General features: G+C 39.0%; 52 protein-coding genes. 28 read left to right on the forward strand and 24 right to left on the reverse strand.

The annotated features are described in order from the left end of the window. Positions 1–751 precede the first annotated feature (751 nt). From ACFE6N_RS21645 to ACFE6N_RS21670, 6 genes are all read left to right on the forward strand, one after another. Complete coding sequence (locus ACFE6N_RS21645) at positions 752–2,533, forward strand: aromatic amino acid hydroxylase (protein ID WP_378939959.1); 1,782 nt, start codon at positions 752–754, stop codon at positions 2,531–2,533. Between the two features lie 31 nt (positions 2,534–2,564). Next, a complete protein-coding gene (locus ACFE6N_RS21650; protein WP_378939960.1) occupies positions 2,565–2,819 on the forward strand; it encodes a hypothetical protein in 255 nt (84 codons plus the stop codon). Next, positions 2,797–3,177 (forward strand): type II toxin-antitoxin system VapC family toxin, encoded by a 381-nt coding sequence (locus ACFE6N_RS21655; RefSeq protein WP_378939961.1) that lies wholly within the window; start codon positions 2,797–2,799, stop codon positions 3,175–3,177. The genes ACFE6N_RS21650 and ACFE6N_RS21655 overlap by 23 nt, the downstream gene beginning before the upstream one ends. 60 nt (positions 3,178–3,237) lie before the next feature. Further along, positions 3,238–3,939, forward strand: a complete 702-nt coding sequence (locus ACFE6N_RS21660; protein ID WP_145856113.1) for an SDR family oxidoreductase — start codon at positions 3,238–3,240, stop codon at positions 3,937–3,939. 46 nt (positions 3,940–3,985) lie between these two features. Then, positions 3,986–4,360 (forward strand): DUF4870 domain-containing protein, encoded by a 375-nt coding sequence (locus ACFE6N_RS21665; protein WP_378939962.1) that lies wholly within the window; start codon positions 3,986–3,988, stop codon positions 4,358–4,360. Between the two features lie 115 nt (positions 4,361–4,475). Then, the gene (locus ACFE6N_RS21670; RefSeq protein ID WP_090988050.1) at positions 4,476–5,021 is read left to right on the forward strand and encodes a C40 family peptidase; all 546 of its coding nucleotides are present in this window, start codon (positions 4,476–4,478) and stop codon (positions 5,019–5,021) included. Here the strand turns inward: ACFE6N_RS21670 and ACFE6N_RS21675 are convergent, their stop codons facing one another. From ACFE6N_RS21675 to ACFE6N_RS21690, 4 genes are all read right to left on the reverse strand, one after another. Beyond that, a complete protein-coding gene (locus ACFE6N_RS21675; protein WP_378939997.1) occupies positions 5,022–5,132 on the reverse strand; it encodes a YdeI/OmpD-associated family protein in 111 nt (36 codons plus the stop codon). Positions 5,133–5,141: 9 nt separating this feature from the next. Beyond that, positions 5,142–5,627 (reverse strand): DUF1801 domain-containing protein, encoded by a 486-nt coding sequence (locus tag ACFE6N_RS21680; protein WP_378939963.1) that lies wholly within the window; start codon positions 5,625–5,627, stop codon positions 5,142–5,144. Between the two features lie 23 nt (positions 5,628–5,650). Continuing rightward, positions 5,651–6,538, reverse strand: a complete 888-nt coding sequence (locus tag ACFE6N_RS21685; RefSeq protein WP_378939964.1) for a flavin reductase family protein — start codon at positions 6,536–6,538, stop codon at positions 5,651–5,653. Positions 6,539–6,713: 175 nt separating this feature from the next. Continuing rightward, entirely contained in the window at positions 6,714–7,712 is a 999-nt protein-coding gene (locus ACFE6N_RS21690; protein WP_090988044.1) for a fumarylacetoacetate hydrolase family protein, read from the reverse strand. A 355-nt stretch (positions 7,713–8,067) separates the two neighbouring features. Between ACFE6N_RS21690 and ACFE6N_RS21695 the strand changes: the two genes are divergently transcribed. Together ACFE6N_RS21695 and hppD are read left to right on the forward strand one after the other, a co-directional pair. After that, complete coding sequence (locus ACFE6N_RS21695) at positions 8,068–9,228, forward strand: homogentisate 1,2-dioxygenase (RefSeq protein WP_378939965.1); 1,161 nt, start codon at positions 8,068–8,070, stop codon at positions 9,226–9,228. Between the two features lie 234 nt (positions 9,229–9,462). Further along, entirely contained in the window at positions 9,463–10,593 is a 1,131-nt protein-coding gene (gene hppD / locus ACFE6N_RS21700; RefSeq protein WP_378939966.1) for a 4-hydroxyphenylpyruvate dioxygenase, read from the forward strand. A 111-nt stretch (positions 10,594–10,704) separates the two neighbouring features. Here hppD and ACFE6N_RS21705 read toward each other — a convergent pair whose 3' ends face one another. The 10 genes from ACFE6N_RS21705 to ACFE6N_RS21750 all read right to left on the reverse strand — a co-directional run bounded on the left by ACFE6N_RS21705 (position 10,705) and on the right by ACFE6N_RS21750 (position 24,303). Next, positions 10,705–12,441, reverse strand: a complete 1,737-nt coding sequence (locus ACFE6N_RS21705; protein WP_378939967.1) for a thiamine pyrophosphate-dependent enzyme — start codon at positions 12,439–12,441, stop codon at positions 10,705–10,707. 755 nt (positions 12,442–13,196) lie between these two features. Next, positions 13,197–13,715 (reverse strand): DsbA family protein, encoded by a 519-nt coding sequence (locus ACFE6N_RS21710; RefSeq protein WP_378939968.1) that lies wholly within the window; start codon positions 13,713–13,715, stop codon positions 13,197–13,199. A gap of 5 nt (positions 13,716–13,720) precedes the next feature. Then, the gene (locus ACFE6N_RS21715) at positions 13,721–13,969 is read right to left on the reverse strand and encodes a redoxin domain-containing protein (protein WP_378939969.1); all 249 of its coding nucleotides are present in this window, start codon (positions 13,967–13,969) and stop codon (positions 13,721–13,723) included. Continuing rightward, positions 13,935–14,183, reverse strand: coding sequence for a redoxin domain-containing protein (locus ACFE6N_RS21720; protein ID WP_378939970.1), 249 nt, complete (start codon positions 14,181–14,183; stop codon positions 13,935–13,937). Before ACFE6N_RS21720 ends, ACFE6N_RS21715 begins: the two co-directional genes overlap by 35 nt. A 67-nt stretch (positions 14,184–14,250) precedes the next feature. Continuing rightward, on the reverse strand, positions 14,251–15,168 hold the full coding sequence (locus tag ACFE6N_RS21725) for a DUF58 domain-containing protein (RefSeq protein WP_378939971.1): 918 nt from the start codon (positions 15,166–15,168) through the stop codon (positions 14,251–14,253). Between the two features lie 420 nt (positions 15,169–15,588). After that, positions 15,589–16,116, reverse strand: coding sequence for a hypothetical protein (locus ACFE6N_RS21730; protein ID WP_378939972.1), 528 nt, complete (start codon positions 16,114–16,116; stop codon positions 15,589–15,591). Between the two features lie 426 nt (positions 16,117–16,542). Further along, positions 16,543–17,757 carry a PQQ-dependent sugar dehydrogenase gene (locus ACFE6N_RS21735; RefSeq protein ID WP_378939973.1) on the reverse strand — a complete coding sequence of 405 codons (1,215 nt, stop codon included), beginning with the start codon at positions 17,755–17,757 and terminating at the stop codon, positions 16,543–16,545. Between the two features lie 127 nt (positions 17,758–17,884). Further along, positions 17,885–18,205 carry a thioredoxin gene (gene trxA, locus ACFE6N_RS21740; RefSeq protein ID WP_039482143.1) on the reverse strand — a complete coding sequence of 107 codons (321 nt, stop codon included), beginning with the start codon at positions 18,203–18,205 and terminating at the stop codon, positions 17,885–17,887. 157 nt (positions 18,206–18,362) lie between these two features. Further along, a complete protein-coding gene (gene dnaE, locus ACFE6N_RS21745) occupies positions 18,363–22,796 on the reverse strand; it encodes a DNA polymerase III subunit alpha (RefSeq protein ID WP_378939974.1) in 4,434 nt (1,477 codons plus the stop codon). Between the two features lie 1,054 nt (positions 22,797–23,850). Then, entirely contained in the window at positions 23,851–24,303 is a 453-nt protein-coding gene (locus ACFE6N_RS21750; protein WP_378939975.1) for a lipocalin family protein, read from the reverse strand. 144 nt (positions 24,304–24,447) lie between these two features. On the opposite strand from ACFE6N_RS21750, the gene mdh reads away from it, so the two are divergent. The 11 genes from mdh to ACFE6N_RS21805 all read left to right on the forward strand — a co-directional run bounded on the left by mdh (position 24,448) and on the right by ACFE6N_RS21805 (position 34,541). After that, the gene (gene mdh, locus ACFE6N_RS21755) at positions 24,448–25,386 is read left to right on the forward strand and encodes a malate dehydrogenase (RefSeq protein ID WP_378939976.1); all 939 of its coding nucleotides are present in this window, start codon (positions 24,448–24,450) and stop codon (positions 25,384–25,386) included. 207 nt (positions 25,387–25,593) lie between these two features. Then, positions 25,594–26,400, forward strand: a complete 807-nt coding sequence (locus ACFE6N_RS21760; protein WP_378939977.1) for a helix-turn-helix domain-containing protein — start codon at positions 25,594–25,596, stop codon at positions 26,398–26,400. A gap of 68 nt (positions 26,401–26,468) precedes the next feature. Further along, positions 26,469–28,274, forward strand: a complete 1,806-nt coding sequence (locus tag ACFE6N_RS21765) for a S41 family peptidase (RefSeq protein WP_378939978.1) — start codon at positions 26,469–26,471, stop codon at positions 28,272–28,274. 59 nt (positions 28,275–28,333) lie between these two features. Then, entirely contained in the window at positions 28,334–28,759 is a 426-nt protein-coding gene (locus tag ACFE6N_RS21770; protein ID WP_090982831.1) for a retropepsin-like aspartic protease, read from the forward strand. Positions 28,760–28,824: 65 nt separating this feature from the next. Further along, the gene (locus ACFE6N_RS21775) at positions 28,825–29,265 is read left to right on the forward strand and encodes a hypothetical protein (RefSeq protein WP_378939979.1); all 441 of its coding nucleotides are present in this window, start codon (positions 28,825–28,827) and stop codon (positions 29,263–29,265) included. Further along, a complete protein-coding gene (locus tag ACFE6N_RS21780) occupies positions 29,249–29,644 on the forward strand; it encodes a group III truncated hemoglobin (RefSeq protein ID WP_378939980.1) in 396 nt (131 codons plus the stop codon). Before ACFE6N_RS21775 ends, ACFE6N_RS21780 begins: the two co-directional genes overlap by 17 nt. 64 nt (positions 29,645–29,708) lie before the next feature. Further along, positions 29,709–30,242, forward strand: a complete 534-nt coding sequence (locus ACFE6N_RS21785; RefSeq protein ID WP_378939981.1) for an SRPBCC family protein — start codon at positions 29,709–29,711, stop codon at positions 30,240–30,242. Between the two features lie 444 nt (positions 30,243–30,686). After that, entirely contained in the window at positions 30,687–31,364 is a 678-nt protein-coding gene (locus ACFE6N_RS21790) for a response regulator transcription factor (RefSeq protein WP_378939982.1), read from the forward strand. Continuing rightward, positions 31,365–32,717: a sensor histidine kinase gene (locus ACFE6N_RS21795; RefSeq protein ID WP_378939983.1), complete on the forward strand. Its 1,353-nt coding sequence runs from the start codon at positions 31,365–31,367 to the stop codon at positions 32,715–32,717. A 375-nt stretch (positions 32,718–33,092) separates the two neighbouring features. Continuing rightward, complete coding sequence (locus tag ACFE6N_RS21800) at positions 33,093–33,590, forward strand: hypothetical protein (protein WP_378939984.1); 498 nt, start codon at positions 33,093–33,095, stop codon at positions 33,588–33,590. Positions 33,591–33,614: 24 nt separating this feature from the next. Beyond that, positions 33,615–34,541: a bestrophin family protein gene (locus ACFE6N_RS21805; protein ID WP_145856155.1), complete on the forward strand. Its 927-nt coding sequence runs from the start codon at positions 33,615–33,617 to the stop codon at positions 34,539–34,541. Between the two features lie 347 nt (positions 34,542–34,888). Here ACFE6N_RS21805 and gyrB read toward each other — a convergent pair whose 3' ends face one another. Both gyrB and ACFE6N_RS21815 read right to left on the reverse strand, forming a co-directional pair. After that, complete coding sequence (gene gyrB / locus ACFE6N_RS21810) at positions 34,889–36,847, reverse strand: DNA topoisomerase (ATP-hydrolyzing) subunit B (protein ID WP_378939985.1); 1,959 nt, start codon at positions 36,845–36,847, stop codon at positions 34,889–34,891. A gap of 347 nt (positions 36,848–37,194) precedes the next feature. Then, on the reverse strand, positions 37,195–37,452 hold the full coding sequence (locus tag ACFE6N_RS21815) for a hypothetical protein (protein WP_378939986.1): 258 nt from the start codon (positions 37,450–37,452) through the stop codon (positions 37,195–37,197). Between the two features lie 45 nt (positions 37,453–37,497). Here ACFE6N_RS21815 and ACFE6N_RS21820 point away from each other — a divergent pair, with 45 nt between their 5' ends. Together ACFE6N_RS21820 and ACFE6N_RS21825 are read left to right on the forward strand one after the other, a co-directional pair. Then, complete coding sequence (locus ACFE6N_RS21820; protein ID WP_090982809.1) at positions 37,498–38,097, forward strand: OmpH family outer membrane protein; 600 nt, start codon at positions 37,498–37,500, stop codon at positions 38,095–38,097. A gap of 102 nt (positions 38,098–38,199) precedes the next feature. Further along, positions 38,200–38,676 (forward strand): nucleoside deaminase, encoded by a 477-nt coding sequence (locus tag ACFE6N_RS21825; protein WP_378939987.1) that lies wholly within the window; start codon positions 38,200–38,202, stop codon positions 38,674–38,676. A 47-nt stretch (positions 38,677–38,723) separates the two neighbouring features. Here the strand turns inward: ACFE6N_RS21825 and ACFE6N_RS21830 are convergent, their stop codons facing one another. Then, the gene (locus ACFE6N_RS21830) at positions 38,724–40,646 is read right to left on the reverse strand and encodes a redoxin domain-containing protein (protein ID WP_378939988.1); all 1,923 of its coding nucleotides are present in this window, start codon (positions 40,644–40,646) and stop codon (positions 38,724–38,726) included. Positions 40,647–40,755: 109 nt separating this feature from the next. Here ACFE6N_RS21830 and ACFE6N_RS21835 point away from each other — a divergent pair, with 109 nt between their 5' ends. Further along, positions 40,756–41,529, forward strand: a complete 774-nt coding sequence (locus ACFE6N_RS21835) for an EcsC family protein (RefSeq protein ID WP_378939989.1) — start codon at positions 40,756–40,758, stop codon at positions 41,527–41,529. Here the strand turns inward: ACFE6N_RS21835 and ACFE6N_RS21840 are convergent, their stop codons facing one another. Next, a complete protein-coding gene (locus ACFE6N_RS21840) occupies positions 41,530–41,928 on the reverse strand; it encodes an RNA-binding S4 domain-containing protein (protein ID WP_090982803.1) in 399 nt (132 codons plus the stop codon). Between the two features lie 183 nt (positions 41,929–42,111). Here ACFE6N_RS21840 and ACFE6N_RS21845 point away from each other — a divergent pair, with 183 nt between their 5' ends. Together ACFE6N_RS21845 and ACFE6N_RS21850 are read left to right on the forward strand one after the other, a co-directional pair. Next, positions 42,112–42,930: a 2,3,4,5-tetrahydropyridine-2,6-dicarboxylate N-succinyltransferase gene (locus ACFE6N_RS21845; protein ID WP_186462435.1), complete on the forward strand. Its 819-nt coding sequence runs from the start codon at positions 42,112–42,114 to the stop codon at positions 42,928–42,930. Between the two features lie 15 nt (positions 42,931–42,945). Beyond that, entirely contained in the window at positions 42,946–44,145 is a 1,200-nt protein-coding gene (locus ACFE6N_RS21850; RefSeq protein WP_378939990.1) for a glycosyltransferase family 4 protein, read from the forward strand. Positions 44,146–44,503: 358 nt separating this feature from the next. Here the strand turns inward: ACFE6N_RS21850 and ACFE6N_RS21855 are convergent, their stop codons facing one another. Both ACFE6N_RS21855 and ACFE6N_RS21860 read right to left on the reverse strand, forming a co-directional pair. Further along, positions 44,504–45,058 (reverse strand): DUF4136 domain-containing protein, encoded by a 555-nt coding sequence (locus tag ACFE6N_RS21855; RefSeq protein WP_378939991.1) that lies wholly within the window; start codon positions 45,056–45,058, stop codon positions 44,504–44,506. Between the two features lie 178 nt (positions 45,059–45,236). Then, complete coding sequence (locus ACFE6N_RS21860) at positions 45,237–45,788, reverse strand: DUF4136 domain-containing protein (protein WP_378939992.1); 552 nt, start codon at positions 45,786–45,788, stop codon at positions 45,237–45,239. A 334-nt stretch (positions 45,789–46,122) separates the two neighbouring features. Here ACFE6N_RS21860 and ACFE6N_RS21865 point away from each other — a divergent pair, with 334 nt between their 5' ends. The 4 genes from ACFE6N_RS21865 (at position 46,123) to miaA (ending at position 49,960) form a co-directional block, all read left to right on the forward strand. Continuing rightward, the gene (locus ACFE6N_RS21865) at positions 46,123–46,689 is read left to right on the forward strand and encodes an L-threonylcarbamoyladenylate synthase (RefSeq protein ID WP_145856170.1); all 567 of its coding nucleotides are present in this window, start codon (positions 46,123–46,125) and stop codon (positions 46,687–46,689) included. 119 nt (positions 46,690–46,808) lie between these two features. Beyond that, complete coding sequence (locus ACFE6N_RS21870) at positions 46,809–48,215, forward strand: CCA tRNA nucleotidyltransferase (RefSeq protein ID WP_378939993.1); 1,407 nt, start codon at positions 46,809–46,811, stop codon at positions 48,213–48,215. A gap of 99 nt (positions 48,216–48,314) precedes the next feature. Continuing rightward, a complete protein-coding gene (locus ACFE6N_RS21875) occupies positions 48,315–48,962 on the forward strand; it encodes an IS1096 element passenger TnpR family protein (protein WP_134203957.1) in 648 nt (215 codons plus the stop codon). 74 nt (positions 48,963–49,036) lie between these two features. Further along, positions 49,037–49,960 carry a tRNA (adenosine(37)-N6)-dimethylallyltransferase MiaA gene (gene miaA / locus ACFE6N_RS21880; protein ID WP_378939994.1) on the forward strand — a complete coding sequence of 308 codons (924 nt, stop codon included), beginning with the start codon at positions 49,037–49,039 and terminating at the stop codon, positions 49,958–49,960. Between the two features lie 49 nt (positions 49,961–50,009). Here the strand turns inward: miaA and ACFE6N_RS21885 are convergent, their stop codons facing one another. The 4 genes from ACFE6N_RS21885 to ACFE6N_RS21900 form a co-directional block, all read right to left on the reverse strand. After that, a complete protein-coding gene (locus ACFE6N_RS21885) occupies positions 50,010–51,305 on the reverse strand; it encodes an SGNH/GDSL hydrolase family protein (protein WP_378939995.1) in 1,296 nt (431 codons plus the stop codon). A gap of 11 nt (positions 51,306–51,316) precedes the next feature. Then, positions 51,317–52,540, reverse strand: a complete 1,224-nt coding sequence (locus ACFE6N_RS21890; protein ID WP_378939996.1) for an OmpP1/FadL family transporter — start codon at positions 52,538–52,540, stop codon at positions 51,317–51,319. A gap of 76 nt (positions 52,541–52,616) precedes the next feature. After that, complete coding sequence (locus ACFE6N_RS21895; protein WP_029279713.1) at positions 52,617–52,928, reverse strand: DUF3467 domain-containing protein; 312 nt, start codon at positions 52,926–52,928, stop codon at positions 52,617–52,619. Positions 52,929–53,012: 84 nt separating this feature from the next. Further along, positions 53,013–53,183, reverse strand: coding sequence for a hypothetical protein (locus tag ACFE6N_RS21900; RefSeq protein WP_166672316.1), 171 nt, complete (start codon positions 53,181–53,183; stop codon positions 53,013–53,015). Positions 53,184–53,424: the final 241 nt, after the last annotated feature.

Here is a 53,424-nt window from a genome sequence, read left to right on the forward strand (position 1 = left end):
TTCTTCAGTCCCGCCTTCGCTTCAAGTCCTCACTCGTGCCTCGCTCCGGGCTTTATGCACCAGTCGGGTTTAGGTGCGCATGATAGTACGGCTATTTTCGTTTTATAGCTAATCGCAGAGAAAACCGCGTTCATCTGCATAAGCACCTGTAAATAAACGGGATGGTAGCGGCATACTTTTGCGCCAGCCTGAGCGGAGTCGGAGGGCAGCAAAAGATATAGCGAACAGCCCGGCCGGAGCATCCCTATGAAATGCTACAGCACCTTTCCAAATTATAATCTTATTTCTTTTTGAAAAGCAGTTGCACAAGCATTTGGGTTTCTTCAGTCCCGCCTTCGCTTCAAGTCCTCACTCGTGCCTCGCTCCGGGCTTTATGCACCAGTCGGGTTTAGGTGCGCATGATAGTACGGCTATTTTCGTTTTATAGCTAATCGCAGAGAAAACCGCGCTCATCTGCACAAGCCTTTGTACCTAAACGGGATGGAAGCGGCATCCTCCGATTTAAGCACTATTTTTTGTTTTTTTTATGGAGTGCTTGGTTGTTCCGCGGGTTTCATCGGAGATATAGCGAACAGCCCGGCCGGAGCTTCCCGATAAAACGCTACAGCACCTTTCCAAATTAACAATCCCTCATTTTGGTCACCAGAAAACCTTTATTACCTTAACCTGTTAATTTATGCAGCTGCTTTCTTGTTAAGATAAAAACAACATCCTAACTTAGCTGGCGACCAACTTATTTCATAAACAAAGCATGAGCCATTTTAATGATTTTAATAATGCGCAGGTAGCTAAATTGCCCAATCACTTAAAGCAGTTTATTGTTGCACAAAATTACGAGAAATACACGCCTGTAGACCAGGCCGTATGGCGGTATGTAATGCGCCAAAATTATAGTTATCTTAAAAATGTAGCTTATTACCCTTATATAAAAGGCTTACAACGAGCTGGTTTGAGCATAGAATACATTCCTGATTTACAAACGATGAATGATAATCTGGGTAAGATTGGCTGGGGTGCCGTAACGGTTGATGGATTTATCCCACCCGCAGCTTTTATGGAATACCAGGCCTATCGTGTATTGGTAATTGCTGCCGATATCCGCCAGATTAACCACATCGAATACACCCCGGCACCAGATATTATACACGAAAGTGCCGGCCATGCCCCCATTATCGCCGATACCGATTACAATAATTATTTAAGTTACTTTGGTTCTATTGGTGCGAAAGCCATGTTTTCAGCAAAAGATTTTGAGCTTTACGAGGCCATCAGAAAATTATCCATTCTGAAAGAAGCGGTAGATGCGGATGAATTGCAGATTGCCCGGGCAGAAAAGGAACTGCGCTATATTAGCGAAAATATGGGCGAGCCCTCTGAAATGGCATTACTAGGCCGCTTACACTGGTGGACAGTTGAATATGGCTTGATTGGCACTTTAGAAAACCCGAAAATTTATGGTGCAGGCTTACTTTCATCTATTGGAGAAAGTGCAACCTGCATGAAAAATGATGTAAAAAAACTTTGGTACAATATTGATACGGTTAACTACGCTTACGATATTACCAAGCCGCAACCGCAGCTTTTTGTAACGGAAACATTTCAAAACCTGATTGATGTTTTGGAAACCTTTGCCAATACCATGGCCTTTAGAAAAGGTGGCGCTGAAAGTATAATGAAAGCCATTGCCTGTAAAAATGTAGCCACTGCTGTTTACAGTTCTGGCTTACAGGTTAGTGGTATTTTTACCGATATGGGCATAAGCCCTAATGATGAAGTAACCTTTGTTAAAACTACAGGACCATCTGCACTGGCCTTTAATAATAAACAACTTACCGGACATGGAAAAGATTACCACGCAGATGGCTTCTCATCACCTGTCGGCCGTTTGAGGGGATCAGAAAAACCGTTGGAGGATCACAGTCTACCTGAACTACAATCACTGAACATCAGCAAAGGTGAGAAAACCGTATTAACATTTGAAAGCGGCATCAGCGTAAGCGGTACGGTTAAAGATATGATTATAGAAAACAATAAAGTCCTTTTAATTGCCTTTAACGATTGTACGGTTACCGAAAGTAACGGAAATATATTATTTAAACCAGAATGGGGTACTTACGACATGGCTATTGGGGAAAAAATCGTTTCTGTTTTTAACGGAGCAGCAGATAAAGATGCTTATGAGGAGATTACCTTGATCAGTAAAGAGAAAACGCATCATATTACTTATGATGATAAAACGCTAAAACTGCATGGTTTATACCGGGCAGTCAGGGCGATTAGAGAAAGTGGTGAAAACCTGGATCAGCTTGGCGAAATCTTTTTAAAACTAAAAACAAGCCACAGGCAAGACTGGCTTTGCGCCCTGGAAATTCTGGAGATTATTTACCATAAAGAGATTTATCCTCAGCTGGAAAAGGAAATCCAGGTGTATCTTGAAATTAAGGCCGGTAAAGAACCAGATCACACCAAATTAATCAATGATGGTTTACATGTGATTAAAAATCCGGTAAGTCAGCTGCTTGTGGAAGATTGAATTTTAGCTTAAATTTCATTAACTTTACGTTATGACAACGATCACAGTACAAGTAGATAACGAACAAAATGCTGCGCTTCTTGAAAAGATGCTGAAGGCATTATCTTTTGTAGAAGATGTTGATATCAAAACCCATCAGCCTAATATGGTTGAGGAGCCTAGGGGATCTTATCAGAAATTAAAAAAAGCAATTGACAATACCGAAGGCAATTTAATGTTTAAGGATATTAAAAATCCATCTAAATGGCAAAGTGATTTAAGAGATGAATGGGAACGTAATATTTGATACGAACATAGTTATCTATTTATCTAAAAAACTTTTAGCTCCCGAAAAAGTATTTGCAGAAAACATCATTTATTCTATTTCCATAATATCAAAAATGGAATTACTTGGATATGGATTTAAAGACAGATTGGAAGAAAGATACATCAGCGAGCTAATTGGTTCTTTAAACGTTATACCTTTAAATGATGCTATAGTAAATATGACTATAGCTATCAGAAAAACTAACAAAATCAAACTTCCAGATGCTATTATTTATGCTACAGCGCAAGTAATGAATGGGCAACTCTTAACAAATAATACTGCTGATTTTGAAAAAATAAATAGTACTGTAATACTTGTTAACCCGCTAAATTCATAAAAGCGTTTAATTCTCATATCTTCAACCTTTTAACTCTACAACAATTTTTAATTCCTTTTAATGAACATTATAATTACAGGTGCCAGCAGCGGAATCGGTTTCGAAACCGCTTTAGAGTTTAGTTTACAGAAAGAAAACAAGATTGTTGCTATTGCCCGTTCGGCAGACAAGCTGCGTAAACTGCTGGAGATTGCCCGTGGCATTAATCCCGACTGCACACTTTTACCGGTAGAGTTTGACATTGTAAACGATGACTATGCCGCACTGATTCCTTTTTTGAAAGAGCGTTTAGGTACGGTAGATATCCTGATCAACAATGCGGGTGCTCTAATCAACAAACCGTTTTTAGAAACTACGGAAATTGACTTGGGCGAGATGTTACAGAGCAATGTGATTTCGCATTTCAGAATGATACAAAATATTTTGCCGTTAATGCAAAGCGGAAGCCACATTGTGAACATTGGCAGTATGGGTGGTTTTCAAGGGAGTGTTAAATTCCCCGGACTTTCAGCATATTCAGCTAGTAAGGCAGCCTTACACACCCTAACAGAATGTCTGGCTTTTGAATTGGCAGAAACCGGAATCAAAGTGAATTGCCTTGCCCTGGGATCTGCACAGACAGAAATGCTGGAAGCAGCTTTTCCCGGATACCAAAGCCCTGTGATGGCTTTTGAAATGGGAAAATATGTTGCTGATTTTGCCAAAACCGGGCATAAATTTTTTAATGGAAAAATTTTACCTGTAGCAGTTACCACACCGTAATCTTATATTTTTTAGTAATTTGCAATATCGAAAAACTAAAAAACCTATGGAAACAAATTCTCCTTTTAAAACAGCAGATCGTGGCAAGAACGCGGCAATAGTAAGTTACTTTTGGTTTATTGGCTGGTTAATTGCCTATTTTGCCATGTATAAAGACAACCAGACTGAACTAAGCAGGTACCATTTAAAACAAACACTGTTGTTCCATCTGGTGTCAACCGTATTGAGCTGGGCATTAAGTTTACTGTTAATTCCATTAATTTTTTCAACAGGCTTTGGAGGCAGTTACTATATTCTGCGTATTGTTCAGATCGGACTTTTCGTATTGTGGATAATCGGATTAATTGCCGCCATTCAGGGAGAAAAGAAACCAATTCCTTTAATTGGCGACAAAGCTCAAACCATGTTCCCAAATATTTAATCGAAGCTAAATATCTAATTTAAGTCCGGATTAATGCGTCCGGACTTTTTTGTTTTAACTGGTTTTCAACATTTTAATGCACTTTATATATTTTTCATATCTTTGTCTCTAACATATGAAGAAAATAATAGTCCCGATTTTGTTTTTCATTTTGTCTGCCACGGCAGGAAAAGCCCAAACAATCTTACCCGCACAGTACCAGGAACTGGTAAAGAAATTAGTGGCCAGTCTTCCAAAAAATACTACGGTTACAGAGAAAAGTTCTTCCACAAATTCAACTACGCTTATCGATTTTGCCAAAAGTATGCTGGGTATACCCTATCGTTATGCCACAAGCAACCCAAAAGTTGGTTTTGATTGTTCCGGCTTCGTGAGTTATGTATTTAGTAATTTCGGTTTCAAAGTTCCACGTTCTTCGAGAGAGTTTAGCTATGCGGGTAAGGAAACCAGTTTAGAAAATGCAAAAGTGGGCGATGTGTTGATTTTTACCGGCACTAATTCAAGAATAAGAAGGATCGGTCACGTAGGGATTGTTTATTCGATTGACGAAAACGGAATTAAATTTATCCATGCTTCCTCGGGTAAAGCACATCAGGTAACCATCACCGATCTTAACGGCCATTACAAAGACCGTTTTATGAAAATTGTAAGTATCCTTTAATTACTTTTTATATTTCCACATTCTTGTCTTGCCCTCTGCAAGCCATGCTAAAGTGGTTTCCAATCTTTTTAATCTGGTCGCTTCGGTTTTGGCTTCTTCCAGCCATAATATATAATCTTTTTAATTGGAAGGACTGAAATTCAGGAATACTGCTAATGCTTCGGGTGCTTCATTTAAGGCCTCTACAAAATATTCCGGTACAATAATCTCTTTTTTCTCAGTAGATTTTGGCTTTGACGGCAGCTTTACGTTGTCTTCATTTAACTGAATTGCCTGTTGAATGTAAGCGATCAGGATTTCATCTGAAGGCAGATCGTCAAAAGATTTTATTTTGCCCAATAAGCCCATGGATTCAGACCGTTCTTTAAAAATACCATAATCATCGCTTATTAATGCTCCTTTCCAGAAACCAAAGGCGCAATGATGTTTGAAGGAAGCCATATGGCAAACCGTACCTTTATAATCGAAGAACGGCATCCCCCATTTAATTTTCTCTTCAATCCGGGCATCAGCTTTATGTACCAGATTTCTTAGATGATCTAAGATAGGAATGGCAAATTCTGCAGCGTTGATAATGTACTGATCTACTTGAACACTGGTATGCATAGGATAAGATTTTATAAATGAATTTACAACAGAACAATCTTTAAAGCAAGATCTATATCCCCTCCATTCAAAAATTTCCTGGCCAGTTCGTGCAGCTCTCTTTCTCGGTTGGTGCTGTCGCCAATGGTTGCATCGAGTATTTCTTTTACTTCGGGGTTTGTGCTGATCAAATCAATTTCTTCATCAGTAGGTAATTGCTCCACGTTGCCGAGCATACCCAAATCGTTTCCGGTTAATACTTTCGAAAAACGGACTGCTTGCGGTAAACGGTCTACACCAATACCCAGTTTGGCTAAAGGTTTAGCCACCTTAAACAAATTATCACTGGTTACCCGGCAATACCAATCGCCACCCAAACGTGCAACAAGATCCATTTTATGCTGATCTATTTTGCCATTTTCATCTAAAACCGCCTCATTAATATGAATCACTTTTATTTCAGCCAGTACGAGGTTTCCAGCACCGTGTTTACCACCTAAAGCAATCACTTCATTCACCACACACTCAAACTGCACTGGCGCTTCTGCAACTCTTGGTGGCCGAACCAGATCAGATTTTAACATCGTAAATCCCGCCTTCCCAAACTCATTTACGCCTTTGGCATATTCAGTACTTGCCAAACTCATCTGCTGCACCATATCGTAATTTACAATATTGATCACGCATTCTTTAACCTCCAGAACATTTTCCAGGCTATGTTTGGTGGTATTATCGCGCACTCTCCTCGATGGCGAAAAAATACAGATCGGTGGATTGGTGCTGAACATATTAAAGAAACTGAAAGGGCTTAAATTTATATTTCCTTCAGCATCAATAGTAGAGGCAAAGCAGATCGGCCGCGGAGCGATGGCATATTGCAGGTAGTTTTGTAGTTCTACCGGGGATAAATCGGATATATTTAAGGTTAGCAAGAGTATTTTGTTAAATGTTGATAAAAGGTTAAAAACTGAGATTACAATAAAGAGTGTCCGTCATTTCGAGCGAAGTGCAACGAAGTCGAGAAATCTATCTCTAGGAAGATCTCTCCGTTGCGCTACACTTCAGTCGAGATGACGATCCTTTCATTAAACTGTTATTCTGTTTATTTTACTTTTTCTTCAAAGCCAGGATAGAAAAATCTGTATCGGCCTTTGTAATCGTATTGGTTAATGCACCCAAACCCGTTATCTCCATCTCCACCACATCACCAGGCTGCAGCCATTGTACTTTATAATTCGGATCGTTAAGTAAACCGGTACCGTTTAACTCCAGAAAACAACCTGTCCCAACTGTTCCTGAACCAATTACATCTCCGGGCAGAATATCTACACCGTAGGCACAACGCTCTATAATTTCGGCAAAAGTCCAGTCCATATCGGCAGCGTTTCCTTTTGATACCTCAATGCCGTTTACCCTGCAGGTCATTTTAAGGTCGTAAGCGTTACCCACATGTCCTTCTTTAGGTGCAACTTTATACTGCAGCAATTCATCTGGTGTTACCAACCATGGACCAATTACGGTAGAAAAATCTTTTCCTTTTGCAGGGCCTAAATTCAACAACATCTCTTCCATTTGCAAAGTACGGGCACTCATATCGTTCATTACCATGTAACCTGCAATATATTCATCTGCTTCGGCAGCTTTAATGTTTCTACCTTTTTTACCAATAACAACGGCGAGTTCCAGTTCGAAATCCAGCTTGTCAAAATGATCTGGCATGCATTCAATTTCACCTGTTCCCTGAATAGCATTATGATTGGTAAAATAAAAGATCGGATACTCATCAAATTGAGGAATCATATCTACTTTTCTGTTTCTGCGTGCCGCAGCAACATGCTGCCTGAAAGCGTAACCATCACGGCAACTGGTAGGATGCGGAACAGGTGCTAAAATCTCGTAAAAAATTTCTTCTTTAGCGGCTAAACTACCCTCTTTTATCTGGTCATCTATTCTTTTTGCTCTTTCCATTAACACTTCGCCACCTTGTAAGAACATATTCATATTATCCGGAAGCAATTTATCGCAGCTATTTAAATTATAAATATGCCCCTCGATAAATATGCCCAGATGCTCCCTGTCTTCGGTTTTATAAGATACTAATTTCATATATGATTTGGTTAAATACGCGGTAAAGCTAAGCAATTAGCCCATTCAAAATAAAACTTAAGCGTGATTATTTTACTAAGGTATTCTTGTGAAGATGTAACTAAAGATAATTAAAATTTTAACTTTTAAATAAAATACTTACCTTGGTACCATTAAAACCATGATCTTAAAAGCATTACATATCAATCTGGTAAACGACGCCATTGCGGCCCGTCGCTACAGTATGCTATCCAAGCTGATCATGGCTCAGTATTCGCTGTAACTTTCATCTACCTTTCTTTTTATTTGAAACGCATTGCCGTTTTAATTGTTCAATTATTAGGATTTTTCTTTCTAACCATAACATCATTTAATTATGCCTGTTTATCATAAAATGGGGCAGATTCCAGCTAAACGTCACACGGTTTTTCGTAAGCCTGATGGGAATCTTTACGCCGAAGAACTGGTATCAACCGAGGGTTTTTCCAGTTTATATTCATTGGTTTATCACTGCCATCCGCCAACCATTGTAAAACACTTAGGCGAGCCTTATAGTGTTGAGCCAAAAATAGCGCGCGAAAAGCACTTGAAACACACCAGTTTAATCGGTTTTAACATTAAACCGGAAGATGATTTTCTACAAAGCAGAAAAGCTGTTCTGGTAAATAGTGATCTGCATATCGTTCTGGCTGCACCAAGAAAGTCGATGACCGATTATTTTTATAAAAATAGTCAGGCCGATGAGATGATTTTCGTACACGAAGGTTCCGGAAAGCTGAAAACAGGGTTCGGAGAAATCAAATTCGCTTATGGCGATTATCTGATTATCCCCAGGGGCACTATTTATCAGATGGAATTTGATACGGAACAAAACAGGTTGTTCATTGTAGAAAGTTTTAGTCCGCTAAGGCCCCCAAAAAGATATTTAAATCAATATGGGCAGTTAATGGAGCATGCGCCTTATTGTGAACGCGATTTGAGACTGCCAGAAAACCTGCAAACACATGATGAGTATGGTGATTTTAAAGTACTCATTAAAAAGCAGGGCTTAATATATCCTTACACGTATGGCACACATCCTTTTGATTATGTAGGCTGGGATGGTTATCATTATCCCTATGCTTTTTCTATACACGATTTTGAACCGATTACAGGCCGGTTACACCAGCCACCTCCGGTCCATCAAACTTTCGAAGGGCACAATTTTGTGGTTTGCTCTTTTGTTCCACGTAAATACGATTACCATCCTGATTCGATTCCTGCGCCTTACAACCATAGCAATGTAGATAGTGATGAAGTGCTTTATTACGTTGATGGTGATTTTATGAGCCGCAAAAGCGTGGTTAAAGGACAGATTACGCTACACCCGGGCGGTATCCCGCATGGGCCACATCCGGGTACAGTGGAAAAATCAATCGGAAAGGAAAAGACCGATGAGCTGGCGGTAATGATCGATCCTTTTAAGCCTTTAATGCTTACACAGGAAGCCCTGGATATTGAAGATGAAAGCTATCATAAAAGCTGGCAGGAAGGATAGTCGCGAGTCTTGAGTCCTTAGTCTTCAGTCGGAAGTCCGGAAATCGAAGATAAAGTGCAGATCAAATAAGCGCTAAATCATAATCAGCCTTAATAAATATTTTAACAATAAAGATTTCCCATCCGACTTCGGACCTCTGACATCGGACTTAAAACGATATTAAAACTTTACACTAAATAATAACAACATACATCCGACTTCGGACCTCCGACATCGGACTTAAATAACAAACAGATGGAAACACAAACATTCGCAGAGAAAATATCAAAAGCACCAGATTTTCTGCCTATTAACGGAACAGATTATATCGAATTTTACGTGGGTAACGCCAAACAGGCCGCTCACTATTATAAAACCGCGTTTGGTTTTCAAAGCTTAGCCTATGCAGGGCCAGAAACCGGCGTACGCGATCGTGCATCTTATGTATTGCAACAGGGTAAAATCAGGCTGATCTTAACCACAGCACTAAAATCAGATCATCCAATATCAGAACATGTAAAAAAACATGGCGATGGCGTAAAAGTATTGGCACTTTGGGTAGACGATGCCTATAGTGCTTTCGAAGAAACCATAAAACGTGGTGCCAAGCCATACATGGAGCCTAAAACCTTAACTGATGAAAATGGCGAAGTTAAAATGAGCGGCATTTACACTTATGGCGAAACGGTACACATGTTTATTGAACGTAAAAACTATCATGGAACTTTTATGCCGGGTTACCGTGTTTGGGAAAGCGATTATCAACCTGCTGATGCCGGTCTTTTATACATTGATCATTGTGTGGGCAATGTGGGCTGGAACCGGATGAACGAAGCCGTACAATGGTATGAGGATGTAATGGGATTCGTAAATATTCTATCTTTTGATGATAAGCAGATTAATACTGAATATTCGGCCCTGATGAGTAAAGTGATGAGTAATGGCAACGGTTATTCAAAATTCCCGATCAATGAGCCTGCAGAAGGTAAAAAGAAATCACAGATTGAAGAATACCTGGAATATTATGAGGGCGAAGGCGTTCAGCATATTGCCGTAGCGACAAAAGATATTGTTAAAACGGTTAAAGAATTAAAATCGCGCGGCGTTGAATTTTTAAGTGCTCCACCAGAAGCCTATTATGATATGATGCCACAACGTGTAGGCAAAATTGACGAAGAAATATCTTTGTTAGAGAGCCTGGGCATTTTGGTCGATTGCGATGAAGAAGGCTATCTTTTACAGATTTTTACCAAACCAGTTGAAGACCGCCCTACCCTTTTCTTCGAGATTATTCAGCGTAAAGGTGCACAAAGCTTTGGTGCAGGTAACTTTAAAGCACTATTCGAATCGTTGGAGCGCGAGCAGGAATTAAGAGGCAATTTATAGTGTAATATGTAATTCCGTCATCTCGAGCGGAGTGCAACGTAGTCGAGAGATCTGCTCATATAGATCTCTCCATTTCGCTTTGCTTCAGTCGAGATGACGGCTAATTATCGCCTATAACACCTCTCCCAAATGCTTGTAATTCGACTTTATCGTATCCAGAACCTCACTCATTTTTCCACCGAGCATTAATTTGGCCATCGATTCTGTCATGCCTTTTATTTGCTCCCATTCTATTTTTGGTGGCATTGCCAAAGCATTAGGATTGGTCATGATATTTAACAAAACAGGCCCATTTTCATTCAGCGCATAACTAATTGCAGTTTCCACTTCTTCGGGTTTGGTTACCGTCATTCCTTTAAATCCCATGGCCTGTGCTACCAATGCAAAATCGGGATTAACCATGTCAGTTTCATTATCTGGCAAACCATCAACCTCCATCTCCAGTTTCACCATTCCCAGGGCCTTATTGTTAAAAACAATCAGTTTTACAGGCAGGTTATATTGTTTGATAGTAGCCAGATCGCCTAAGAGCATGGATAAGCCGCCATCACCACACATCGCAATCACCTGTTGTTCAGGATGTGCCAATGCAGCACCAATGGCCATTGGCATGGCATTCGCCATAGAGCCATGGTTAAAAGAACCCAGCATTTTACGTTTGCCTGTTCCATCAATAAAACGTGCTCCCCAAACGCAGCACATGCCGGTATCAACGGTAAAAATGGCATCATCAGCCGCTAAACGGTTTATCGTTTCGGCTACAAATTCGGGCTGGATTTTATTTTCCTCACCCTGATCTTTAACATAAACCTGCTGCCTTTCCTTAACCTTCTGATAGAATTCTAACTGAGATTGCAGGAAACTATCGTCTTTTTTCTCGGAGATGACTGGTAATAAAGCTTTTATGGAATCACTGATGTTTCCACATAAACCCATGGTCAGTTTAGCCCTTCTGCCCAATCGTTCAGGCTTTTCATCAATCTGCACAATTTTGTTCTTAACCGGCATAAAATTAACATAGGGAAAATCTGTTCCCAGTAAAAGCACTACATCAGCCTCGTGCATGGCATGGTACCCTGATGGCTGTCCTAAAAGGCCTGTCATCCCCACTTCATAAGGATTATTGTATTGTATGCCCATTTTCCCTCTGAAAGAAAATCCCACCGGTGCTTTTAATTTAGCGGCTAATGCTACTACTTCATCATGTGCTTCGGCTGCACCGATACCGCAATAAATCATAATTTTCTTTTCACCATTAAGCAGGTCTGATAAATCTTTCAACTCCTGATCAGATGGACGGATCATCGGTTTATTATTGAATAGTTGCATAGAAGTTACACTTTCCACCGCATCCAGTTGTGCCACATCGCCGGGCAAACCAAAAACGGCAACGCCTTTTTTATGAATGGCATGCTGAACAGCCGTTTGAAACATCCTGGGCACCTGCTCGGCGGTGGTGGCTACCTGGTTATAGTAACTACAATCGTCAAATAATTTTATGGTATTCGTTTCCTGGAAAAAGTCCATTCCAAATTCGCCTGTCGGAATGGTTGATGCTATGGCAATTACCGGAACATGACTTCGGTGTGCATCATAAAGACCGTTAATTAAGTGTACATGACCGGGGCCACAGCTGCCCGCACAACACGCGATTCCGTCAAGTTCGGCTTCGGCGGCGGCAGCAAAAGCCCCCACTTCTTCATTGCGTACGTGGATCCACTTTATTTTGCCATTTCTTCTTACAGCGTCGTTGAAATAATTCAAACTGTCTCCGGTAACGGCGTAAACTCTTTTTACGCCAACCTCAACCAGCATGTCTACCAGTTGTTCTGCAACATTTTTACCCATGAAAATACTTTTTAATGATGGATTTGATATACCTAATAAATAGTAGAAGCTGGCGGATTGTTTTAGGCTAAAAGCAAAAAGAACCAATCTGACCTTGAAAAGACTTTAGATCGGTAGTAACATCTGTAAGCAACAACAGCTGCATGAAGTTTCTTCACTAAAACTTCATAAATGAAGTGCACCTTTGAAATAACAAAACACGAAGCGATTTCAATTTTGTTAAATTCTAAAAACTCATAATTAGTTTTTTAGTTTTCCGGTTACCCTTATCTGATACCTCATGTATTGCAAAATACATGAGGTTTTTTTGTTAAATTATTCAATAATACTCCATTTGGAATTATGAAATATCTGAAGGTTTCTTATAGATCTTTTTAACAGTATTCGTCACCCTGAACCGAGCCTCGCGAGTTCACCGATGGTAAGTTATTTCAGGGTCTATCTAACAAAAAGATGCGGACCAAGAAGTAGCTACAAGGCAATTGAAAATACTATTTCCACTTGTAAAACAAGTTCAGCATGGCGACCTCATTAAGACCAGAAGTTAATACGAATAAATATTAATCGAGCCTAAGTAAATTTCTGCTATCTAATCTTTATAAAAAGCGAACTAAGCCGCCTACTCATGCTGATTTCACTGATATTAATTGCATTACAAGGGCAAAACCAGATATGCCCAAGCTGTTTTTGGAAAAAAGAAAGAGATTCATCTCTGAAAAAAGAGAGGTCAACTTTAAAAACCGGAGTTCTCTAAATCACTCCGCACTTTCTTTAAGCATCTGGTACAAATCGGTTGCACCGCCGTCAAATTTAGTTCCGTTAACATAAAATGAAGGCGTTCCGTTTACGCCACTTCGTACGCCGCTATCAAAATCATCTTCTATTTTTTGTTTAATCTCTTCTGAAGCATTGTCTCGCTGAAACTGCTCCAAGTCTAAACCAATCGTTTCGGCCAATTCGTCAAACAGCTCAACATTTAGGCGGTATTGATTTTCATAAAGTGCATCGTGCATCTCCCAAAACTTGCCTTGTAATCCAGCCGCTTCTGCAGCTACAGCAGCCGGAAACGCGAACTCGTGTGCATTTGCTAAAGGAAAGTGGCGAAAAACAAATCTGATCTGATGGCCAAAAGTCTCCTCAATTTCTTTCATAATCGGGTAGGCATCACCGCAATACGGACACTGATAATCGCCAAACTCCACAATGGTAATACTTGCCGTATCATCCCCTTGAGTATGATCCAGACTATTTATTTCAGGTTTTAATGTACTCATCGCTTTTATTTCTTGCTTAATTTCTCCAATGCATCCAAAATACCATCCGCACCAGGATTAACGGCTACAGGTGATAAATAGCTCCATGCAATTTTACCTTCTTTATCAATCACAAACAGTGCCCTTTTACTTTCGCCAACTTCCTCATCATATACGCCATAAGCTTTAGAAACCGCGCCCTTCGGTTCAAAATCAGCCAGTAACGGAAAATGAAGCTTTCTATTTTCTGCAAAGGCTAAGTGGCACCATACCACTGTCTACAGAAACTCCAAAAATCTGTGCGTCATATTTATTAAAATACTTTAGCATTTCGTTATAAAGTGCCATCTGGTCGCTGCATACCGGACTCCAATCTGCAGGATAAAAAGCCAGGATAACATTTTTACCTTTAAAATCCTTGAGTTTTATTTTTTGGTCGGGGGTGGCATTTAATTCGAAATCTGGTGCAGTATCGCCTTGTTGTAACATATTAAGAAGCTTAAAATTTAAATCATGAATAAAACAGTACTAATGCCTTCTTGTTTTGTAACAAAAATCAACCTAATTTTTGCCGTTTGATTAAATAAGACTGAAGAATCGGGTAAAAACCCTCATTCATATCGGCATCTATTAAATCGATTTTATATTGAGCACATTTCAGCGCAATCTCTTGTCGATAAGTAGAAACTGCTGTTATATAATTCTCTCTTACTTGATTGGCATGTACTTTAATCATCTCTCCGGTTTCCATATCAATAAACTGGTACGGACGGTTCTCAAAATTGAAATTGACCTCTTTTCTTTTATCAACCACGTTAAAAACCACTACCTCATGTTTGTTGAATTTCAGGTGTTGCAGGGCATCGAAAAACTGATCAGTTTTATCTGTACTTATTTGGGTATTGAACAGATCGCTAAAGATAATCACCAAGGAGCGTTTGTGGATCAGTTCTGCTACCTGGTGCAGTGCCTCACTTAAATTGGTCTTTGCGTTTACCTTTGGTTTCTGTAGCAGCTCTTCCAATTGGGTAAATAAATACTTCTGATGTACTGTGGTCGATTTTGCAGGAGAATTGAACAATATCTCATCGGCAAACAAGCTAAGCCCGAAAGCATCACGTTGTTTCTTTAGCAGGTACATTAGCGATGCTGCAGCCTGTATAGAAAATATCAATTTATTGTTTTTAGGCTCGGGAAAGTACAAGGACGAGGAAACATCCATCACAAACTGACAACGCAAATTGGTTTCTTCCTCGAAACGTTTGCTGTAAAGTTTGTCGGTTTTGGCGTATAATTTCCAATCTATATTCTTAACGTTATCACCATTATTGTACTGACGGTGTTCGGCAAACTCAACCGAGAAACCATGAAAAGGGCTTTTATGCAAGCCTGTAATAAAACCCTCTACCACTTGCTGCGCGAGCAATTCCAAATTACCATAGCTTGTTTCGTTCTCATAGTTTACAGCCTGCATATCGTAAAGCTAATGAAAGATTTAGAAAATACTCGTAAAAACCGATCAGATTTTGACGGCAAAACTATATTTCGTTAACAAGCACAGCTTTGGGCGCATTAATATTCTTATGAGTGACTTGGAAAGCAATTGCAGCACTTAGCCGCCAATGCAGCCCCGCCCCCGCTTCTGCCGATTGAAAAAAACCGGCATCTCGCTACGGTCGGGTTTAGGTGGCGCCGACTGTGCTACTATCTTTGGTAATTAAACCAGATTGCAGTGAACATTCCGATCCTTCATCGGAATAAAATGGAATACGAAACAGCAAGCCGCCATGAAACCGGACCTCCATCTCCTAAAACAAATAGATTTATTTGAAGGTTGAAAGCATAGCCTTTGAGTTTTTAGAACATAATAAAAAAGACCCAAATATAAATACACCTATTTTCCATCTAAGAGAGCCATAATTTGCTCTAGCTCAGCTTTTATTTCTGAACATGATAATAGTAAAGAGGTATTGGGCTTTATGATTGTTTTAATCACTTTACCTCCAGACAAATAATACCGGGCTTCTGTAGTATTTTTAATTTTAAACCCTTTTAAAGAAATCGGCTTATCGTATACCGTTTCTTTTTTATATAAAAAAAATAAGTTTTTATTGTTTAAATAGTAATCGGCCACAGTCTTTCCTGTTTCACCATAGAAAACACAATGTATTTTTTTAAGCGCACCTTTACTATAATAGCCGGTTACCACACCACCTTCTGCCGACATTCCGAAAGCATCTCTAGTTCTTTTCCTAAAAAACTTGAGTTGTTTATTAATTAGCGCAAAATCCGACTTGATTTTTTTGATTGCGGCTACGCTATCTATCGTATTGTTAGTTGGAGTTTTGTCACCTGCAAAAGTATTGTGGCTGCTGCAGATCATGGCTATTAATAGCACAAGCCATTTTAAATAATTTTTCATTGTTAAATCTTTGATTACCAAAAGTAGGCGGTAAAATTTATACACTTAAAATAGTCAAAATTCTCGGCGCCTCAAATCTTTAGTAATCCAATCTTTAAAGAATAATAATTAGTGAGCGTATGCATTCAACATCTGCCGATAGGAAAACGGCATCACCCGAAGATCGGATCTAAGTGGGGCCTAATGGCCATTTCCCTTGGTAAATAAACCGGATTAAGCGGAATAGCCGGATTCCGACATTCCGTCGGGAGAGGACTATAAACGAAAGCGGGGCAGCAAGCCTCCATGAAAACCGGGCCTCCATCTTCTAAAACAAATAGATTTATTTTAACGCTTACAGCAAAGCCTTCAAGTTTTGAAATATAATAAAAAGACCTCACAGGTTTTTGAAACCTGTGAGGTCTGAATAACAAAAATTAAAATTAATTACTTCTTCGCTATCTTATACAAATGTCCGTTATCGGTTACCGAATAAAGTGCTCCATCTTTTTCTACCATATCTCTGAAACGTTCGCCTTTACCTTCCAGTAATCTTTCCTCGCCTACAATTTTATCATTTTTTATCACCAACCGGATAATATGCGAACCGCCTAAACCTCCAACAAATAAATTTCCTTTCCACTCGGCTATGCTATTGCTGTTATAAAAAGCGATACAACCGGGCGAAATACTCGGATTCCAATAATAAACGGGCTGTTCCATCCCTTCTTTTTGCTGAATGCCATCCCCCACTTTTTTACCGCTGTATTCTGTTCCGTAAGTAATAATTGGCCAGCCGTAATTTTTGCCTGGCTTAATGATGTTTACTTCATCGCCACCTTTAGGCCCAAATTCTGCTTCCCATAAATCACCGGTTTGTGGATTGATAGCCAAGCCATCCGGATTACGAAGGCCATAAGCATAAATTTCAGGTCGGGCATCGGCTTTACCGGCAAAAGGGCCATTTGCCACAGCTTTTCCTTCAGGAGTAAGATGCAAAATTTTGCCTAATGAAGAATTTAAATATTGTGCCTGTATCCTGATGTCGTTGCCGGAACGTTCGCCTGTACTTACAAATAAATTTCCATTTTTATCAAAAACAATTCTTGATCCGTACTGAAGTTTACCAGAATAAGCTGGTGTAGCACGGTAAATAACGGTTTGGTTTTCTATCGCAGTCTCACTTGCAGCCAATTTACCTTTCGCAATGGCCAATAATACGCCATTATCCTGTGGCTCTGAATAAGCCCAGTAAATCATCCTGTTTTTAGCGAAGTTGGGATCTAAAGTTACATCCAGTAAACCACCCTGACCAGACGGATCTACTTTTGGTAAACCTGTAATCTTTTTGCTCAGTTCCCCGTTGGCATTTAAAATAACCATGGTTCCCTGTTTCTGGGTAATTAAAAAACGGCCATCAGGAAGTACCGAAATAGCCCAGGGATTCTCCAGTTTCTCATTGATTACCGTAATATCCAAAGAGGTTTTGGTTTTTACACCTGCAATACGGGTCTGCCCGGTAAAGGCTGGTTTATAATCTGCAGATGGGGGGTTAGTTTCAACCGGATTTTGGGCCGATACACAAGCAATATTAGCACAGTTTAAAGCTAAACCAGCTAATAAAATCGATAAAGTTTTATTATTAAATAAGTGATTAGACATGATGGTTAGTTTTTTTGATTAAAGAAACAAAATTATGTTTGCATTAAAAAACCCAAATTCTTGTTATGAACCTGGGTTTTAAATATGTTACAAGCCCTTAGGCTGATCTTTTTGCTTTAAGCTTAAACTAAGCAAGTTGCTTGTTTAATTTTTCTGCCAACACCGATTTTGGAACAGCACCAACTTGTTTGTCTACCACTTCACCACCTTTAAAGTATAATAAAGCAGGGATGTTGCGGATACCAAACTGCATTGAAATTTGTGGGTTGTTATCAACGTTTACTTTTCCAACTACCGCTTTGCCATCATATTCTTTAGCGATCTCTTCTACAACTGGACCAACCATGCGACAAGGGCCACACCATTCTGCCCAAAAATCTACTAATACGGGTTTATCTGATTTTAATACAAGCTCCTCGAAGTTTGCATCTGTGATTTCTAATGCCATAATTATTTTTTTTATGTTCAAATATATGTATTCAATTGCAATGCCACCAATTCTGTAATGCCAATTTGACATTATTTTGAGGTAGAGGGTATAAAGGTGTAGGGTTGAAGGTTTAGGACGTTTAGGCCTTTCGCCTTAAACCTTTCCTCCTTCCGCCTTAGTTCAATTTATAATTTACAACATTCATACCCATTAATTGTTCTAAGAACTTGTTGTTGGGGTTAATTTTTAAATTTTTAGAAGGTAAATCGAGCATAATCTGCTTTTCACTATCAAAAACAGCAAAATTGAGTTGGCAGTTTTGCTGCTCCGAATTTGCCTTATTGTCTGCTAATATAGCCTCAATTTCTCTCATCAACTGATCGTTAACCCGCTCAATAGGCACTTGGATCGTTAAACTCTTTGCTAATTTATCACGCAGTTCAGACATCAGGTTAATTGCAGTGATTTTAAATTCCCAATCGCCTGCTTTTCCGAAACGCTCGCCTACCCTACCCCTGATCTGTAAGAAATATCCTTCGGTTAAAAATGATTTAAACTTTAAAAAATCTTCACCAAACAAGGCCATTTCGCAGGCATCATCATAATCTTCGAAAACAAAAGTTCCGAAAGGTTTACCGGTTTTGGTAATCCGCTGCGATGCCGTTACCACCAGGCCACCTACACAAAGCTCGCGGTTTTTTAATTTTTCAAATTCGGCCAAAACCTCCTCGTTGCTATCGCCCATACGCACCTTATTGATGATACTGAGCTGCCGGACACTATTGGTACAGAATTTATCGAGTTCGAGTTTATAATTATCCAATGGGTGACCGGAAAGGAAAATCCCGATTGCATCTTTTTCATATTTCAACCGGTCCATTAAAGCCCACTCTGGCGAAACAGGTAAACTTGGCTCTAAAATCAGATCGGCCTTTGATCCACCAAAAAGTGAAGCCTGCGAAGTGCTTTCATTGTTCTGAAAATCATTGGCATATTTAATAATCTTTTCAATGCCATTCATTTTATCATTCGGGCCGATATAAAAATACTGTGCCCTATGCCCACCAAAGGCATCAAAAGCACCGCTATATACAAAACTCTCGTAAGCTTTTTTATTTACAATACGCGTGTTGGAACGCTTGGCAAAATCGTACACGCTGGCATAAGGTCCGTTGGCCGTGCGTTCTTCGATGATACTCTCTACCGCTTTCTCGCCCACTCCTTTTACTGCCGACATCCCGAAACGTACCTCTCCTTTGGCATTAACCGAAAATTTAAGATCAGATTCGTTTACGTCCGGACCTAAAACAGTCACACTCATCTGGCGACACTCTTCCATAAAGAAAGCCACCTGCTTAATATCGCTCATGTTATTGGATAGTACCGCAGCCATATATTCGGCAGGATAATGCGCTTTCAAATAGGCCGTTTGATAAGCAATCCATGCGTAACAGGTAGAGTGCGATTTATTAAAGGCGTAAGATGCAAATGCTTCCCAGTCTTTCCAGATTTTCTCTAAAACGGTAGCATCATGGCCTTTTTCCGAAGCTTGTTTTACAAACTTAGGTTTCATCTTATCCAACACGTCTTTTTGTTTCTTACCCATTGCTTTACGCAAAACGTCGGCCTCACCTTTGGTAAAGCCAGCCAGTTTTTGCGATAAAAGCATTACCTGCTCCTGGTAAACGGTAATCCCGTAAGTTTCCTTTAAATATTCCTCACAGGCGTCCAGATCGTATTTAATTTCCTCCTCGCCATTTTTACGGCGAACAAAACTCGGGATATACTCCATTGGTCCCGGGCGGTACAAAGCATTCATGGCAATCAAGTCATCAAAAACCGTTGGTTTAAGCTCTTTCATGTATTTCTGCATACCCGGACTCTCGTACTGGAAAATACCAATGGTTTCACCGCGCTGGAAAAGTTCATAGGTCATCACATCATCAATCGGGAAATTATCGGGATTGAGATCAATACCATGTCGTTTCTTAACCAGTTTCACGGTATCTTTAATCAGGGTTAAGGTTTTTAGCCCCAGGAAGTCCATTTTTAATAAACCGGCGCTTTCTACAACCGAGTTATCAAACTGGGTAACATATAAATCTGAATCTTTGGCTACCGATACGGGAACAAAATTGGTAATGTCGCTCGGGGTAATGATCACACCACAGGCATGGATACCTGTATTACGCAACGATCCCTCTAAAACCTGTGCTTGTTGGATGGTTTCGGCACTTAAATCTTTCTGGCTGCCCAGGTTTTTCAGTTCTACAACTTTCTCATATTCATCAGGACGTAAAGCATCTTTTAAACTTTTCTCGTCGAGGTTAAATATTTTAGCCAGCTTCATATTCGGGATCAGCTTGGCAATTTTATCGGCCTCAAACAGGGGCAAATCCAATACACGTGCTGTATCGCGGATAGACGATTTGGCCGCCATGGTACCATAAGTAATAATCTGCGCTACCTGGTTGGCACCATATTTATTAATTACATAATCCATTACACGTCCACGCCCCTCATCGTCAAAGTCGATATCGATATCGGGCATGGATACACGGTCGGGATTTAAGAAACGCTCAAAAAGGAGGTCGTATTTAATCGGATCAATATTGGTAATACCCAGGCAATAAGCCACTGCTGAACCTGCAGCTGAACCCCTCCCAGGCCCTACTGATACGTCAAGATTACGTGCCTCTGCAATAAAATCCTGTACAATCAAAAAATAACCCGGATAGCCGGTTTTTTCAATCGTGGCCAATTCAAAATCCAGACGTTCAATTACATCATCGGTTAAGGTTCCATAGCGACGTTTTGCACCTTCGTAAGTTAAATGCCTTAAAAATTTATTCTCACCACGTTTACCACCATCAACTTCATCTTCAGCAACCAAAAATTCTTCAGGAATATCAAATTTAGGTAACAGTACCTCACGGGCCAGTTTATAGGTTTCAACTTTGTTCAGAATATCCTGAATGTTCAAAATCGCTTCGGGCAGATCAGCAAAAAGTGCCTTCATTTCATCAGCCGATTTGAAATAGTACTCCTGGTTAGGTAAACCGTAGCGATAACCACGGCCACGGCCTATTGGTGTAGCCTGCTTTTCACCATCTTTTACACAAAGTAAAATATCGTGCGCATTGGCATCTTTTTTATTTACATAATAAGTATTGTTGGTTGCCACCAGTTTAACGGCATGTTTGCGGGCAAAAGCAATTAATGTTTCATTAACACGGTCTTCATCTTCCTGGTTGTGGCGCATCACTTCGAGATAGAAGTCATCGCCAAACATTTCCTTCCACCAGATCAGCGCTTCTTCCGCCTGGCTTTCGCCCATGTTTAAGATCTTGCTGGAAATCTCACCGCCCAGGTTGCCGGATAAAACAATGATATCTTCCTTATACTGCTCTATAATCTGTCTGTCGATACGCGGCACATAATAGAAACCCTTGGTATAGGCAATCGACGACATTTTGGCAAGATTGTGATAGCCATTTTTGTTTTTCGCCAGCAGTACCATCTGGTAGCCATTATCTTTTGCGGTACGGTCTAAATGGTTTGCGCATACGAAAAATTCCACCCCTACTATCGGTGTCATTACCACCTCGGTAGGACGTTCGCCGGCTTCTATTGCCGCAGCATTTTTGGCTTCGGCCGCTTTATTGTGATTAAGTACGTTGTTTACAAAATGGAAAGCCCCCATCATGTTTGCATGATCGGTCATGGCTACAGCGGGCATTTTTTGTGCGGCAGCGGCCTTTACCAGATCAGGAATGCTGATGGTACTCTGTAATACCGAAAACTGCGTATGGTTATGCAAATGCACAAATGTTGCAGCAGCAAGTTCTTGTTTATTATCGGCAAGTTCCTGTTTAGAAATTCCACTGCCTTCGGTTTTTTGCTGGCGTTTACGGATTTCATCAGATGCAGCCTTTAAATTAATATGCTTTAATCCTATGCCCTGAATTAAGCCTGGGTTTACTTCTCTAAAGCGGGGAAAATATTCTACATCAACAAGCAGTTCTTCTTTTTTGAATACCTCTCTTTTTATCAGTTCCAGAAAACAACGCGTGGTAGCCTCAACGTCGGCGGTAGCATTGTGGGCTTCATTAAAGGGTTCACCAAACAAATAAGAATGTAATTCTGTCAAGGTTGGCAATTTAAATTTACCGCCCCTACCTCCGGGCAATTGCAAAAGTTGTGCGGTAACTTCGGTACAGGTATCTAAAACGGGCATTTCTGCCAGGCGGTTAGCCACCCCGAAACGGTGAAACTCGCAGCCCATAATATTCACATCGAAACCGACATTTTGCCCAACAATAAATTTGGCTTTGTTTAAAACCTCATTAAACCTGGCCAACATTTCGTCAAAACCTATACCTTGTTCTGTTGCCAGTTCTGTAGAGATCCCGTGGATCCGTTCTGCATCATATGGAATATTAAATCCCTCTGGTTTTACCAGATAATCCTGATGTTCAACCAATCTCCCCATCTCATCGTGCAGCTGCCAGGCAATCTGTATACAACGCGGCCAGTTATCTGTATCGGTAATAGGTGCATTGTAATTGCGGGGCAGCCCCGTGGTTTCAGTATCAAAAATTAAGTACATATTGTGCGGCAAAGAATTAACCGTTGTAAAACAATAACGGTTCTTCAAAAATAAGGATTTTGAGGGTTGAAGTTGTCAGGATTTTATCAACAAAATGTGACAGTCAAACTGAGTTTGGATTTGAAATGACAAGAACCGAGGCGCATGAAAAGTCGTCGGCCTTAGTTAAAGTGGAACCAGGATATTTAGCGAAGAAGATTTCTTTTTTTTGGAAATGAACGGTCAGTTTTCCATAGGGTGATTCAGCCCTGCTATCCGCTTTACTTCGTTGCACTACGTGTTCGCTCCTATCAGGTTTACTAACTAGGTAAGTGCTTCGATGGTCAAGAGCAAACGGTTTGGTTCGTGAAGACACGAACCACGGCTTGAGGATTTTATCAACAAAATCTTTCGACAAACCTTAAAGATTTTTAAAACCTGCAAGGTTTAAAATAGAAAAACGCTTATCCTCGTTTCCAAACGATTGCATCCATATCAAAAAAATTCTATCGTTTTTAGAAACAAATTATTCAGTTAAATATTTACTTTTTTTTCGGAAATGAATGATTCAATTTTTATAGCCTGTTTCTGGCCCTGCCCACATATTTTATCCCGATAGAGATATGGAAATGTTCACTACAATTGGGTTATTACCAAAGATAGTAGCACAGCCGGCGCCACCTAAACCCGACAGCAGCGGCAGCGCCTGATTCTTCATCAGGCCTACAGCGAATGGCGGGACTGCATAAACCCAAACGCTTCTGCACTTGCTTTCCATAACAAATGGATAAATCTATAGCAATAAAACAATGATAAGATTCTTCGCTGCGACCATTGACAGCCCAATAGAAAGATCGTCATTGCAAGGCACGAAGCAATCTAAAAGCGCTAGCTACCAGCGATAGTTGTAAGATTGCTTCGTCGTTCCTCCTCGCAATGACGATACCTCTGCGAGATTTATTTCCATTAAATTCTACTGTCATTTTATATTGATTTTTATATCATAAATTATCCCTCAGAATGACAAACATTTTTCAGAGCCAGCGCAAACTGAAAACCGCCAATTGCGAACTTATCAAAAATGCTCCTGGCTTACCAGCTCACTTACTTCGTATCCTTTCTGCCTGCACCTTTCAATAATATGTACCAATAAATCGGCCTCCATTTTGGGCTCACGGGCCATAATAAAGAGATATTTTTCATCCGGATGCCCTACCACGACATAACTGTAATCATCAGCCAGCTCTATAATCCAGTAGCCAATTTTAAAAGGCCATAAAAACTGGGCTTTCATATCTCCATCAGCTTTTTCCTTGTCTAAAAATAGCTTTGAAGTGATCGATTTTTCTTCAGGTTTTCCATCCTTATGGTAAGTGGTATATACATCAAAATGATCATCATCTATTAAGGTGTAGGTCTCAGTAGTCTGTTTCCAATGTTTATCCAATAAGGTTGGTATAGAATATAAAGAATACCATTTTCCCTCGAAGGCTTTATAATCAATATTTGAGATTGGCTTGTTTTCCATATTTATTAGCACAAAAATTGCTGATTAGTAACGATTAATTAAACCCCGATTAAATTATAAAGTTTTGAAAAGCATTTTTTAACCTTATATTTATTTATACCTTCGATAGGTATTTAACGAAAGCGAACCAAAAAATATAAATATATGAAAGTAACCGTTGTTGGCGCAGGCGCAGTTGGTGCCACTTGTGCAGATCATATTGCCCGCAAAGAATTGGCGAACGAACTTGTATTATTGGATATTAAAGAAGGTTTTGCCGAAGGTAAAGCAATCGACATGATGCAAACTGCAACCCTTTTGGGCTTCGATACCAAAATTACAGGGGTAACGAATGATTATAGCAAAACCGCAGGTTCTGATGTAGTGGTAATTACTTCGGGTTTGCCACGTAAACCGGGGATGACCCGCGAAGAACTGATTGGCATTAATGCAGGTATTGTGAAAGGTGTTGCCGAAAATATTTTAAAATTCTCTCCTGAAGCCATCTTCATCGTGATCAGTAACCCTATGGATACGATGACCTATCTGGCCTTAAAATCTTTAGGGCTGCCGAAAAACCGTATTATTGGTATGGGTGGAACGTTAGATAGCGCACGTTTCAAATTTTATTTATCACAAGCTTTAAATTGCAGCCCTAATGATTTACAAGGGTTTGTAATTGGTGGCCATGGCGATACCACGATGATTCCATTGACCCGTTTAGCTACTTACCAAAGCTTACCAGTAAGCCATTTATTGGATAAAGCCACGCTTGATCAGGTGGCGGCAGATACCATGGTTGGTGGCGCTACCTTGACAGGTTTAATCGGAACATCAGCCTGGTATGCTCCGGGTGCGGCAGGTGCAGCATTGGTTGAAGCCATTTTACGCGATGAAAAAAAACTATTTACCTGCTGCGTTTCCCTGGAGGGAGAATACGGACAACAAGATATTTGTTTAGGTGCACCGGTAATAATCGGTCGTAATGGTTGGGAAAAAATCGTCGATTTTAAATTAACAGAAGATGAACAGGCGGCATTTAATAAAAGTGCTGATGCAGTGAGGAACATGAACAGCGTACTGGCAGAAATGAAACTGGTTTAAAAGGATAAATCGTCATTGCGGGAGGGCTTTTTTAGCCGACAGCCTGTCCCGACTTTCCGGTGTAGCGATCTTAAAACGATCGATACCAGCCAACGCTTAAAGATTGCTTCGTCGTTCCTTCTTGGCATATCGTAACCCTGAACTTGTTTCAGGATCTTCCAATCGAGATGAAGATTATTTTTCAGAATATTAAAGAAGCTTTAACCATTGAACATCAAAGGTATAGACAAAATAGTAGCTGAGACACATAACATCAGTACCTTCCATAAAATCCCGATTTTAGATGGTCTGGAGTTGTTAAATGCTAAAAAACACACCATTGATTTCCCCTTTCACACGCACAATAATTTTAATATTACGCTGATTTTAAATCAGACTTTTTATACTAAACTCAACGATAAATTTTTACAGGCACCGATCGGTACAATTTCAATCACCAACCCAAACGAAGTACATGCAACCCCCTGCGATAATAAGCTAGGCAATTCTTTTTTTACGTTTTACGTTGCTCCAGACGTGCTTAAAACCTTAAACAACGGCCATGATGTTTTTTTTGAGGATAAAATCATTTATGATCATGATCTGGTTAACCGCTTACACTATTTGTCAGAACACTTTAACCATCCGGCGCTTAATCTCGAAAAAGCGTTACTATCTGTTTTAGAACAACTGGTTGCCCGTTATGCCTCCAGTATGTATTTTAGTGATCAGAAAACGGTATTGTTTCAGGATTTTATCAGCGAAAACCTTTCAGAAAAATTTTCATTAACAGATACTGCAAAACGCTTCGGATTGGATAAATACAAATTTCTGCGTCTATTTAAACACGAGACTGGTTTAACCCCAAATAATTACATCCTTTTACAGCGGATAGAAAATTGCAAAAAGTTGCTCACTAAAGAAACAGATTTGATGGAGGTTGCCATTAAAACGGGTTTTTATGATGTGGCACACCTATCAAGGCATTTCAAAAGATTTACCGGTGTAACACCTTCCGAGTATAAAAGGGCCTAACCGATTGCAATATCGTACAACAGATCCCGGCATGTAAGCTTTATTTTTGCTATCATATCTCACAAAAAATGAAAAAAGATAGCTTTACCATTCTTATTATTTTATTTTTCGGTCTCTCGGTGCGTGCCCAAGTGGGCCATAACCTCACCCCGATTAAAATAGACAAAACTACAGCAGATTTAAACATCAAGCAGGGCGAAGAAACTTCATTTAGTTTCCGGTTAAAAAAAGATTTTTACTACTCAATCACTGTTGAACAAAAAGGAATAGATGTTACAGTAGGATTAAAAGACCATAATGGGAAAACCATACAGGATATAGATTCTCCCAATGGCCGGTTCGGCAGCGAAAAAATCATTTATTCGCCTGATAGTAGCGGTTATTTTATCCTTTCGGTTAAACCACTGTCTGAAAGCAGCAATGCGAAAGAGGGTAACTATTCAGTCAGCATACAAAGCCCGCCAAAGAAATTAAAAAAACTGAGTTCAAAAGCACTTGAACAAGATTTCGACATCCTTAAAAATGCTTTCATTGAAGCAAATATTGGCTTGTGGTACAATACCTATAAGCAGTTCGACAGCCTATGCAAGGCACAAAAAAGTAAGATAAAAGATCGAATGAGTGCTTTGGATTTTTATCAGATCGTTGCGCCAGTAGTTACCTACACCAAAGAAGGCCATTGTGCAATCCAGACGTCCGAAGAAACGGGTAATTACATCAGGCAACATGGCAAGTACTTTCCATTTCTGGTAAAAATCCTGGATAAAAAGGTTTATGTCCTGAACGATCTTGATCATTACAAAACCAAGGGAATGTTACTTTCTAAAATCAATGGAAATAGTATCGATAGCATCATGACGCAATTTCTAAAAATAGAGCCGGCAGACGGCTATAATACCACAAGCAAATACCGATGGATAGAAACAGCGTTCTCTAAATACTACCTGCGTTTTTTCGAACAGCAGCCGAATGTTTTCGATATCGAACTGATTAACCCAAAAACCAACGATAAGGTTCATTATAATGGAATACCAGCATTAAGTTTTAAACAATACGGAAAATTTGTTTCTAAAGAAATCCAATCTATCCCTAATTACCGCTATAAAGAACCCGCTGCATTAAAGATCGACACACTGCTCAGCACGGCTACACTAACAGTAAATACATTTTCAACCAACGATTATACAGGTGGCAGAAAGGGTTTTAAAGAGTTCTTAGCCAGGGGTTTTCAAGACATTGCTCATCATAAAATAAAGCATTTAATTATTGACATCAGGAAAAATGAAGGCGGCGCACAGGCCATGGAAGACCACTTAATGTCGTATCTGGTCGATAACGAATATCCAAAATACCAATATGCTGAAATTCCGTCCTTTACCTATTCTTTTTTAGATTATACCGATTACCGGAATAAAGAATCGCAGGATGATTTCGAAAAGGAGTTAAAAGCCGAATTTTATCGCAGCAACGACGGGCGTTACCTGGATCTTCCCGGAAAATACAAAAGTGATACACCCCAAACCAACCGTTTCAAAGGCGATTTGTATATACTCATCAGCGGTTTATCTTTTTCCGGAGGATCAGAATTTGCTGCTTTAGCAAAAAATTATACCAACGCACGTTTTATAGGTGAAGAAACAGGCGGAGGTTATTATGGCAATACCAGTGGTTTTTTCATCAATTATACCTTACCTAATTCCAAATTAACCGGCCGGATCCCACTCATTAAATTTGTTGTTAAAGAAAAACAAAATAATATTCCATTTGGTCGCGGTGTAATGCCCGATAACGAAGTGCAGCCAAAAATTGAAGAGTACTTAAGCGGATATGATACAGAAATGGAATTTGTAAAAAACCTGATCAAAAACAAATAACCCTTACCTGACATGGTTTTTAGGTTAATTAGCCTAATTTAGGCTTCTAAACACTTGTTATGAAAGCCATTTCCATTCCCTTAAAAATAATAAACTTACAAGACGATGGCTTCCACCTTTTAGTGGAAGTTATTGTTTTTAAGGAAAAACACCTCGCCGTTTTAGATACCGGCGCTTCACGGAGTGTTTTCGATAAATCATTGATCGAAAAACATATATCAGAAACACTTCAGGTTTCTGATGAAATTAATGCTGCTACACTTTTTACCACCACCACTACCATACAGGCTACCCTTCCTCAATTAAAAATCGGCACCTTAAAGATCAATAATTATGAAACAGTGGCTTTTGATCTGCAGTCGGTAAGCGAAACTTACCAGCAGTTTGGTCACCCGCCTATTATGGGGATTATTGGCGGAGATATCTTAATGCAGTATAAGGCTGTGATTAATTACCAGAAAATGATGCTGAGGCTTTATAGATAAAGATAATTTTTCTTTATGACACCGATCATTTTTAACAAAGCCATTTTAAGTGATATTTGACCTTAATGAAGAAGTTAATCGCAATCTTTTGTGTTATTTTTTGGGCAGGATTAATTGGTGGAATTAGCTTTTTGGAAGCCCCGCTAAAATTTCAGGCGCCAGGAATTACCATCCCGCTTGGTTTAGGTATCGGGCAGTTGGTTTTTCAGGCACTCAATAAAATAGAGGTTATATTACTTATGGTGATTTTAGCCTGCTCCTTGCCGGCACCGTTAAAAAACATCAGCAGTATTTTACTTTTTTCGGTTACCATCCTGTTGATGACCGATACCTTTTGGTTGTTACCATTACTTGATGAAAGGGCAAAACTGGTTTTGGCTGGTCATGCCCCGGTAAGAAGTTACCATCATATCTTGTATATCATTGCCGACACCATTAAATTCCTGATATTAATTACACTGGGTTTCTTAAATTTAAAATCATTAAACCATGAAAAAGGATATTGATAATAGAGCAGATATTATCGTTTTAGTGAATACTTTTTACGAAAATGTTGCGATCAATCCGCATATAGGCCCGATATTTACCGATGTTGCCAGGGTGGATTGGACACACCACCTACCCAAAATGTACGATTTTTGGGAAAGTATCCTTTTCGGTAAAGCCATTTATAAGGGAAATCCGATGCTAAGCCATTTTGCACTGAATAAACAAACGCCATTGCAGCAGGAACAATTTGAGATATGGAAAAATCTCTTTTTCCAAAACGTAGACGATTTGTTTACGGGACCTAATGCAGAACTGATTAAACAAAAAGCCCAATCTATTGCTGATTTAATGCACTTTAAAATCAATGCCCCCTTATCGAAGATCAAGATTGTTTAGTTCAATCCGCTTTGATTTCAACTGCTTTCTTTATAAATTTAGTTAACCAAACTAAATTTATGTTATGAAATTTCTCAAAATCTTTTTAGGCATTATCGCCGTACTGGCAGTAATCATTATTGGAGGTAGTCTCTTTCTTCCAAAAAGCTATTCCGTTAATCGGACTATAACCATTCTTGCTCCAGACAGCATTATTTATAAAAACATCGCCGATTATCATGAGTTTTACAAATGGAATGCCTGGTCTAAAATGGATCCAAAAGCGAAGATTACCATTACCGGTACAGCTGCTCAGCCGGGTCACCTGTACCAATGGAATGGTGAAAAAAGTGGTACCGGACAAATGCTGATCAATAAAGCAGAGGCAAATAAAATGGTCGATATGGAATTAAAATTCATCAAACCCATGGAAAGCATAGCAAACACCCGCTTTGACATCGAAAAAGCTGAAAATGGAAATAAAGTAATCTGGACCATGAGTGGAGATAGCAAAGGCATCATCAACAAATGGTTTTGCTTATTTATGGATAAAATGATCGGCAAAGATTTTGAAGATGGATTGAAATCCCTCAAAGAGAAATCAGAGAAGGAGATTTAATTGCAATGTCATTCTGAGAGATAATTTATTGTTTAAAATCAATATAAAATGACAGATTTTTTTTGCTAAATGGTGGGCTGCTAGCGTCCGTAATTGCGGGAAAGCTCTTTCTTCGCCTCGCAATGACGATCTTTTTTTGTTTAAATCTGTCAATGGTAACGAAGTCGAAGACCCTATTATGATTCAACGATCTCTTCATTCCGCTTTGCTCCAGTCGAGGACGTGCGCCCTGTAAACTTTGCATTCTTTGTGCCTTAACTTCATGATCTCTGTGGTTAAAAAAGCAAGTAATATTTCCAGGCTCTTGAAAAGAGCCTTTTTCATTCTTTGAATGTACCAACCAAACAATTATCCCTGCTTTGGGTTAAAAAAGTATCAAAAGTGGTCTAACCATCAATTAATATTTTGTAATTTCCCTTTTTTTTAAGATTACTTTTCCATCAAATGAATTTATTACTTGTAGAAGATGAACCAAGTGTTGTATCTGTAATTTCGAGGGGTTTAACAGACGAAGGATTCACCGTAAGTATTTCTCCTGATGGTTTAATCGGGAAACAGATGGCTTTGGATAATCAGTTTGATCTGATTATCCTTGATATTATGCTACCTGGAATAAATGGATTGGAACTCTGCAAGATCATTAAAGAGCAAAAACCCAATACGCCCATTATCATGCTTACGGCCTTAGGTACTACCGAAAATGTGGTAAACGGACTGGATAATGGCGCAGATGATTATTTGATCAAACCATTTAAATTTGCTGAACTTTTTGCGAGGATCAGAATGCTGCTGAGGCGATACCATGGTGTGGTTTCGCAAGATCAGATTATTGCTGTAGGCGACCTGCAGATAAATTTAAGCGCAAAAACCGTAAAGCGAAACCAACAGGAAATCATTCTTACGGCAACAGAGTATCGGCTACTGGAGTATATGGCTAAAAACAAATCCAAAATTTTATCCCGGATAGATATTCTGGAAAACGTGTGGGATATCGATTTTAACCTGGGCACCAATGTAGTTGATGTTTATGTTAATTACCTTCGTAAAAAAATAGATAAGAATGCTGATCGAAAGCTGATCCATACTGCGGTAGGTTTAGGTTATATATTGAAAGAAAAATAGATGGAGATTGCCAAGAAAATCACTTTACTTTTTGCCATTTTATCGGCAGTTATTATTTCCTTATTAAGTGGTTTTGTTTGGTATTTTTCTAACGAATTTGCCTTCGAAGATTTTTACAAACGCTTGGAAGCAAGGGTTAATATTGCTGCCCAGATTAAACTTTACAAAGACGACAACAATAAGGTTTATGCTAAAATGCGCAACAGATACCTGGAGCGGTTGCCTTCTGAGAAGGAATACATTATTGAAGCAGGAAAACCAACCAATAAACTGGATCGCGAATTGCCAGCAAGTTTTTATAACCGGATAAATGCAGGTTACGTAGCCCGCTATCGCACGGAAAACCACTTTTATGCCGGCAAATATTTTAAAAATCCGAATGGTGGATATATTGTTATTGTTTCTGCAAATGATCCTGTCGGTTTCCGCGAGTTAAAAGACCTGCAAAGAATTTTAATTATTGGCTTTTTTCTTTCGGTCATATTATCATTTGTGGTAGGCTGGAAATTTTCCAATTACATGTTGATGCCCCTGCGAAATATCATTAAAAGTGTAAAAAGAATAAAGGCCGAAAATTTGCACCTAAGGCTGGATGTTAAAAAAGGTAATGATGAAATGTCGCAACTGGCGCAAACCTTTAATAATATGCTCAACCGTTTGGAAACGGCTTTCGAGACGCAAAATAATTTTATCAGCAATGCCTCACATGAGCTGAGAACACCTTTAACCATCATTAGCGGAGAGGTTGAGCTGGCCATGAAAAACATTGCAGATGCAGACAAACAGGAAAAGGCATTATCAAAAATCAAGAATGAAGCAGAACGGCTGGAGCATATCTTAACCAGTTTATTAGGCCTGGCCCAATCAGGTTTTAATGGAAAAAACCAGCCCTGGGAAGAAGTACGAATGGATGAATTGTTATGGGAAATTAAAGATTCGGTAAACCAGGTTCATCCGAACAGTAAAATAGAAATCGATTTTAGTAAACTTCCCGATGATGATGAATTGCTTTCGTTGCGGGTAAATAAAAACCTGATGAAACTGGCCATCAGTAATATTGTAAATAATGCCTGCAAATATTCTAATGAGAAATTGGTAAGCATTAGTATAGAAAGTAACGTCAATATGCTTTCGATCTCGGTAACCGATCGCGGTATCGGCATCCCACAAACCGATATCCAGCATATATTTGAACCTTTCTACCGGGCATCAAACACCAATGATTTTAAAGGTTATGGAGTTGGTTTGCCACTTTCGTTAAATATTATCCGTTTGCACAGGGGTAGTATTGCCATCAAATCGCAGGAAGGCGTTGGCACGGAAATCAAAGTATTGTTACCTACAAAAGTTTAACTGGATCATTGGTCATTCGTAATTGGTTGATTAGTCCATGTAGTTAATTGGTCAACAGTAATTCCTGCACAACGTCCCCTTTAACTTGCTTCAGGATCTAATTTAGATAATGCCTTTAGCCCCATCCCGTTAAAAAAGATCCTTCATTGCATTCGGGATGACAGCTTGTAAAAGAAAAGTATTTGAACCTCCCAGCAATAAAAACAATCTAACATTACAACAATTTAACCGATTAACCAATTTAAACAGTTAACCGAAAAATTCTAAAAAGGAGTGCATTCTAATCTCGTTTTAATCTCGCTCTTATTTCGCTATAATAATATGGAGTTAAACTTGTATAAATAATATTTCAATTCATTTAAACAAGATAAAGAGATGAAAACAGTATTAATTCCAACCGACTTCAAACTAGAAAGTATAAAAATTATTGATGCACTTGTTCAACATCAAAAAAACGAAATATTCAACATCATTTTCGTACATGCCTTTAAACTGTCTGATTCCATAACTGATATGTTAATGTTGAGTCGCCGCAGCCGCGATTATGAAAACGTCAGCGACGAATTTTATCAGCAAATCAATCAGGCCAAGGCAAAATATCCTACTCAAATCAATAACATTGGGATTGAGTATTTCTACGGAAGTACAGTAGCAGCTTTTAAAAATTTTATCGAAGCTTTTGATGTAGAATGCATTGCCTACTTAAAGGGATACAATTTTACGCCAATCAATAAATATAGCATTGACCCTAAAATATTAACAGAACGGGCAGGTTGCGAGGTAATTTTACTAAATACTTTAACCGTTCATGCCAACGAAAATTTAATAGATACGAAAATACACGAAACGCAGCTGCAGGAAGCAAATTCTTAGTTATCAACCATTAAACTTTATATTATGCTATTACGAAATAATATTCCGCTCACTTATATATTTGGAAAGATCAAAAAAGAGCTTCTGTTTGTTATCGGTTACTCTATAGGTATTGTGATATTATATGAGAACCTTCATGTTACCCGTATTTCCATTCCTGTTGCAGTACCTGCTTTACTGGGAACAATCATTTCGCTTTTATTGGCATTTCGTTCTAACCAGGCTTATGACAGGTGGTGGGAAGCAAGGATTCTTTGGGGCGCTATAGTTAATGATTCGAGAACCGTGTCGCGCCAGATCTTGTCGTTCGTTGAAAATCCCTATGGAATAGACGAAATTGAGGAGTTCAAGGCAAGCTTTGTAAAACGGCAGATTGCCTGGTGTTATGCCTTAAGTCAGGCCTTGAGAGGTTTTAATCCTCGAAAAGGTTTAGAAGAATACCTTTCGGTTGAAGAATTTGAGTTCATCAAGAAACGCAAAAATGTAACGGCCAGCATTTTAGAGTTGCATGCCATGGCCTTAAAAAGAGCACTGCAGGAAGGCTGGATCAATAAATATCAACAGATAGAAATAGACAAAACCATAACCGGTTTATGTAACCACATGGGCGGATCGGAAAGAATTAAAAACACCGTTTTCCCGGTTACTTATAGCAAGTATATCAACATGTCTATCCATTTATTCATAGTCTTGTTGCCTTTCGGATTGCTGGAATACTTTGGTTACATGGAAGTTCCATTAGTGGTGGCCATTGCTGCCTTCTTTTTACTGGTTGAAAAAATGGCTGTTCATCTTCAGGATCCTTTTGAGAATAAACCTACAGATACACCAACTACTACCATCTGTAGAACCATTGAACGAGATCTTTGCCAGATGTTAGATGATAATAAAATTTATGAGGATAAACCTCAAACCGAATTGGCCCAGGTGGGATCATATTACATTTTGTAAATCACCCCGGGAAGCCTAAAATAAATCTCTTTGCTGAGATGGTTAGTTAAGCGCAATGGTTTTTCTTTGGATGAAGTATTGCCATTTGCGATAGTTGTATAATACAAAAGCCATTCATTTTTTTTGAATGGCTTTGTTTTTTGTGCTATAATCAAATATTAACTAACACACCCTTAATTGATAAGAAAATTTGCTGAAGCTTAAGCTGATATCATTTTACACTACTATACCTCCAATGTCAGTTGATACAACTGACGCCACCGATAACCCCGCTAAGAAAAAAACCCTCCCAAGTTTTCGCTTGAAGAGGGTTTGTATATTAAATTCCCCTGAAGGGGATTTAAGGATTAAGCATCAATTTTTGCATATTTTGCATTACGCTCAATAAAATCCCTGCGTGGTGCAACTTCATCGCCCATTAACATCGAGAAAGTATGATCGCATTCCGCTGCACTTTCGATGGTGGCCTGCATTAAGGTACGTGTAGCAGGATTTAGGGTGGTATCCCAAAGTTGCTCAGCGTTCATTTCACCCAAACCCTTATAACGTTGTATGTGCACGCTATCTTCTTTACCTGCACCTTTTAAACGCTGTACAGCGGCATCGCGCTGTGCATCATTCCAGCAATATTCAAAATCTTTACCTTTTTTAACCTGATAAAGTGGTGGAGATGCAATGTAAACATATCCGGCCTCAATCAGGGCACGCATATAACGATAGAAGAATGTTAAAATCAACGTGGTAATGTGCGACCCGTCGATATCAGCATCCGTCATGATTACAATTTTATGGTAACGGAGTTTGGTTAAATTTAAAGCTTTATTATCCTCTGGTGTGCCGATACTTACCCCAATAGCGGTAAACATATTTTTGATCTCGTCGTTTTCATAGATCTTATGCTCCATTGCTTTCTCCACATTCAGAATCTTACCTTTTAAAGGTAAAATCGCTTGAATATTACGATCACGACCTTGTTTAGCAGTACCACCCGCAGAATCTCCCTCAACCAGGAAAATTTCACATCTTTCGGGATCGCTATCTGAGCAATCGGCTAGTTTACCCGGCAAGCCAGAACCGCCCATTACGCTTTTACGTTGCACCATTTCTCGTGCTTTACGGGCTGCGGCACGTGCAGTAGCCGCTAAGATTACCTTATTGATAATCATTTTGGCTTCTTTAGGGTTCTCTTCCAGATAATTACCTAAAGCCTCTCCTACCGCAACATCAACAGATCCCATCACCTCACTGTTTCCGAGTTTGGTTTTGGTCTGTCCTTCAAATTGTGGCTCCTGTACTTTTACCGAAACAACCGCGGTTAAACCTTCCCTAAAGTCATCACCGGTGATTTCCATTTTTACGTTCTTTAATAAACCTTCCTTATCAGCATAGGTTTTTAAAGTACGGGTTAATCCCCTACGGAAACCGGCAATATGCGTGCCGCCTTCGTGGGTATTAATGTTATTTACGTAAGAGTGAACATTCTCTGCATAACTGTCATTATACTGGAATGCCAGCTCAACAGGAACACCATTTTTAATTCCTTCGATATAAATAGGCTCAGCCAGAATAGAAGTACGGGTATCATCCAAAAAAGCTACAAACTCTTTTAAACCACCTTCAGAATGGAAAGTTTCAGAAAAATAAGAACCATCATCCAGTTTGTCACGTTCATCAGTTAACGTTAATTTAATCCCTTTATTTAGAAAAGATAACTCGCGCAAACGGCCAGCCAAAGTATCATATTTGTATTCGGTAGTTTGGGTAAAAATGGTAGGATCAGGAGTAAATGTTACAATCGTACCACGTTTGTCTGTATTTCCAACTTCTTTAACATCATACTGCGGAACACCAATTTTATACTCTTGCATCCAGATTTTACCTTCGCGGTGTACTTCTGCTTTTAAATCTGTAGACAAGGCATTAACACAACTTACCCCTACACCGTGCAAACCTCCGGATACTTTGTAGGTATCTTTATCAAATTTACCACCTGCGTGCAAAACCGTCATTACGATTTCAAGCGCCGATTTATTTTCTTTTTTATTAATTCCCGTCGGAATACCACGTCCATTATCTTCAACCCTGATGGAGTTGCCTTCTAAAATGCGAACATCAATGGTATCTGCATGACCGGCTAAAGCCTCATCAATAGAGTTATCTACAACCTCATAAACCAAGTGGTGCAAACCCTTTACACCAGTATCACCTATATACATCGAAGGGCGCTTACGCACCGCTTCCAAACCTTCTAAAACCTGTATATTATCTGCCGAATAATTTGACTTTAAATCCTGTTCTTCGCTCATATTTTAATTAAAAACAATAAGTATCAAAAATACGGAAATTTTGCCACTTAAACTAATATGTGGATAATTTTTGGGCTGTTAAGAGATTGATGCAAAAGCCTCTTCCATTGAGTTAACAGGGATTTGAAATGTAAATCCTGTATTGCCAGCAGGGTTGTCTCTCTCCTTCTATTGATCCCGGTTTTACCCCCATTCCGTTTGGGCTTAAAACCGGTAAAGAACATTTATTTTTCTTTCGGGCATCATCCCCGATATAAGAAGCTTCACTTTTAGAAATAACGTCCCGTTAGGGGCGATTCGTAAGTAGTCAATAGTCAATTGGTGTTTTCTTTCCTTAGGATCATTTGCTATTGCCAATTTGCCAGGCAACATACAACCCCAATAGCAGCACATACTGCGCCATCTAAACCTGATGGAAGCGGGCATGCAATAAAGCGGACAGCAGGGCAAACAACCGTTTGAAACACAGGTATTGCTTTTCGAATCATCGCTATCTTGTTTGAGCGGCCGGCAAGGCGCTTAGCAACGAGTAAAATTAACGCTTGATGCTCCGCGCCAAACGTAAAACACCTTTCGATCACAATAGGCTTTTCTTTAAATTGCATATCAAAACTAATTTATATAAGTTTGCTAAAATTTATTAAACAAGAATGGAAAGAAGAACCTTTAAAACCTTTGGTTTACTTGCAACTGCAACTTTGATAACTGCTTTCTCTGCATGTCAGAACAAAGACACTAAAACTACTGAACCTAAAAAAACAGAGGGTACTACTGCACCGGTTTCTGCAACTGAGAAAATTGTGTTTGTAAACTCCGACTCGTTACTTACAAAATATGAATACTTCAAAGATCTTAAAGTAAAATTTGAAGGTAAAAGCAAAAGTGCTCAGGCAGATATCCAGGCAAAAGGTCAGGCTTTTCAAAGAGAGGTAGCACAATACCAGCAATCGGCACAAACATTATCAGCCGATCAACGCAAAAGTACTGAAGAGCGTTTGGCACGTAAACAACAAGAGCTTCAAACTTACCAACAAAACGCCGGTGGCGCTTTACAGAATGAGCAGGCTGCCGAAAATGAAAAACTTTACGACAAAGTAGCTGATTACCTGAAAGGTTATGCTAAAGAAAAAGGTTATAAAATGGTTTTAACGTACTCAAAAGGTAACAGTGCCATCTTATTTGCCGATGAAAGTTTAGATGTGACTTCAGAAGTAATTAAAGGCTTAAATGCAGAATACAGTAAAAAATAAACCAAAAGATATTGAAAACTGGATGCCCCGACAAAATCGGGGCATTTTTTTTGTGTTACATTGAAAATCAGCACCGAAACCATTTACCCAAATAAAATAAATATGGAAAAACAACATCAGGAATACATGCAGATGGCCATCGACCTATCGGTACAAAATGTAAGCGAGTGCATTGGCGGACCATTTGGCGCGGTAGTGGTAAAAGATGGACAACTCATTGCTAAATCAGCCAACAAGGTTACTTTAACCAACGATCCGACGGCGCACGCAGAGGTTTCGGCCATCAGACTGGCCTGTACCGAATTAAATACCTTCGACTTAAGTGGATGTGTAATCTACACCAGCTGCGAGCATTGTCCGATGTGTTTGGGGGCTATTTACTGGGCAAAAATTGATACCATATATTACGCAAATACCAAAGCAGATGCTGAGCATATTGGTTTTAGCGACAAATTCATTTATGATGAGCTTAACAAACCAATGGAAAACAGAAGCCTGCCTGTAATCCAGTTGATGCGCGATGAAGCGTTGTCGGCATTTAAGCTATGGGAAACATCGCAGATGCGGATTAATTATTAAACTACGAAAGGTGCCGATCACTCAGCACCTTTGTTGTAAACTGAAGTTTATTTACCCGAATCTTTAGAAGCCAACAACCCCACCATAGCATCTATCTCTTTCACTACACCATCATCAGTTCCCGAGAAACCCACGGCTTTAAACCTGATGTTACCATCGCCGTCTATCACAAATTTAGTAGGGATTCCATCCACCTTATAAGCACTTACAACATCGAATTTTGAGGGATCTTTAGCGTTTTTGGTATCGTAAAGCACATTAAAATTGTATTTCTTTTCAGCAATAAAATCGGCAATCACTTTCTCCCTGTTATCCTCATTTTGCCAGGTGTTTACAAACAGGAATACTACATTGGGGTTGGCTGAATATTTCGCCATGGCTTTTTGCATACCGGGAAAAGAAGCTACACATGGGCCGCACCAGGTTGCCCAGTAATCCAAAATCACTATTTTACCTTTTAAGCTGGCCAGGCTAACCTTTTCACCTTTTAAATTCATCAATGAAAAGGCAGGTGCAGGGATATTGATCATTTTTTTGGTCCACTCCGCTCTTTCTTTTTCTAAAGCTGCTTTTTCCAGACTGGCGATATACGTTTCGTAAGTACCTTCTTTCTTCAAACTGGTGTAAAGCCTTTTAAAATCAGCTTTTAACGAATCGGTTGCTTTACCATCTTTGATGAGTTTTTCTGCCTCTGTATAGGCTTTATTGTTCTGCCCATCTTTAATCAGGTAGGTAACATAACGCTCAGAAACATCTGGCGGAACACTAGCATACATCGGTAAAGCTTTTTCCTGTGCAGCCAATGCTTCCTTAAATTTGCCCTGATGATAAAGCAATAATGCATAGGTATCGGCATACATGCCATAAGCACCATTTAAATATTTGAGATAATCTTCTTTAGTATTGTAATATTTTGGCAGCTCATCACTTCTTGATGCTTCTATAAGATCGAGCGATTGCCTGGAAAGCTTTAAGGCTAAATCTATATTTTCCTTTTTTTCGGCAGCTGGCCAGGCAAAATTATTATAGAGACTTGCTCTTGTCATTTTATCAGTTACTTTACCCGCATAATATTGAAACTTATCCAGATCTTTGGCTTTTACCGCGCTATTTGCCATCATGCCATAAACAGCATTTAGTTTGCCCACATCAGCCTTTTTGTTTTGATCGAGTTTAAATCCTGCGATCAGTTCTTCCGCTTTCTGTATTTGCACAGCAAAATCTTTTGTACCGTAAAGTGTATTCATTCCATCATTCCAGGCATAATTTCCGGTTGGATATTTCTTGAGCACAATCCCTTTAACGGAATCGGCCTGTGTTTTTTTCTTTAGCAACGAATACAATCCGATAACAGTGCTCAAATCTTCTTCTTTAGGTTCTTTTAGTTTAGACAACGCCGAAATGTTCTCGTTGATGAGCTTTGTTCCCTTATCTTTATCTGCTTTATACTCGAGCGAAAGGTATTGCTGCAGGTTTTTCTTTTTCAACCCTGGCTTTAGCGCAAATGCCTGATTGTATAATGATACTGCCTTTTCAGGATCAATGGTAAGTCCCAGATAATAATTTCCGGCTAATCCATATAAAAAGGCTTCGTTGAGATACGCCTCAGCAGGTACTTTTCCACCCTTGGTAAATTCAATGACGTAACCGGCCGGTGCTTCATCTTTCTGGTCGCCAACAGAAAAGGAAAGACCAACCACAGTAACGCTATCGGGAGTTGAAATCTCCCCTTTGTAAACCATCCCTTCTTTTACCAGTTCAACTTTCCTGCTTTTTGGATTAGTTGTACTAAAAAAAGTATAACCGGTACATTTTACATCGGCCAGGTTTTCCAGGTTAGTTCCTTTTGGATCGTAGGTAAATTTAACGGTACTTCCTGCAGCTGGTTGAACAGCAGAAAATTTTACCCCCTGAGCATTAACCGCTCCTGCAGCCAACATCAGTAAACAGAATAATTTTAAGGTTTTCATAATGAAAGGATTAGATTTTAATTAGGTAAACTAAATATATAGTTTATTCACCATTATTCCTAGTTATTTTTGTTAAATTTTAAGGAATAATTATTGTATGAAAATAATCATGACCTACGAACAAAAAATAAAGAGTGAACTGGATTTCTGGAAGTTTAAAACTTTGCAACAACCTTCACTATTAAACAAGGTAACTGATAAAGTTCAAAAAAAAATAAACAGCTATATACCCGATAAGGTTCATGATGCCATAACCTCAGCCATAAAACAAATGGTTAAGGCGGTACTTTTTGGTTCTACCTTCACCACTTCGAAACCCATTACCGATTTGACTTTGATGCACCGGGAGGCATTAATTAAGCAAAAGATCGAAAATTATAAAAAAACAGGGGCTGCAGAAGGTGGAATTACGGGTGCGGGTGGTTTTTTAATGAGCCTGGCTGATTTCCCGTTATTATTGGGCATCAAAATGAAAATGCTTTTCGATATAGCGGCAGTTTACGGATATGATGTTAAAGATTACCGCGAACGTTTATATATTCTACACATCTTTCAACTCGCCTTTTCAAGTAAAGAAGAAAGTCAGCATGTTTTCAGCAAAATGCTGTCCTGGGATGAACAAGCGCATTTATTGCCGACCAATATTGATGAATTTGACTGGCTCACTTTTCAGCAACAGTATCGTGATTACATCGATCTGGCTAAACTGGCCCAGATGCTCCCTTTTGTGGGTGCAGCAGTTGGCGCCATTGCCAATTATAAATTAATTGAGAAATTAGGTAAGACAGCCATGATGAGTTATCGAATGAGGTATTTCAGTTTGCAGTATGCAATTTCCAGTTCAGAAAAAACTGAAAACCGTAAACTGAAAACTGGAAACTAACTACTCTTCATCAAACATCCCATCCAATAAATCATCTGTTTCCCTTCTGTCTTTCTTAGTTGGACGTCCTGTTCCCCGATCGCGTTTAAGTGTTGGTGCATGAAAAGCTGATTTAAAAGCATGCGTTTCTTCTGGCGGAGTAAGATCTTTATATTTGGTTAAGGCGGTTGGCGAATCTGTTCTGTTATACGAGAGTTCAACCACCTCTATAATTTTTTTCTCAATGCCTTTTGAAACCTGGTAAACGTCGCCAACTTTCACAATAGCCGAGGGTTTAATATTCTGCCCCTTGAGTTTCACCCTACCTGCTTTACAGGCATCGGTAGCCAGGCTCCTTGTTTTAAACAGCCTGATTGCCCATAAATATTTATCTATCCGAAGTTTTTCTGTCTCTGTCATAAAAATACAAAAATACGTAATTAGGTTAACTGTATAAACTGGTTGATCGATTAATTGTAGATACGGTTTTCAACAGTTAACCGATTGAAACAATTAACCTTTAACCCAGGAACAAAACAATTTATACAATAAACCCTTTAATAAACAAAAATTGATTTATTTTGCGTAAAATTAAAAAACATCATGTATTCAGATTTAAAGAAATTAATTGAAGCCGCTTGGGAAGACAGAACACTTTTACAATATAGCAACTATTGCGAAGCCATTGAAACGGTAATTCAAGGTTTAGATAAGGGCGAAATCCGTGTAGCTGAACCAGTTTTAAACTCTTGGGGCATTAATGAATGGGTAAAAAAGGCAGTAATTTTATATTTCCCGATCCGCGAAATGAAGGAAATTAAAAGCGGTCCGTTTGTTTACCATGATAAAATGGAATTAAAAACCGATTACAAAACAACTGGTGTTCGTGTGGTGCCTATGGCAAGCGCACGTTATGGTTCGTTTTTGGCAAAAGGTGTAATCATGATGCCATCGTATGTAAATATTGGCGCTTATGTTGACGAAGGTACCATGGTTGATACCTGGGCTACCGTGGGTTCTTGCGCACAAATTGGTAAACGTGTACATTTAAGTGGTGGTGTAGGTATTGGTGGTGTTTTAGAGCCTGTACAAGCTGCTCCGGTTATTATCGAAGATGATGCCTTTTTAGGTTCAAGAGCTATTGTTGTAGAAGGTGTTAAAGTAGAAAGAGAAGCCGTTCTTGGTGCCAATGTGGTTTTAACAGCATCGACCAAAATTATTGATGTTACCGGCCCAACCCCTGTTGAATATAAAGGTATTGTTCCGGCTCGTTCAGTGGTAATACCAGGAAGTTATACTAAAAAATTCCCAGCTGGCGAATTTCAGGTTCCCTGTGCTTTAATTATCGGTAAACGTAAAGAAAGTACAGATAAGAAAACTTCACTTAACGATGCGTTGAGAGAAAATAATGTAGCGGTTTAAGCTGAAAGCAAAAAGGTGAAAGCTGAAAGCGAAACTAGAAATCAAAAGGCCGATAGTACTGAACTTGATCAATCAAGCTTTGGTCTTTCGGCTTTAAACTTTAAGCTTAAAATAGGGTTTGACGGCAAGCGTGCTGCCAATAACTTAACCGGACTTGGTAATTACAGCCGTTCTTTAATTGAGCATCTGGCAGATCAGTTTCCTGAACACGAGTATTTGGTTTATGCACCAAAAGTAAAATCCGCCAGACAGATAGATGCTTTTTTTGAAAAGGAAAACATCAAATTAAAGCTTCCTAAAAGCGGGCCTTTTTTATGGAGGACGTTAAATATTCTAAAAGATTTAACCCAAGACGAATGCCAGATTTTTCATGGTCTTAGTCATGAAATTCCATTGGCCATTCAGCACACCAGGATTAAATCCATCGTAACCATACACGATTTAATTTTTCTTCGCTTTCCACAGTATTATAAATTGATCGACCGGAAATTATACGAATGGAAAAGTAAATCTGCCTGCAAACGCGCCGATAAAATTATCGCAATCAGCGAAAAAACAAAGGAAGATATTATCAATCTGTACGGAATTAACCCTGAAAAGATTGAAGTAATTTACCAGAGCTGCGATGATGGTTTTAAAACAGCGTTTCCAAAAGAAAAATTAAGCAGGATTAAGGCAACCTATAAACTACCTGATAAATACCTGCTGAATGTTGGCACCATTGAAGAGCGTAAAAATCTAAAACTGGTTGTCCAGGCTTTAAAAGAAGTTAATGAAGAATATAAATTGGTAGTGATAGGGAAACAAACTGCCTATTTTAACAGCGTTGAGAAAGAAATAGAAAAGCTCGGTCTGAAAAACCGCATCTTATTTTTAAAAAACATTCCTTTTACCGACCTGCCTGGCATTTATCAGATGGCTGATGTTTTTGCCTACCCTTCATTTTACGAAGGTTTTGGTATCCCAATTATTGAGGCCCTTTACTCTGGTGTTCCAGTTGTTGCGGCAACAGGCTCATGCCTGGAAGAAGCGGGTGGTCCCAATAGTCTGTATGTTTCGCCAAATGATGCAACAGGATTAGCAAAAGCCATTAATCAGATTATAGAAAATCCTCAACTTCAAAAAGAAATGAAAGAAAAGGGGTTGGAATTTGTTCAAAAATTCAATAGTTCTGTGGTTACAGAGCAATTGATGAATTGTTATGTAGCTCTTTAATAAATAATCTTTCAGTTAGTTTGGTAAAGACTTTAATTAAGCTTAATTCCGTTATTTATATACATTTTAAATTCCTTGTAGATATTTCAATTCGTAGTCGTCACCCTGAATTCATTTCAGGGTCTTTTCTGCAAAATAAGATGCTGATCACGAAGTAGCTACAAGGCCACTGAAAATATTATTTTTACTTGTAAAATAAATTCAGCATGACGAATCTATCTAGGAACATTTACAAAACAGAATTTTCACTAATAATTATCAAACTCAAGTTAAGAGAATTAACACCTCGTTAAAAGAAAAAAAGGGCTGGAATTATTTAAAATTCAACAGCCCTCTTGTTATAGTTAATTTCTACTGCTTATTTTGCAGTTACACCGTTCGATGGATATTGTGCTAAGATTTCTTTCACGCCAGTATACAAACGTTGTTCTCTTTTATTAAAGTTATCAAGGTTAAAACCTGATCCCTGTCCGTGCCAGAATAGAATCTTTTTGGCCGGATCCAGAAAATCGATAATGATGGTACCGTCAATATACTGGTTCACATAGGTACCGCCGCCCCAGAAAGGATTTCCCCAACCGCCGCGCCAGCCCCATCCCCAGCCACCGTAGTAACCCGGGCCATATACATCGGTTTTTTCGCGGGCAACCACTACAAGATTAACCAGCATATCCGGACGATCCGATTTTGTAAAGCCTTTCGCATTCATTTCAGATTCAACCGCCGCCATCAACCTGCGCTTATCTAAATTGTTGAGCTTAATCCTGGCAATACCTTTATCGTAAAAATTGTAAGTTTTATAACCGCTTAAATCAACATCTTTATCATAATCTGATGCGGTGCGGAGTGTTGTACATCCTGCTAATGCCAATACCACTGTAAAAAGCATTAATAATTTTTGTGCTGTTTTCATTTTGTGCGTTTCTTGTATAAATAACCTGACATAAATATAACGATCTTGTAAACCAAATAAAATCATTTAACATTTTTTTACAATCAGATTTTTATCTATAAAACGATTTCTATTTGATTATGTTTTGACCTTATATCACTCAGACTAAATATTTTACAATTGGATTAAATGAGTCAGATCAATAAATTGGAGGATATTGTGACAAGATCTGTTTAACAGCAAGATTTATCCTGTTTTCTCTATCGTAATAATCATCCAAATTAAAGCCCGACCCTACCCCGTGCCACATAATTGCCTTGGTTTCCGGGTTCAAAAAGTCAATGATAATAGTCCCCGTTTGATATGGTTTGTTGCTGTTAAGCGGTCCGAATTGCGAATCTCTCCATTGATACGACAATGAGGCTGCATCCCATTGATAACCACCCCCACTGTAACCCCAATCTGCCCTCGAATTAATGCTGCTTAAAACTACTACATTAACCAAAAAATCCGGTCGGCCAGCTTTGCCAAACCCTTTTTTTGCCATAGTGGCTTCGATGGCATCTAACATCCTGGGCTTGTCAAGGTTGTTTAATTCTAAATGTTCAATGCCTTTTTCATAGTAAGCAAAGGATTTCAACTTCGAAAAATCGATCTTTTTGTCGTAATCTGATGCCGTAAGCACAGAAATACAACCGGTAAATGCCATTACAATAGTAAACAGCATACCCCATTTAAGTGTGTGTTTCATTTTATGTTTTATTTAATAACCTATTACTAAAATACGGGTTTATTGGCGTAAAACACATCCATTCAGCTAAATGAACGATAAAGAATATGTTACGATCATAACATTACTTTATCAGTATGATAAGTGCCAGATAGGAACATATGACGCCACAGGAAATCGTTGAATCACTAAGGATAAACACTCCTATTGTAAAATGTACTTCATTTAATAACCTGTAATTAAAAATTGATTCATTTGCCAGCGCGTAACATTTAATAGAATAAAAAATATATAATGCTAAAATTCTTTTATGAGTACGTTACTTAACTTAAGCTTTATCAATTAACTTTGCAGAATGTTAAAAGATGAGATTAACAAAGCTTTAGAAGTATTAAAATCGGGCGGGGTAATCCTCTATCCTACCGATACCATTTGGGGAATAGGTTGCGATGCCACCAATCCGGAAGCGGTAGACAAAGTACTGAAAATAAAGAACCGGCCGGCCGAAAAGAGCTTAATCGTCTTATTGGATATTGACAGTAAACTGCAGAGTTATGTTGCCGAAATACCCGACGTGGCGTATGATCTGATCGAATATGCAGAAAACCCGCTTACCGTTGTTTTTTCGAATGCCAAAAACTTGGCTAAAAATGTAATTAACGCTGATGGCAGCGTAGGCATCAGAATTGTTAAACACGATTTTTGTACCCCATTGATCCAGCGTTTTAGAAAACCTATCGTATCTACCTCTGCAAATTTAAGCGGGCAGCCTTCGCCAAAATTCTTCGATGACATTGATCCTGAAATTATCAATGCTGTTGATTATGTAGTAGATTTTGAACAGGAAAACCGGACCAGCAAAAAACCATCAACCATCATGAAACTTTCTCCAGGTGGACAGTTTGAGTTTATCAGGAAGTAAGCCTCAATAGTTTTTATTAATTTCGCATCATTAAGTAATTCGTCACCAGGTTATTTTTTAATAGATGCTGAAATAAATCCAATAGCCAGCTATCGGATCAGCATGACGAAATCATTTTTATGCAGCAACACCTACAACATCCAATATTTAAAACCTTATCACAAATTGCTGATAAGCACCAAACCGAAGCATATGTAATCGGTGGCTTTGTTCGCGATTTATTTTTAGATCGCCCTTCAAAAGATATTGATGTGGTTGTTGTGGGCAGCGGAATAGCCTATGCTGAAGCGGTAGGTAGAAAACTGAACACCAAGGTGGCTGTTTTTAAAAATTTTGGTACGGCAAACATCAAATTTCAGGATTTAGAAATCGAGTTTGTGGGCGCCCGGAAAGAATCTTATCGTTCTGATTCGCGCAAACCTATTGTTGAAGATGGTACTTTAGCAGACGACCAGCTCCGCAGAGATTTCACCATCAATGCTTTGGCAATTAATTTAAATGCTGATCGTTTTGGTGAATTACTGGATCCCTTTGACGGCATTAAAGATCTCGAAAATAAGCTGATCCGTACGCCACTCGACCCTGAAATAACCTTTTCTGATGATCCTTTGCGCATGATGCGGGCCATACGTTTCGCTTCACAACTTAATTTTGATATTGATGAGACTGCGCTTCATGCCATAAAAACACAAAAGCAGCGCATTAGCATTGTATCAAAAGAGCGGATTACAGATGAGATGAATAAAATCATTCTCTCCAAAAAACCATCTGTAGGCTTTAAATATCTTTTCGATACCGGATTATTGCATATCATTTTCCCCCAGATGGCACAACTTCATGGCGTGGAAATTATTAAAGGAAAAGGGCATAAAGACAATTTCTATCATACACTTGAGGTATTGGATAACGTATGCGCGGATACGGATGATTTATGGCTACGCTGGGCAGCTATTTTACATGATATTGCCAAACCGGCTACCAAACGTTTTGAAGAAGGCCACGGCTGGACATTCCACGGCCATGAAGACAGGGGTGCGCGCATGGTTCCGAAAATTTTTGCACAGCTGAAACTTCCTTTAAACGAAAAGATGAAGTATGTGCAAAAACTGGTGCAACTTCATTTACGCCCAATTGTGCTTGCTCAGGAAACGGTTACAGATTCTGCTGTAAGGCGATTGCTTTTTGATGCCGGAGAAGAAATTGAAAGCCTGATGTTGCTCTGCAATGCCGATGTAACCACCAAAAACGAATATAAGAAAACAAAATACCGAAACAACTTTGAACTGGTAAAGCAAAAGCTCAGGGATGTTGAAGAACGTGATAAAATCAGAAACTGGCAACCGCCAATTACCGGCAACGATATCATGGAAACTTTTGACCTCGATGCAGGCAAAGAAGTCGGCCTGATTAAAAATGCCATTCGTGAGGCCATATTGGAAGGTGAGATTACAAATGACTATCAGGAAGCGTTTAATTTTATGCTTAATCAGGCAAAACAAATGGGATTATATCCTGTTAATAAATAATTTGATTGCCGTAACAATCTAAATACGGTGTCTTTTAAGACACTCCATGCTTGCGGCAGTTATAAATTAACTTTATTTTTACGATTCCAAAATAAAATAATGGCTATTTATAAATTTAGAATTACTTTCGAAGATTTTGATGATGTTGTGAGAGAGATCGACATTAAATCAAACCAAACATTTGAAGATCTGCATAAAGCTATCCACAGATCGACAGGTTATAATGCCGAAAAGCCTTCATCTTTTTATGTAAGTACCGATAATTGGCTAAAAGGCGATGAAATTGCCTATTTACCAAACGAACGAAAAAAAGACCGTGTAGTTTTAATGGAAAATTCCAAATTAAGCGGTTTCATTGAAGATCCACATCAAAAGTTTTACTATATCTATAATTTCGACCGCCCTTACGATTTCCACGTAGAACTGGTAAAAATCATACTTGACGCCGATCCGAATATCGAATATCCATTTTTAGCCAAAAGCGTTGGTGAAGCACCAAAAATTATGGAGCAGAATAGTCCGCAGGCTGTTGATCCCCGGGGAGCTGCTGCGACTGCAGGTGAATTTGATTTCTTAAACGAAATGAACTTTGTACCTGAAGATACCGACGAATTAGAAGCCATGGGCGATATGGGTATCAACGAGGAAGAACGGGAAGAAGATGAAGAGAGTGAAGACGACGAATTTGGAGATGAATTTTCTGATGATGATCAGTTCGGAGATGACAGCCATAAAGATGACTATTAATTAGCAACAAAATAATAAATGCAAAAAGCTGCCAAATATTTAAATTTGGCAGCTTTTATTTTATACCAATCTTCATGCCTCAAGCCCCGAAAACAAAAACTTTAATATCCGTAGTTGGCCCTACTGCCATAGGCAAAACGACTTTGGCTATTCAACTGGCTCAACATTTCGGCACAGAAATTATCTCTGCAGATTCGCGGCAGTTTTTTAGGGAAATGGCAATAGGAACCGCAAAACCCAGTGCAGCTGAATTAGCAGCGGCAAAGCATCATTTTATTGATTCACATTCAGTATCGCAATTATTCAGTACCGGCGATTTTGAAGTTGAAGGGCTAAAGAAACTGGATGAAATTTTCAGGAAACATGATGTAGCGATTATGGTTGGAGGCTCAGGGTTATATGTAAATGCATTGATAAATGGTTTAGATGACATGCCCGATATCGATTTATCGATCAGGGAAAAATTAAATAAACAATTCGAAGAAGAAGGTTTAAGTGTTATCCAAAATCAACTGGCCAAAGTGGATCCTGAATACTTTGCCAAAGTAGATCAACAAAATCCACAAAGAATGATCAGGGGTTTGGAAGTATATTTATCAACAGGTCAAAAGCTTTCTTCAATGCTTTCGGCAACCAAAAAGGAAAGACCGTTTAATATCATCAAGATTGGATTAAATACCGATCGCGCCGTTCTTTATGATCGGATTAACAGCAGAGTGGATCGGATGATGGCGGATGGCTTAGTAGAGGAAGTAAAATCTCTCTTACCATTTAAAAAGTATAATGCCTTAAATACGGTAGGTTATAGTGAGCTTTTCGATTACCTGGACGGCAAAATTGACCTTGAGGATGCCGTTGCTGCCATTAAACAAAATACCCGGCGCTTTGCCAAACGCCAGCTTACCTGGTTTAGGAGAGACGAAGAAGTGACCTGGTTTGAACCTGACCAAAGTGAACAAATTATCGACTTTGCAGAGAACAAAATAACCTGCAAATAAAAAGGGGAGCATACAAAACTATGCTCCCCTTTTTTTAAATCCATAAACCTTACTTTGTGTCAGGAAATTTTACTCCTCTATATTGTGTAACATCAACCGTCGGAATAGTAGAGCCATATTTTGCATTAATGGCATCGATAAATACATTCGCAATTACTGCATTACCACGGGGGGTTAAATGAATTCCATCTAAAGAGAAAGCCCCACCTGAAATAAAAGCAGCATTGATACCAATACCTTGTACTAATACACCAGCTTTTACCTGATTAAAATAAGCATAGGTATCTGCTATAGCTAAACCTTTGCTTGTTGCGATAGATTTTATGCTGCTGTTATAGCTGTTTACATAATCTTTTACCTTAATTACCTCATCTTTATCCAATACCCAGTTGCTTGCGATCGGATTTAACGGGTGCAAACCATAAGGAATAGTACCCTGACCAAATAAACCAGCCGATTGAAACGGTAAACGAATTAAATCTTCATCCGTTGCTACCCTTACCGCGCCAGTACCCGTTTGAATAAATACGGCCTGAGCAGCGGGATTAGAAGCCTTTGCTGCAGCGAGCAGCAGAGAAGGCTTAACAGTATTGAAGTAAGGAATAGCTGTTACATCAGGAATAGTGGCTACTATTCCTTTCTGACCACCAGCGGTTAAGGCATTTAATAAATTAGCATATAATGAGGAGAAGGTTACTTTATCTGTTAACACGGTAGTCGGATCACCAGCAACAGTTACCGCACCATTTAAAGCATAACCCAATACATCATTATTTCCCAACCAGATAGAGAAAAAGGTATGGTTTCTTCCCTGGATATATTGAAAATAATTGGTTTTACCAACTTGCGCATCCGTTAATAAACGCTCAAAAAAAGGATTGGCAGCGCTAAAAGTAAGTGTTGGATCGAAAGATAAATCGACACGCATACCGGGAATACCTAAATTTTGGATTTCACCACTGTATTTATCCAAATGTTTTGCGGGATCTCTATAGGCTAATTTATCTATTACTTGAGTTAATGTCGGTGTACCGTTAACCAGTGCAGACAATGACAAATAACCAGAGCCATTTGAATGCTCTTCAGTAAAAAATGGAGAATTAAAAGCTCCTCCTCCTACCGATGACATCTTCGCCGCAATTAAATTCGGGTATGCCACTTTCTGGCCTTCTAAATATAACCCACCATCAGCATAACCTGAAGTTAATGAATTACCAACAGCAATGTATTTGCTGAAATTCGCTTGTCCTGCCGTTGTGCCCGCAGGTGTTTCAATCTCAGGTTTGCAGGCTGCTGTGAAAAGAATGGCAGCAGCAATGAAACTATTTAATATATATTTTTTCATCTTAAATTCTCCTACCATTTATAAGTTAATGAAATACCTGGCGCATAAACCAATGTTTTAAAAGTACCATCCAGGCCTGTTTCTATATTCTTTTGCTTACGTGATTTAACATCTTCAAAAAAGAACGATGCATTAACTTCGAAATGGCGGGTAGGCGTATAACCTAAACCAGCACTTAAAATATAACGATCAGCATCTGGTGCTTCAGGTGTTACATAGCCATCCTGTACAGGTGAAAGCGCATAGCCCACACCAGCTCGTAAAGCTAATTTTTCTGATGCCTGGTGATTAATACCCAGTTTGAAAGAAGAACCATCCCGATAATTACGAGCCGATTTGGTATCCGCAAGTGCTGGAGTATTGGTCGCATAATCAAATGATAAATCCTGATAAATATGCCATTGCACCCAACTGGCATCAAATGCCAATGTAGTACTTTGTGATAATGGAATGCCTATACCCAGGCTTGTGGTTGACGGTAAAGGTAATTCCGCATTGAAAGTGTTTCCTGCAGGGAACGAAGACCTTAATGAACCTGGTACATCAAACTCAGCAGTACCATTATCTAATTTCGTAACTACTTTTGATTTGTGAACAAGCGCAAATGAAATATTGCTTAGGGTCTTAATATATAAACCTGCATTCCAACCATAACCTTTTCCGGTTCCCTCTAAAGTAGCATGTCCGGAGCGCCCATCAGGAAAATTTACAGGAAGCGCTCTTTGAAGATTCACGTCACCATGATTATACACAAAACCTGCACCAATACCAATACGGTCAGTAATTTTGATACTTAAAGTCGGTTGGAAATAAATGGCTTTTAAATTTAATGAGGTTAGTGCATATCTGCCAGACCAGTCATTCCCCCAGTCAACCAAACCTCCGAATGGCGTATAAACGCCTAAACCCAGTTTCCATTTATTTGATTTCGGACCCCAAACCGCGTAAAATTCGAATGGAGGCGCAATTTTATTTTTAACATTCTCCGTAACGTTTGAGCCTGTTTGTTGAAACGCTGATTTAAATAATAATGGGTTTACTCCTGCTGAAACTGAGTTTTTCTCTAAGAAAGATACCGCACCCGGATTGTAAAATACAGAAGCTTCATCCAAAGCCAATGCAGAACCTGCACCCGCCATACCTATTTGCTTCTGACCTTGTAAATTAACCTGGAAACCCTGCCCCAAAACCCATAGTGGAGCAGAAAGTAATACGCTCAATAAAATTTTTTTCATTTATAAATGGTTATATACAAATATATACTATGCTAACATAGTAAGCAAATATTTGTGTGTAAGAATTTTGAGGGTTCTAGGCTTGGGCAGTCGGTCCACCAAAACCCATCGGAAAAGGCGGTTCTTCCTGAGTCTTAATACGTCCGTTTACGGCTTCGAATTTTTGTATATTATCTTCCAACGCTGATAATAAGCGTTTTGCGTGCTCCGGAGTTAAAATAATTCTCGACTTTACCTTTGCTTTCGGAATACCCGGCATTACGCGGATAAAATCTAATACAAATTCGGTATTAGAATGGGTAATAATAGCCAGGTTAGAAAAAATCCCTTCAGCAATCTCTTCTGATAACTCTATGTTTAATTGATTCTCGTTTTGTTGTTCTTCCATAATGCTTCAAAAATAAAAAATTCCGCTGCTTAATGGCGGAATTTAGAATATAATATTAAAGAAAATCATCGAAACTTTTAACCTTTATTTTTTCAGGTAAGTTAATATTATACCTACCGTAGCTGCAATCTGACCGATCCAAAAAATAAACATCCACTTAATAATTTCAGCTTTGGCATTAGCCAGTGCTTCCTTAGTATTGCCAATATCTTCTTTTGTTGCTAAAATCTCTTTCTTATTATCCAATTCAGGCATAACTCTATTGTGTTTATTCTTATTTACTGACTGAGTTCAATTATTTTTGTTCTTCCTAAATCGTCACCCTGAATTTATTTCAGGGTCTACTTGTTGAAAAGATGCTGAAACAAGTTCACTGTTGTCCGGAGAAAATATTTTTTGCTTATAAAAAAGGGCAGCGATAAAAGCTACCCTTTGTGCTGTTATATTTGAGTTACCACACCTAAATACAACATGGGCAAAAATACATTTTTTACCG

It is taken from the genome of Pedobacter sp. BG31 (genome assembly GCF_042464845.1).
In the GTDB taxonomy this organism is placed as follows: domain Bacteria; phylum Bacteroidota; class Bacteroidia; order Sphingobacteriales; family Sphingobacteriaceae; genus Pedobacter; species Pedobacter suwonensis.

Excerpts from the sequence above, each read along its gene's own strand:
- ACFE6N_RS21865 (WP_145856170.1), top strand. The coding sequence starts at position 46,123 with ATGTTAAAAGATGAGATTAACAAAGCTTTAGAAGTATTAAAATCGGGC.
- ACFE6N_RS21720 (WP_378939970.1), bottom strand. The coding sequence starts at position 14,183 with ATGTTACAACAAGGCGATACTGCACCAGATTTCGAATTAAATGCCACC.
- mdh (WP_378939976.1), top strand. The coding sequence starts at position 24,448 with ATGAAAGTAACCGTTGTTGGCGCAGGCGCAGTTGGTGCCACTTGTGCA.
- ACFE6N_RS21765 (WP_378939978.1), top strand. The coding sequence starts at position 26,469 with ATGAAAAAAGATAGCTTTACCATTCTTATTATTTTATTTTTCGGTCTC.
- ACFE6N_RS21840 (WP_090982803.1), bottom strand. The coding sequence starts at position 41,928 with ATGACAGAGACAGAAAAACTTCGGATAGATAAATATTTATGGGCAATC.
- ACFE6N_RS21680 (WP_378939963.1), bottom strand. The coding sequence starts at position 5,627 with ATGCATACCAGTGTTCAAGTAGATCAGTACATTATCAACGCTGCAGAA.
- ACFE6N_RS21770 (WP_090982831.1), top strand. The coding sequence starts at position 28,334 with ATGAAAGCCATTTCCATTCCCTTAAAAATAATAAACTTACAAGACGAT.
- ACFE6N_RS21800 (WP_378939984.1), top strand. The coding sequence starts at position 33,093 with ATGAAAACAGTATTAATTCCAACCGACTTCAAACTAGAAAGTATAAAA.
- ACFE6N_RS21725 (WP_378939971.1), bottom strand. The coding sequence starts at position 15,168 with ATGCAGGCTGTAAACTATGAGAACGAAACAAGCTATGGTAATTTGGAA.
- hppD (WP_378939966.1), top strand. The coding sequence starts at position 9,463 with ATGGAAACACAAACATTCGCAGAGAAAATATCAAAAGCACCAGATTTT.
- ACFE6N_RS21855 (WP_378939991.1), bottom strand. The coding sequence starts at position 45,058 with ATGAAAACAGCACAAAAATTATTAATGCTTTTTACAGTGGTATTGGCA.
- ACFE6N_RS21900 (WP_166672316.1), bottom strand. The coding sequence starts at position 53,183 with ATGCCTGAATTGGATAATAAGAAAGAGATTTTAGCAACAAAAGAAGAT.
- ACFE6N_RS21660 (WP_145856113.1), top strand. The coding sequence starts at position 3,238 with ATGAACATTATAATTACAGGTGCCAGCAGCGGAATCGGTTTCGAAACC.
- ACFE6N_RS21750 (WP_378939975.1), bottom strand. The coding sequence starts at position 24,303 with ATGGAAAACAAGCCAATCTCAAATATTGATTATAAAGCCTTCGAGGGA.
- dnaE (WP_378939974.1), bottom strand. The coding sequence starts at position 22,796 with ATGTACTTAATTTTTGATACTGAAACCACGGGGCTGCCCCGCAATTAC.
- ACFE6N_RS21875 (WP_134203957.1), top strand. The coding sequence starts at position 48,315 with ATGGCTATTTATAAATTTAGAATTACTTTCGAAGATTTTGATGATGTT.
- ACFE6N_RS21670 (WP_090988050.1), top strand. The coding sequence starts at position 4,476 with ATGAAGAAAATAATAGTCCCGATTTTGTTTTTCATTTTGTCTGCCACG.
- ACFE6N_RS21830 (WP_378939988.1), bottom strand. The coding sequence starts at position 40,646 with ATGAAAACCTTAAAATTATTCTGTTTACTGATGTTGGCTGCAGGAGCG.
- ACFE6N_RS21825 (WP_378939987.1), top strand. The coding sequence starts at position 38,200 with ATGGAAAAACAACATCAGGAATACATGCAGATGGCCATCGACCTATCG.
- miaA (WP_378939994.1), top strand. The coding sequence starts at position 49,037 with ATGCCTCAAGCCCCGAAAACAAAAACTTTAATATCCGTAGTTGGCCCT.
- ACFE6N_RS21845 (WP_186462435.1), top strand. The coding sequence starts at position 42,112 with ATGTATTCAGATTTAAAGAAATTAATTGAAGCCGCTTGGGAAGACAGA.
- ACFE6N_RS21690 (WP_090988044.1), bottom strand. The coding sequence starts at position 7,712 with ATGAAATTAGTATCTTATAAAACCGAAGACAGGGAGCATCTGGGCATA.
- ACFE6N_RS21705 (WP_378939967.1), bottom strand. The coding sequence starts at position 12,441 with ATGGGTAAAAATGTTGCAGAACAACTGGTAGACATGCTGGTTGAGGTT.
- ACFE6N_RS21650 (WP_378939960.1), top strand. The coding sequence starts at position 2,565 with ATGACAACGATCACAGTACAAGTAGATAACGAACAAAATGCTGCGCTT.
- ACFE6N_RS21665 (WP_378939962.1), top strand. The coding sequence starts at position 3,986 with ATGGAAACAAATTCTCCTTTTAAAACAGCAGATCGTGGCAAGAACGCG.
- ACFE6N_RS21895 (WP_029279713.1), bottom strand. The coding sequence starts at position 52,928 with ATGGAAGAACAACAAAACGAGAATCAATTAAACATAGAGTTATCAGAA.
- ACFE6N_RS21860 (WP_378939992.1), bottom strand. The coding sequence starts at position 45,788 with ATGAAACACACACTTAAATGGGGTATGCTGTTTACTATTGTAATGGCA.
- ACFE6N_RS21785 (WP_378939981.1), top strand. The coding sequence starts at position 29,709 with ATGAAATTTCTCAAAATCTTTTTAGGCATTATCGCCGTACTGGCAGTA.
- ACFE6N_RS21775 (WP_378939979.1), top strand. The coding sequence starts at position 28,825 with ATGAAGAAGTTAATCGCAATCTTTTGTGTTATTTTTTGGGCAGGATTA.
- ACFE6N_RS21870 (WP_378939993.1), top strand. The coding sequence starts at position 46,809 with ATGCAGCAACACCTACAACATCCAATATTTAAAACCTTATCACAAATT.
- ACFE6N_RS21695 (WP_378939965.1), top strand. The coding sequence starts at position 8,068 with ATGCCTGTTTATCATAAAATGGGGCAGATTCCAGCTAAACGTCACACG.
- ACFE6N_RS21790 (WP_378939982.1), top strand. The coding sequence starts at position 30,687 with ATGAATTTATTACTTGTAGAAGATGAACCAAGTGTTGTATCTGTAATT.
- ACFE6N_RS21885 (WP_378939995.1), bottom strand. The coding sequence starts at position 51,305 with ATGAAAAAATATATATTAAATAGTTTCATTGCTGCTGCCATTCTTTTC.
- ACFE6N_RS21655 (WP_378939961.1), top strand. The coding sequence starts at position 2,797 with ATGAATGGGAACGTAATATTTGATACGAACATAGTTATCTATTTATCT.
- ACFE6N_RS21795 (WP_378939983.1), top strand. The coding sequence starts at position 31,365 with ATGGAGATTGCCAAGAAAATCACTTTACTTTTTGCCATTTTATCGGCA.
- gyrB (WP_378939985.1), bottom strand. The coding sequence starts at position 36,847 with ATGAGCGAAGAACAGGATTTAAAGTCAAATTATTCGGCAGATAATATA.
- ACFE6N_RS21730 (WP_378939972.1), bottom strand. The coding sequence starts at position 16,116 with ATGAAAAATTATTTAAAATGGCTTGTGCTATTAATAGCCATGATCTGC.
- ACFE6N_RS21815 (WP_378939986.1), bottom strand. The coding sequence starts at position 37,452 with ATGCAATTTAAAGAAAAGCCTATTGTGATCGAAAGGTGTTTTACGTTT.
- ACFE6N_RS21735 (WP_378939973.1), bottom strand. The coding sequence starts at position 17,757 with ATGTCTAATCACTTATTTAATAATAAAACTTTATCGATTTTATTAGCT.
- trxA (WP_039482143.1), bottom strand. The coding sequence starts at position 18,205 with ATGGCATTAGAAATCACAGATGCAAACTTCGAGGAGCTTGTATTAAAA.
- ACFE6N_RS21710 (WP_378939968.1), bottom strand. The coding sequence starts at position 13,715 with ATGAGTACATTAAAACCTGAAATAAATAGTCTGGATCATACTCAAGGG.
- ACFE6N_RS21645 (WP_378939959.1), top strand. The coding sequence starts at position 752 with ATGAGCCATTTTAATGATTTTAATAATGCGCAGGTAGCTAAATTGCCC.
- ACFE6N_RS21890 (WP_378939996.1), bottom strand. The coding sequence starts at position 52,540 with ATGAAAAAAATTTTATTGAGCGTATTACTTTCTGCTCCACTATGGGTT.
- ACFE6N_RS21835 (WP_378939989.1), top strand. The coding sequence starts at position 40,756 with ATGACCTACGAACAAAAAATAAAGAGTGAACTGGATTTCTGGAAGTTT.
- ACFE6N_RS21805 (WP_145856155.1), top strand. The coding sequence starts at position 33,615 with ATGCTATTACGAAATAATATTCCGCTCACTTATATATTTGGAAAGATC.
- ACFE6N_RS21820 (WP_090982809.1), top strand. The coding sequence starts at position 37,498 with ATGGAAAGAAGAACCTTTAAAACCTTTGGTTTACTTGCAACTGCAACT.
- ACFE6N_RS21780 (WP_378939980.1), top strand. The coding sequence starts at position 29,249 with ATGAAAAAGGATATTGATAATAGAGCAGATATTATCGTTTTAGTGAAT.